Genomic DNA, 45,197 nt, shown 5'->3' with positions numbered 1-45,197 from the left:
TCATACTATTATAGGTTCCACAAAAGTGACATTTTCATAAGTGAATCCTAAGGTGACATTATCACAAGTTAACAACAAAATCCATGTGAAATTACTTGACAGTTCCCTCGGAAAAAGTTACAATTACAATATAATAAAGTGAGTTTAAAAAGTGAATTAAATATATTGGCCGGGAGATGAAAAAAATGGAGAACAGAGGGTTGGGGACAGGAAGTCAGAAGCATATTAAGGATAATAACAAAAAGGTTATCCTACGCCTTATGCTGAATCAGGGACCTCTGACCAAGAAAGAGATATCGAAACTGACAAAGCTGAGTGTAGTCAGTGTTACCAGCAATATGGATGAACTGCTGAAACTGGGGGCCATTGTGGAGGAGACACATAATGAGGAGACTTCTTACGGCAGAAAGCCTATGGTGTATAATGTGAATCCCAGATTCCGCTGCCTTCTCAGCGTAGATCTGGGTAAGGAGCTTGTGGATATCAGTCTGGGGGATATGTGTTACCATCTGATAGCCTCTGACACGTATCAGATTACGGAGGCGGTGGGAGCACATGAGATGATGGAAGATATTATGGGTAAGATTGAGTCACTTTTGAACAAAAATCAGGTATCCCCAGAACAGATAGGAAGTCTGGCCCTTGCCAACCCCGGAGTGGTATACGACGACAGCGGAAGGATACTGAAGCCGGCCAAAATGGCAAAAAAATGGGCGGATCTTCCACTGCGGGAGATGTTTCAGGAACGGTTCGGCTGTGCCACAGCAGTCATGAATGATATTGACATGGCGGCCCTTGGATACCAGGCTCTCTGCAAGAGGGAGGAGTTACCGGAAAATTATCTGTACCTCCGTGTGGATGCAGGGCTGGGTATGGGGGTAATTGTAGATGGCCAGTTGTTGAAATGCTCTTACGGAAGTGCAGGGGAAATCGGATATGCCACGCTTTTGAGGGAGGACGGCAGCTGGGAGATGGTAGATTATGAAACGATTGCCTCCCTGTCTGCACTGCTGGGCAGTGTAAAGGAAAAGCTGGATGCTCACAGAGACAGCAGCCTTTACCAGGCAACAAAGGGGGATCCGGAACGGGTTACCCTGGAGCTTATCGCAGAGACAGCGGGAAAAGATGCATGGCTTCAGGCAGAAATCAGCAGTGTGACAACCCACATAGCAACCATTGCCGTGAACGGTATGCTCCTTTTGGGGATTAATTCTGTGGTGATTGATGGGGGGATTCTACTGCTTAAGGAGTGGTTTACAGAGCCCTTTTACCGTATGCTGCGGGAGAAAAATGTGCTGAAAAGAGAGCCCCATCTGAATGTGGCAGCGCCTTATTCTGCCATTTACGGGGGCTTGCAGTTAGGGAGGAATCTGGTAATCGAGCATGATTTGTAGGCAATAAAACAAAATTATATAAAAATGGAGGTAATCGTATGGGAAAGCTAAGAACAGGTGTTATTGGAATGGGTTACATGGGGGATGCCCATGCCAGATTTTATCTGGCTCAGCCGGATGTGGAATTCGTAGGGTGTGCAGAGAGCTTTGACAAAAGAAGGGAGGAGGTAAAGGAACAGCTTAAAGTGGAGGTTTACAAAACCCCGGAAGAGCTGTTTGCACAGGGGCTGGACGCAGTCAGTATCTGCACTCCGGATGATCTGCACAAGGATTTGATATTAAAGGCCTTTGAGAACAAAGTAAAGGTTCTGGTAGAAAAGCCTTTGGCCATCTCCAGCGCAGACTGTGAAGAGATTCTGGCAAGGCGCCCGGATCCTACCTATCTGATGGTGGGACATGATCTGCGTTTTGACCCCAGAGCAATTCAGGCAAAACGTGCCATTGATCAGGGAAAGCTGGGCGAGATACTGCACATTAATATCTGGAGAAATAATACGGTAGCCAATGCCGCCCGCCTGGGGAAAAGAACCAGCATTGCCTGGTTTCTGGGAATCCACGACATTGATCTGGTTCTTTGGATGACAGGCTTAAAGGTGAAAAAGGTTGCGGCGGCCAATGGCTTTAAATACAACAGTCCTAATTGGGATTACACCTCCTCTCATCTGATTATGGATAATGATGCTCTGGTTGTGATGGAGAACCACTGGCTGCTTCCCTTTCAGCACAGTTCACAGGTGGATACCGGTATGAAGATTGTGGGGAGCAAAGGCATGCTGGAGCTGGAACTGGGATTTTCGGAGGTATCATTTGCCCCTATGGAGGGAGAAGGATGCAGATTTTTTGATACCTCATACCAGCCGGATGACCTAAACGATGTGCCGTCTGGTGATCTGGGGCGTGAGATACGGGCATTTCTGAGGGCAGCTGCAGAGAATACAATTCCTCCGATCACCGGAGAAGAAAGCTATGAAGCAGTGAAGGTAATACACATGGTTCATGAAGTACTGGAGAAAACTGGGTACACCATAGAAAAATAATATAAAAAGAGAGGGCTATAGACTATGGAATTAACGAAGATAAGAGAATACCGGAAAATGATGCAGAGGGAATTGTTTGACCGTATGCTGCCCTTCTGGGGGAACAAGCTGGATCGGGAGTACGGGGGCATGCCCACATTCCTGGATCGGGAAGGAAAACCGTTTTCCAGTGACAAAGGGGTATGGTTTCAGGGAAGAGTCCTGTGGACATATTCCTATCTGTGTAATGTGTATGGAGCGCGCCCGGAATGGCTGGAGATTGCAAAAAGCTGCAAGGACTTTATGAACCAGCACTGCTTTGACACAGACGGAAGAATGTATTTTTTGGTGACAAGAGACGGCAGACCGGTACGCAAGAGACGGTACTTTTTCAGCGAGACCTTCTATATACTGGGAAATGCAGAATATTCAGTGGCCACCGGTGACAAAGAAGCGCTGCAGGATGCCAGGCGTGTCTACGACAAGGTAGTGGAGCTTTATGAGAATCCAGACAGCGATCCCTTCAAAATGCCGCCCAAGTATAACCCGGAGGTACGCCCTATGCGGGGCCTGGCCAATGTGATGATCCTGCTGAATGTGACCTCTATTATGCGCAAGTGCGATCCCGAAAACAGGGAGAAGTACGATGCCCGGAGCAAAAAATACATATCTGATTTGTTACAGTACCATTATAACGAGGAGTACCAGGCTCTGTTTGAGAATGTAGGTCCAAATGGCGAATTCATTGATGAGCCTGCGGGCAGAACCATTAATCCCGGACACAGTATTGAAGCCTGCTGGTTTTTGATCCAGGAGGCGGAAGCTATGGGACTGGGAGATGATGTCATTGAGAAATGTCTGAATATATTTGATTGGTCTATGATGCATGGCTGGGATAAAGAGTACGGCGGAATTATGTACTTTGTAGACATAGAGGGAAGGCCCGTAGAACAGTATGAGCATGAACTGAAGCTCTGGTGGCCGGTGAGTGAGGCATTGATTGCTTCTCTGAAAGCATATACCCTGACGAAGGAAGATAAATATGAGACATGGTTCCACACCCTTGCAGAGTATTCCTTTGATCATTTTTCAGACCCGGAATATGGAGAGTGGGTGGGATATCTCACCAGGGAAGGAAAGTGGCAGGAGCCAGTAATAAAGAGCAATCTATACAAGGGGCTGTTCCATGTGACAAGGATGCTGGTAATGTGTGACCACATGCTTGCAGATCTGGAAGCAGAGCAGGAAGAGGAGGAATAAAGATATGCGGGTTTTAGCAATAGCTGCCCACCCGGACGATATAGAAATATCCTGTGCCGGGACTCTGGCGAGATATAAGAAGATGGGCTGGGATGTATTTATGTGCCATGTGTCTAACGGAAACCAGGGGCATGCGGTGATTATGCCTGACGAGCTGCGAGCCATACGTAGGAAGGAATTTTTAAATTCCGCTGCTCTTCTTGGGGCCGAGGGACTTACCTGTGATATTGATGACCTCTGTATCTACGGAGATATGCGGGAACACAGGGAAAAAGTGATGGACATTATCCGGTATGCAAGACCGGATGTGATTATCACCCACAGCCCTAATGACTATATGCCGGACCACGTGGCGGTGAGCAAACTGGTATTTGACGCTTCATTTGTCTCTACGCTGCCTCACTACACCACCAGGGAAGCTTATTATGAGACGCTGACTCCTATTTACTATATGGATACCCTGGCAGGGCTTAATTTTGTTCCAACGGAATATGTGGACATTACTGATACGTATGAGCAGAAGATGGAAATGCTGAAGCAGCATGAAAGTCAGCTGACGTGGATGAAAGACCATGACGGCATTGATTTTGCGGAGTTTGTCAGTACCTGTGCCCGTTACCGGGGGCTTCAGTGCGGAGCCGGCTATGCGGAGGCTTTTACCCCCTGCTATGCCTGGCCAAAAGTAAAAGCAGAAAGATATCTGCCGTAGGAAGAGAAAAGAGAAACACAGGCAGCCTGGTTAAGGAGAAAAATTATGATGGATTTGAATAAGTTATATGAATGGTGCAGCATTCCTATGGAAGAGCTTCTGGACCATAAGGACCGTAAGGTTCCTCTGCGCATTGTAGAGGATGCGGCTCAGCTTGGGGAGGTGATGGCGCGTGACCTGGCGGAGGAGATAAAAGCAGCCAATCTGGAGCAGAGACCCTTTCGTTTAATTGTTCCCTGCGGACCAAAAGAGTGGTACGCACCATTTGCAAGAATGGTAAATGAAGAGAGGATTTCTTTGAAAAATATGATCTGTTTTCATATGGATGAGAATCTGGATTGGGAGGGAAAACTGCTTCCCAAAAAGGATCCCAGCAATTTCAGGACATTTATGCATACCTATTTTTATGAGGCGGTTGACCCTGAACTCAGGGTTAAGGAAGAAAACCGGCACTATCTGACGCCGGACAATGTGAAGGAAATGTCGGAACAGATAGAGAACACGGAGATCGATTATACTATGGGAGGCTGGGGACAGGACGGCCATATTGCCTTTAATCAGGCGAAGAGAAGTCCGTATTCTGTGGTTACTATCGACGATATCCGCAATTCCACGGCCAGAGTTCAGGAAAATAATCTTGATACTATGATCGCCCTGGCCCAGAGGAGCTTTGGGGCTGGCTGGCAGTTTATGCCTCCTATGTCTGTGACCCTGGGTGCAAAGGAATGTCTGAAAGCAAAAAAAATCAGAGTATATTCAGCAACAGGCTCATGGAAGCAGACCGCTTTGCGGGTAGCACTTTTTTCGCCTCTTACAGAAGAATACCCTATGACTCTCCTGCAGGAACATCCGGATGCCCTGATCACTGCTACAAGAGAGACGGCCTGCCATCCTATCAGCGAGCATCCGGAGTGGGAATTCCGGGGGATTGCCGCCAGCAGAAAGGACGGTAAGGGATGAAATTCGACAAGGTAGTGGGAACCGGCGGTGTGGGGACCGGAATGCTGCTTCTGAGTCCCATACAGGATACCCTGGGACGCAGTGAGTCCCGCCTGGTACATATGAGTCCTGCCAGAGACTACTGTAAGCTGCATATTGTGTTTCATTATATAGCAGCCCTGATAGGAAAGCAGACGGAGGTCTATCCCCTCAGTTATGTGGGACAGGATACCATGGGCGAGGAACTGCTGGGGGAAATGAGGCTTGCCGGAATGCACACAGAATATATGGGCAGGTCGGAGGAACTCAGGACCATGCTCAGTGTATGCCTGCAGTACCCGGACAAAGAAGGCTGCAATATGACAGTCATCAACAGTGCTGCTTCCAGGGTAACCCCAGAGTATATCAGGTCCAGTATGGAAGCACTGTCCGTGGACGCCAACACTCTTGTAGCGGCTATTCCGGAGGTCTCTGCGGAGAGCAGGATTGCTCTGCTGCGGGAGGGAAAGGAAAGAGGGGCATTCTGCGTACTTTCAGTTCCTGCGGCAGAGGCGGAAACATTTCTGGAGGCAGATGCATTTACCCTCTGCGATCTCCTGGCAGTGAATGAGGAGGAGGCCAGGGCAGTGCTCAGTGCTATGGACAAAGAGAGGGAAGGAGACACACAGGAGAGTTTCGGGGATGAGCTGGTTCTGCGATTGTATGAGCAGGTGGAGAGATTAAATCCTGAGATACAGCTTCTGGTTACCTTTGGAAAACATGGCGCGTATACCATGGCAGGTCGCCGCCTGGAATATCTGCCGGCTGCTCAGGTTTCCGTTAAAAACACCACAGGCGCAGGAGATGCTTTTCTGGGGGGAACGATTACAGGGCTTTGTCTGGGGCTGCCTCTTCAAAAAAGCAGCAGAGAGTCTGCCTTGGAGGAGACAGAGCTTTTAAGTGCGGCAGAATTGGGAACTCTCTGTGCAGGACTGGCAGTACAGTGTGAAGACAGCATTGCCTGGGAAACAGAACCGGGTATTCTGGATGGGATAGGAATCAGTTGTACAGACATAAAAACTGGAAGGAACAAAGATACGCTCCAATAAAGAAGGATGATACAGCAGAACGGCATAGTCATTTCGGCTATGCCCTTTTGCTGCGCAGAAGGGTTGTACAATATCGCTGGTTTGTGTAGAATAGAAGGAAATAAAGAAAGCGAGGTATACGAGCATGAAGACAACAAAGATAGGAATTCTGGGAGCGGGGGGGATTGCAGCCCTGATGGCAAAAACAATTACGGAGATGCCACAGGCTGAAGCATATGCCGTTGCAGCCAGAGATATAAAAAGGGCGGAAGACTTTGCGAAAACATGGGGATTTACCTGTGCCTACGGCTCGTATGAGGATATGCTGAAGGATCCGCAGGTGGAGCTTGTATACATAGCCACCCCGCATTCTCATCATTTTGCTCACGGTATGATGTGCCTTCAGCACGGCAAACACGTACTGTGTGAGAAGGCATTTACTGCCAATGCCGCTCAGGCAGAGGAAATGATTGCCTTTGCGGAAGAAAAAAAGCTGCTGCTCACAGAGGCAATCTGGACCAGATATATGCCGTCGGTATCCATGATCCAGGAAGTGCTGGACAGCGGAGTCATTGGAACACCCACCCTTTTAACGGCGAATCTGGGATATCTTGTGTCACAGAATGAGCGTATGATACGTCCGGAGCTGGCAGGTGGAGCACTGCTTGATCTTTCTGTCTATCCGATTAATTTTGCGTCTATGATTTTCGGGGAAAATATAACGAATATCAGTTCTTCTGCAGTGATGACAGATACCGGAGTGGATGCCATGGACAGTATTACCCTGTGCTTTAGGGAAGGAAAGATGGCAGTGCTGGCGGCAACCATGCTGGCACAGACCGACCGCAGGGGAATTGTATACGGGGAAAAAGGATATCTGGTGGTTGATAATATCAACAATCCGCAGAAGGTAAGTGTATTCTCCCTGGAATGGAAGGAAGTTGCTGTCTACCAGGTGCCGGAACAGATTACCGGCTATGAATATGAAGTGCTGTCGGCAATCAGAGCCATTGAAGAGGGAAGAATCGAGTGTCCGGAGATGCCTCACAGGGAAACCATCAGGATTATGAAAGTAATGGATGAGATCAGGGAATCCTGGGGAATGCGCTTCCCTTTTGAGGCTTAGAGGAGGCTGGCTGTAGAAAAGCCAGTGAAGTATTGACTTTTGCTAAAAGCACATGTATTGTAAATGTGATACAAGGATTCTGCTCATAAAATAGGGGGGATAGGATAAGAATGCAAGCTATGACGGCCAAATTAATAAGAGTGTTTACGAAGACCCTCCCGGAAGAAATGCGCCAGGAATTTGAGAATGAACGGGCAGTCCATACTCTTAGGAACTGCAAGTATTTGTCAGTGTTGGTAATGGTGTTTGAGCTGTTCAATATGTATATGATGGCCTGCGTCCGTGACGGTGGGCTGTCGGTGCACTCTCACAGGGTATATTTTGTACTGTACATCCTCCTTTTCACCATCAGCTTGGCTGGCTTTGTGCTCAGCCTGATATTTGAAAGGGATGTGGACAGATTTGCGGGACTCAGTTTAAAGCTGGCAGTGGCGGAAAGTGGCCTGTTCTGTCTGTGGGGTACTGCTGTGACTCTTTACGATCAGAGGGTGACGGAGAATGTAAGTGTATATCTGTGCATTGTACTTTCCGTTTCTATATTTGTCAGCTACCGTCCCTGGGAGGCTGTGATTGTTCTTGGCATCAACCAGATAATACTGATGCTCCTGTTTCCCACCTTCCAGCCGGTACCTACGAACAACATGGGGAACTATACCAATACGGCCTGTGCAACTATCATGGCAGTGCTGATTGCGGCTATGAGATACAATAATGGACTGGAAACCTTTCATTCCAGAAAAATTATTGTAAGTCAGAAGGAGAAAATTGAGGAAATGAACCGCAAGCTGCACATACAGGTTTTGACAGATGAACTGACCAGACTCTATAACAGGCGTTATCTGAAAGAAGTGATGCCTCAGGTCTGGAAGCAGTATCAGGAAGACAGCAGACAGGTTACTTTTGTAATGATGGATATTGATAACTTTAAGATATATAATGACACTTATGGACACCAGGCCGGAGATGACTGCATTGCCTTAATCGCAGGACTGCTGAAGTCCCATCTGAATCTGCCAGACTGTCATCTGCTTCGCTATGGGGGAGAAGAATTTCTTGCTATTATAGCAGGAAAGGGCGGGGAAGAGATCGCTGATAAAGTCAACAAAGCCCGGCTGGATCTGGAACAGAGAAAGCTGGAGAACCGGCAGGCTCCATTACCCTATGTAACCATCAGTGCAGGAATGGTTACACAGACATTGGATCAGACTATGAGGTTGGAGCACTGTATCCGCCAGGCAGACGTTTTGCTGTATCAGGCCAAACAAAAGGGAAAGAATCAGGTGATAATCGGACAGGATATGCCATAGTTCTTGTCTGCTGTCATCGTGTAGGATATAATATGGTTGGATGGCAGGTTGTCCTGTTTCTGACTGACAGTTCAGGAGAGCAGAAAATATAAAGAGTGATAGAGCAGACAAGGAGATGTTAATATGGAACCCGTGATACTGGCATCAGCATCGCCGAGACGGAGGGAACTCCTGCAGCAGGCAGGAATTTCCTTTGAGGTAAGACCGAGTGATGCAGAGGAAATAATTACAAAGACAGAACCCAGTGAGATAGTAGAGGAGTTATCCTTTCTAAAGTGCAGAGACATTGCCGAAAAAGTTCTGGGAGACAGAGTCATACTGGGGGCTGACACCATCGTATTTTTTCGGGGAAGGGTTTTGGGAAAGCCTTCGACAAAGCAGGAGGCGGAAGAAATGCTTGAGAGTCTTCAGGGAAAAACCCATGAGGTCTATACGGGTGTGACTTTTATCGTCCGGAAGGGGAAACACAGTGAGGTTCGTACATTTTCAGAAAAAACAGAAGTGACACTTTATCCCATGAATTCAGAGGAGATTCGGGCATACGCTGAGAGCGGTGAACCCATGGATAAGGCAGGCGCTTATGGGATCCAGGGGAAGTTTGCCGTATTTGTGAAGGAGATCCGGGGAGATTATAATAATGTAGTTGGGCTTCCGGTCAGCCGCCTGTATCAGGAATTGAAAAAGTACGGCCTCAAGGCCGCCCGTCGCGCGCCTCAGTTCTCCAAGAGATAACAGGCCCGGCAAACCAATTCAAAAATGCTCAAAAAGCCCGGAACCATGCGGTTTTCCGGGCTTTTTCCTTTCCCAAAAGTCTGTCTGTCTTTGTCCGATTTTGGCAGGATTTGACCTCGCCTGACCCGGTTTTTCTTGATTAATAATGGGGCAACAGGCCCTTTTTGACCCCGTTATGATTAAAAAATGGGGCAACTGCGAGCCGAAATCGGGGTGTTTTAGAGGGCATTTTCCCCTTCATTTTTTCGATTCCATGACGGCCTTTGTGAACGGTTTTTCTTTTGAAGGGGATGTCCTGATTTGTCAGGATTTGACCAAACCGAATCCAGTTTATCTTGTCCTTCTGAGTTGCCGCTGTTACGTTTCAAGTGGACGAACTCGCACATTTGCGGTGTAGCGTTCTTTCTACATATAATGAAAGCGTAAAGGAGGAACGCCCTATGAAAAAACGGAAATTCAAGATATACCTCACCCCCGCCGAGAACAGTATTGTGATTCAGAGCCTTAATCACCTGCGCAATACTATGCTCCGTGAAAATCGGGACACCGGCTGCCTGGATGAACTTCTGCTCAAAGCCATGTGCGCCCCGGTGAAGAAGATGTGAAATTACATATCGCAGCTTAATGAGCCGCTTATTCTTTTCAGCAAGAGTAAGCGGCTTTTTTCATGCCCATCTTTCGGAGTTCCCCCATACATAGCCGTCCGTCTTGCCAACGGGCGGCTAAATCTATGAAGAAGGAGGACATGAAAATGCCGGAACAGAGAAGCCGCCCCAGGGATGGCCGCGTGATCGCGCTGGCCAACCAGAAAGGCGGCACAGGCAAAACCACCACGACGGTGAACCTGGGCATTGGTTTAGCCCGTCTGGGGAAAAAGGTGCTGCTCATTGACGCAGACCCCCAGGGCGACCTCACCACCTGCCTGGGCTGGCAATACCAAGACAGCCTGCCCACCACCCTGGCCACCGTCATGGAAAAGGTGATCCGGGATGAGCCATTCACCACGGATGAGGGCATTTTGCACCACAGCGAGGGCGTAGACCTTATGCCCGCCAACATTGAGCTGTCCGCACTGGAAATGAGCCTGGTCAACGCCATGAGCCGGGAATTTACTCTGCGGACCTATGTCAATGAAGCCAAGAAGCACTATGACGTGGTTCTCATTGACTGTATGCCTTCCCTGGGCATGATTACGATTAACGCCCTGGCTGCGGCGGACAGCGTGATTATCCCGGTGCAGGCCCACTATCTCCCCGCCAAGGGCATGACCCAGCTTATGAAAACCATCAATAAAGTGAAGCGGCAGATCAACCCGGCTCTGAAGGTGGACGGGGTGCTGCTCACTCTGGTGGATGGGCGCACAAACCTTGCCAGACAGACAGCGGATACACTGCGGCAGAGTTACGGGAGCGTGTTGAAAATTTATCGTTCCGAGATTCCCGTAGCCATCAAAGCCGCAGAGATCAGCGCCGCAGGCAAGAGCATTTACACCTACGACAAGGGGAGCAAGGTGGCCCAGGCTTACGCGGAGTTTTCAAAGGAGGTGTTGGCGGATGGCGAAAAGCAACGGGCTAAACTTCAATCTTCCCTCAGTCGATGACCTGTTTTCCACGGAGGAAGAACGGGCCGAGGCGCGGCTTGAAAAGGTTGTCAACCTTTCGTTCTCGGAAATCAGCGACTTCCCGAATCACCCGTTCAAGGTTCGTATGGATGAAGCCATGCGGGAAATGACGGAAAGCGTGAAGCAGTACGGCGTATTGGTCCCTGCCCTGGTGCGCCCCAAACGGTCGGGCGGCTATGAAATGGTAGCTGGACACCGCAGGAAAAAGGCGGCGGATTTGGCGGGGCTTGCGGAAATCCCCTGTATTGTGCGGCAGCTCACCGATGATGAAGCCACGATTATCATGGTGGACTCCAACTTGCAGCGGGAGCAGATTCTGCCCTCGGAGAAGGCGTTTGCCTACAAAATGAAGCTGGACGCATTAAAACGACAGGGTCAGCGGACGGATTTAACTTCTTCTCCACTGGATAATAAGTTAAAAGGCGTTACAGCAGCCCAGCAGATCAGCAGGGATAGCGGAGATAGTCAACCTCAGATTTATAGGTATATCCGCCTTACCCACCTTATCCCGGAAATTCTGGAGCTGGTAGATAACTCAGTCCTTAAAGACCAGGAAATGCTCCAGATTGCTATGCGCCCTGCGGTGGAGCTGTCCTACCTGCGAAAAGAAGAACAGGCCGACTTGTTCGCTATCATGGACGAGATGGACTGCACCCCGTCCCATGCTCAGGCCATCAAAATGCGCCAGATGTCCGAAGCCAAGACCGGTGATGAAAGGCTGGCCAAAGACGCCCTTGTTTCCATTATGAAGGAGGAAAAGCCCAATCAAAAAGAACAGTTCAAAATTCCAAAAGAAAAAATCAGCCGGTTTTTTGCGCCGGGGACGCCCACGCAGAAGATCGAGGACACCATTGTTAAGGCGCTGGAACTCTACCGCAAGCGCCAGCGCAGTTTAGAGAGATAGTCCACTACCAAGGGAGCAGTGCGCCCATTTGCAGGGAACCGGCGTTTTCGCTGTTCCCCCTCTCCACACCTCACCCCCTCGTACAACCTAAACAGCCTAAAAAAGAAGATATTTGGGGAGGCTGATTCTTTCAAGAATCCACAGGTTTGGCAGACAGAACGGATGAGGTGGAGAACGCCTGGCGCGCCTCTCTTTTTTAGAACGTAAACAGAATCCAGCCGTAAGCAGCACATCCAGAGCGATGTGCTTTTTTTGCGGCCATTTCAAGGAGGTAACACGATGAAAGCATTGAGAAAGCCTCTGTCCCTGTTCATGGCCCTGCTCATGTGCCTGGGCGTGTTCGTAGGGACAGGAACCACGGCTTTTGCCGCAGGCGAAACCATGACGACGTATATGATCGACCTGCCCCGTGCCAGCGACCCCAACAAGGCCGGATGGGGCCATCCCGCCCTGAATTTCCTGGGCGGCTGGTCCACCGGAGAGAACGACAGCTTTTCCGTCCACACCCAGGACGCCTTCAATGGCAGGGCCATCTACTGTATTGAGCCGGGCGTCGGTGTGAATACCGGCGACCAGTACACGGGCCGGGGCGAAGATTTCTGGGATAACTACCCGTCCAACCTGAACCCCACCATCCCGCCGGATACCATCAAAGAATATATCGGGCGGATTATGACCTATGGCTGGCAGGGCAACGCCAGCACCTCATGGATGAGTGGGAACCCGGAGGACGCCAGCAAGATCGCGGGATATATCGCTACCCAGCTTCTTGTTTGGGAAACCGTCGTGGGTGAGCGCGACAGCCAGTTTAACCATGTGGACGCCAATGCCCAGGGCAAAAACAACGTGACGGAATATATCAGCGCCGATCATCCCCTATACAGCGAGATTTTCAGCCAGTATTCCGCCATTGAGAGCGCGGTCAAGCGCCACACTATGCTCCCCAGCTTTTTCAGCAGCACCGCAGACGCCGGTGCCTATGAGCTGAAATGGGACGGCCAGCAGTATTCCCTCACTCTCACGGATACCAACGGTGTGCTGGGCGACTACACCTTCTCCAGCAGCACCACCGGGCTGAATTTCTCCGTGGACGGCAACCAGCTCACCATCACTTCCGCCCAGGCCATCAAAGGCTCTGTGACCATTAAGGCGGAAAAAGTGACTGCCCAGCGCAGCGGTGTTGTGGTTTGGACAGACGGCGTTACTGGCGGCGGCAAGCAGGACTTTGCCACCTACGGGGAAACCGTTTCCGACCAGATGGTAGGCTATCTGAATCTGGAAGTGAAAACCGGCAATATGAAGCTGATTAAGACTTCCGAGGACGGACAGGTAGCCGGGATCAACTTCACTATCACTGGCGAGGGGTACAGCGCCACCAAGACCACCAATGAGGCGGGCGAGATTGACATCACCGACCTCAATCCCGGCGTTTATACCGTAACCGAGCAGTCGATTGATAAGTATGAACCCCAGGAAACCCAGCGCGTGACCATCGTCAGCGGCCAGACTGCTACCGTGAATTTCAACAACAAGCTGAAGCGTGGCAGCCTGGAAGTGACGAAAACCAGCGAAGACGGGCTGGTGGAGGGTATGACCTTCCACTTGTACGGCACATCCCTCTCCGGGCAGCCGGTGGATGAGTATGCTGTGACGGATTCCAGCGGTGTGGCGCGCTTTGAAAACGTGCTTATCGGCACAGGCTATGTATTGGAGGAGGTGGATACCCCCATCCGTTATGTGGTGCCGGATTCCCAGACAGCCACCATCGAGTGGAATGAAGTTACCCACAAGAGCGTGAACAACGTGCTGAAGAAATTCCGCGTCACCGTCACCAAGAGCGATGTGGAAACGGGTGCGCCCCAGGGCGATGGTTCCCTGGCCGGCGCTGTGTACGGGCTGTATAAGGGAGATACCCTCATTGACAGCTTTACCACGGACGAAAATGGCCAGTTCACCACTGGATATTACGTCTGCGATTCGGACTGGACAATCCGTGAAATCAGCCCCAGCGAGGGCTACCTGCTGGATTCCACCATCCACAAGGTGGGGGCGGAGCCGGAGCTGTATGAGATTGAGCTGAACGATACCGCCAACGACGTGACGGAGCAGATCATCAAAGGCGACATTGCCATCATCAAGCATACCGACGACGGGGAAACCCAGATCGAAACCCCGGAATCCGGCGCGGAGTTTCAGGTGTTCTTGAAAGCTGCGGGCAGCTATGAAAACGCCAGGGAATCCGAGCGCGATGTCCTTGTCTGCGATGAGAACGGCTTTGCTCAGTCGAAGAAGCTGCCCTATGGCACCTATATCGTCCGTCAGACCAAGGGCTGGGAAGGCCGCGAGCTGATGGACGATTTTGAGGTGTATGTTGCACAGGACGGGCAGACCTACCGTTACCTCATCAACAACGCCAATTTTGCCAGCTTCATCAAGGTGGTCAAGGTGGATGCGGAAACCGGCGTGACCATTCCCTATGCGGGGGCCGGGTTCCAGATTTACCGCCCGGATGGCAGCAAGGTGGAAATGACCTTCACCTATCCGACGCCTACCACGATTGATACGTTCTACACCAATTCCGAGGGCTATCTGGTAACGCCTGAAAAGCTGGAATACGGCACGGGATATTCCCTCGTTGAAGTCCAGGCCCCCTACGGCTATGTACTGGACAGCACCCCGGTTTACTTTGATGTGACTGAGGACAATTCCAGCGAGGAAGGCGGCGTGACGGTGATCGAAGTCACTAAGCCCAACATGGCCCAGAAAGGAATCATCAAAGTCAGCAAAACCGGCGAGGTGTTCTCCTCTGTGGCAGAAAGCGAGGGCGTTTACCAGCCGGTGTACGAGGTGCAGGGCCTGCCCGGCGCGGTGTTTGAAATTACTGCCCTGGAGGACATCTACACCCTGGACGGCACCTTGCGCTATTCTGCGGGCGAGGTAGTGGACACCATCACCACCGGCGAGGACGGAACGGCCCAGAGCCAGCCCCTCTACCTGGGCAAATTCCAGGTGAAAGAAATTCAATTCCCCCACGGCATGGTGGATACCGGCGAGAACATCACCAACGTGGAGCTGGTGTACGCAGGCCAGGAGGTGGAAGTCACCGAAACCTCTGCCAGCTTCTACAATCAGCGCCAGAAAGCACTTGTGACGTTGAACAAGGTGCTGGAGCAGGATGAAACCTTTGGCATTGGCATGAATGGCGAGATCTCCGCCGTGACCTTTGGCCTCTATGCCCAGGAGGATATCACCGCAGCGGATGGTTCCGTGATTCCTGCAGATGGGCTTCTGGAAATCGTTTCTGTGAATGAGAACGGCCAGGCCATTTGCAGCACCGACTTGCCTTTCGGCAGCTTCTACCTGAAAGAGCTGTCCACCGACAGTCATTATCTGCTGAACGGCGAAACCTTCCCATTCACCTTTGAGTACGGCGGGCCTTCCATTGCCGTGGTAGAGATTTCCGCCAATGATGGCGAGGCTGTCACCAACGAGCTGAGCCGCGGCGAAATCAAGGGCCTTAAAACCGATGAGAACGGCACGGGCCTGGGCGGGGCTGTCATCGGCCTGTTTCAGTCCGATGAAACCGAGTTTACCGCCGAAAACGCCCTTGCCACCGCCACTTCAGCGGAGGACGGCAGCTTCTCCTTCGCAGGCGTCCCCTACGGGAATTGGGTGCTGAAAGAGCTGGAAAGCCCGGAAGGGTTCATCCTCTCCGATGAAGTGATTCCCGTTACCGTGGAGGAAGATGGGCAGGTTGTGGAAATCTCCCTTGCCAATGAGCGCGTGTACGGCGACCTGCGGCTCACTAAGGTGGATAAGAATTATCCCGACAACAAGCTCACTGGGGCTGAGTTCGAGGTGTACCGTGATACCAATGGCAACAAAGAGCTGGACGAGGGCGACGAGCTGCTGGGCAAGCTGGAGGAAACCAGCACCGGCATTTATGAGATGTCCCACATCCTCTACGGCGGCGTGTTCGTAAAAGAAACCAAAGCGCCGGAGGGCTTTTTGCTGGATGAAAACGCCTACTATGTGGAGATCACCGAGAACGGCAAGATTTACGAGGTAGAGAACGAGGCCGGGATTGGATTTACCAACATGGCCCAGACCGGTTCCCTGCGGATTGAAAAGACGTCCAGCGACGGCAAGGTGGAAGGCTTCTCCTTCCGCGTGACCGGGGCCAACGGCTACGACCAGACTTTCAAAACCGATAAAAACGGCGAAATCTTCATCGAGGGGCTGCGCGTAGGCGATTACACCGTGTCCGAGGTGTCGGATGGGGCCAGCGCCAACTATGTGCTGCCTGCGGATAAGACGGTGACGATTTTTGCGGATAAGACCACCGTGGCGGAAATGCACAACGAGCTGCGCGATACCCCGAAAACCGGCGACGACAGCAAGCCCTGGCTGTGGGCGGCCCTGATGGGCGTGTCCGCTATGGGGGCTGCCGCCCTGGGCGTTGCGGCCTATGTGGGCAAGCGCAAGAAAGGCAAAAATACCGCAAAATAACGGCGGTTTGAATCTGTGTAAGGAGGAATGATTTTATGGAACTGAAAGCGATTATTGCCATCGGGCTGGTGGTATTCATCATCGGCTGCCTGATTTTCCTGAAAGTCAGAAGCCGGAAGAAGTAACCAGCCAGGGGCGGCCATGCGGGGCCGCCCCTTTTACATACCAAAAAAGAAAGGAGCTTTGCAGATGAGAGAACGATTTGAGCAACGACTGTTCCGCATCTTTGCCCAGGCTGGTTACTCCCCGGTGCAGCTTCTCACCATCACCCCGGAGGAGATGGTGGAGATCCCCGGCATTACCGTTCCCAACATCCGGGCGGTGCTGTGCGTCCAGAACAAGGTGCTGGCAGACCGGAATAAAGTCCGCAGCGGCAGGCTGGTGGAGGAATTGCTGAAAGAAGCCGAAGAAAGCAGGTGTTGCCATGAATGAACTGCACCTGCTGGACATACTGGCGGCCCGGCATGGCTGTTTCATCTCCGACTTAAATCTTTCGCCTATCCTGCGACGGGCGGCCCTTTTGGACCTGTGCAGGATGGATGAGAACAGCTACCCGCTGTCCCAATGGAGAGATACGGTGCGCTACCTTACCGGGGATGAACGGGATTTTGCCAGTGTAAAGGAAATCCAAGCATTTATCAAACAGGATATGGAGGCAGAGGGATGAACGATGATTCCACAGAAAAACGCATGGCCGGTGATTATGAGATTATCCAGGCGGTGCATATAGGCGACCGCGAGGTTGTCCTGGGGGAAAATCCGCAGGATGAAACCGGCATGAAGTATATGTGCGCCTTTTGCCGGCAGAACGCTTTGTTTGCAGAATACAGCGAAGTGATGGCCAGTGATGATTTCCCGGAGATTGTGGAGCTGTTCGGCCAGAGGATTGCCGAGCAAGCGCAGAAAACCCACATAGAACTCAACAAGCCCCGCATACAGGGCATAGACGATCACTCCATCACGGCGGAGGGCTGCATCCCCATTTCCCATGAGGATGATCTGCACGGGAAAATTGTGGTGATAAAGCCGGAGGTGCTGCGCCGGGAATACCGCAGGGCTACCCGCCAGCTCAAGCTCTGTCTGGGCGGCTTTGGGGCTTCTCCACACAGCCGGGGGTCCGCCTGTTACTGCGTTGACCTTTATACCGGAAAAGAAAGCCGCTATGAGCGCATGGACGTGCTGGGAACGATACAGCCGGAGGACCTTCCCGGCTGGGCCAAGCATGGCCTTACTGCGATTCAGCAGGAACAGGCCAAAAAGAAAACCGCAAAGGAGCGTGAGCGATGATGGATTACAGAGAAAACGCCGGATATATCATTACGGATTCCTGTCATGTGGGCGACAGCGAATTTGTGTTGGGCGTTCATTTGACAGCGCCCCAGCAGTTTGTCACCTGGAAATGCAGTAACCGGACGGACTACGATTGGGGCCACTATTTCAGCGACCTGTTTTCCGCGCAGAAGGATTTGGTGGCGCGGGCGCAGGAGGAGGTGCAGTGCCTGGAGGATCAGCGGCAGAACGCCATTGTGCCGGAGGCCCCTTCCTATTCCCCATGGGGCAAAGTCCAGGAATGTGAAACGCTCTGCCCTGGCGTTTATTCCGTTTCCACCCCAGGGCATGGCGGAATTATGGTGCGCCGGGAATTGGCGGAAAAGATATTCCGAAAAGAAGCGATGGGCTGCGGCTTTATAGAGGGCGGCTACCTCTGCTTCGAGGAGGACTGCGACGCGCAGGTGGCTCTCCGGGAGCTGATGGATAAAAAGATGATCCAGGCTCCAGTGAACGAGCGCTTTGGCCCCGGCGCGTATGAGGCTGTCATCAATAGCAGCGTGCAAATTCACCACCCCGAATATTGGCAGGCACGGGAAAAGGCCATATCGGAACAAAACCGACAAGCGAAAAAGAAAGGACGTGAGCGATGATGGAACTGACAATTACCAGCATGACCCCGGTGGATCGCCTGTATGCGTACAACCAGGGCAGCCAGCTTGAAGGGCAAACCGGCTGTATCGGCCATCTGCGCGGGGATTTTGGCGCTGGAAAAGAGTTTTACACTTCCTGGTTCGACCATCGGAGGGAATACAAGACGGACGAGTTTAAGGCGGAGCTTGATGAGGTGGTCAACACTCTGCGGGAGAAGAATGGGCTGCTCTGTACCCGTGACAGCATGACCAGGTTTTGCTATCAGAACCCGGAGGCTGAGTTTGAGGGAAACTACTGCGCCGAGTATGGTTTTAAGGTGCAGACGCCCCAGCACACCTATATGCTCCGGTGCAATCCCAATTATGGAGACTACAACTTTTACCTCTACGCCTACGTTGCCCGATTCCTGGAACACCACATGGAAAAGGCCAAACAGGGTATCCGGTTTATCACGCCCGGCTACAAGGAGCTGTTCCGCATTCCCGACGGCGACCACATCCGCATTTTCACTGGCGGCGGAGAAACCCGCGACCGCACCTGCCGGTTCATCGACGAAACCCATTTTGAAACCAGCGGCGGGTATTCCAGCGCCCTGTATCATATTTGCGAATTTGCGGAGCGATTGGAGCAAACTCACGGGAGCGTAATCCCACTGCGTTCTTCTCTGCCGGTGCAGTGCTTCAGTGTACTTCCCTCATCCGGGGAGCTGATTCTTCTGACCAGGGGCGAAAAAGGCTACAGCCCTTGCTATGATTTTTCAACTCCTGACGTTCAACAGAACCGAGAGTTTGCAGACGACCGCAATGTGAAGAATGGCGTTACCAAAGCGCAGGAGGCCGCTATGCTGGCCGGCTCCATGTTTGGCTGGCAGACCCCAGCCGCCGACCCTAAAAACTATGATGAGCAGGGACAGCCCATCAGGCCCAGGCAGAAAGATCGAGGTGAAGCCCGATGAAGGAGGAAAGACACGTCATCTGGAGCAATTATGGCCTGGACTATGAGGATTGGCGGGACGATCTGGAGGCAGAATACCCGGATTTATCCGAAAATGAGCGCATTTCTCTGATGTATGAAATCAATGGGGATTACCTGGATGATGAACGCGCTAACCTCAATGTGCAGCTCTCCCAGCCGATTTTAGTCGTAGGCGACCTGGGCCTGTGGAATGGACGGCGCATGGGATATAAGGAAATCCCCAGCGGCAACATCCGGGACTGCCTGTATTCCGATACGGATTATTCCACCTGGTATGTGGACCGGCTGGGCGATCTGCGGTGCGACGCCATCCACCATGATGGCACGAACTTTTACCTCTACCGCGTTTACAAGGACAGCGCCAGCCCTTCTCAAATTGAACTGCTGAAAGAAAAATTATATCGCGGCATTGCAACCCGCGCCGATATTACGAGAGTGACCCGCAGGCTGGGCGATGACATCGCTAAAGTCTACGGGTTTTCCATTCCCCGGCAGCGGCAGGCCGCCGCCATGGAAAGATGAGGTGATAAAAATGGCGTCTTTACCGCCCGTAAAACTGGATACGCATGAGGACTGGTTCAACTTGCTGATGACGGTTCTCCATCAGCAGGCGGAACAGAACCCCTATGAAGAATACCGGGAGATGGCTCAAAAGCTGATCGACCAGTTTATGCGCTATGGGAGGCCCTTTGTTGACAGTGACCATGCGCCCTGCGTGGCGCTTCGGATGTACCCGAAGGAGGCCGGAAATACCATCTGGCTGTTACTGCTCTCCCTGTGCAATCAATATGACCCGGATAAGGATTACAGCGCAGAACTGAAAGCTGCGAAAAAAGAATAAGAAAAGGAGGGGCAACCGATGGCGATACGATATAAAGCCTTGACGGAGCTGTACCAGGAAACGCAGCGCAGCGTAACAGCTCCCGACCAGTGGCGGGCGTTTCTGGCTTCTGCCTGCCGCAACTACCGGCTTCCATTTGATGAACAACTGCTTGTCTACGCCCAGCGCCCAGACGCCACCGCCGTCCTGGAGATTGAGCGATGGAACCGGCAATTTGGGCGCTGGGTAAACCGGGGCGCAAACGGCATTGCCGTTTTTGACGGGGAACACAATGGCAAGCCCCGGCTGAAATACTACTTTGATATTTCCGATACCCATGAGGCCCGGTTCCCCCGGCCCGTCCCCCTTTGGACGGTGCGGGAAGAATACGCGCCGGACATCATTGAAACGCTGGAAAACAGCTTTGGGGAGCTGGAGCATAAGGAGGATTTGGGCGAAGCCCTGCTCTCTGCGGCAAAGAACGCCGTAGAGGACAATATGCCCGACTATCTTTCTGAATTGAAAACCCTTACAGAAGGCAGCTTTCTGGAAGAACTGGACGAGCTGAACCTGGAGGTGGAATACCGCAGGGCGGTGCAAAACAGCATTGGATATATGCTGCTGGTGCACTGCGGCCTCGACCCGTCTGATTACTTTGAGGATGAGGATTTTCGGGATGTGCTGAATTTCAACACACCGCAGACGCTGAACGCTTTGGGCGTGGCTGCCGGGGACATCTCCCAGATGTGCCTTTCCGCCATTTCCCGCACGGTCCTTGCCCTGCAAAGACAGCCTCAAAAAGAAAATCGCACATTTGAACCCCAGCAGAAAAACCAGTATGCTGTAACTGAACAGGAAAACACACAGCCGGAAAGGAGTTTTGAATATGACCGAGATCACTTACACCAGGCAGGGCGACTACAATCTGCCGAACCTTCTGCCGCCCCAGGAGGAGCCGGTTCCCCATGGGAAATACGCATTGCTTCGGAAGAAATTTCTCAAGGAGCACCGCAGGGTGACGTACACGAACCTGCTGACCAGCGGGAAATTGAACACACATCTGGCGGAGATCCAGCAGAACGCCCAGCGCCGGATGGAGGAAATCGTGGCGCAGATGGCGAAAGCCGAGGGCGTGACGGAGGAACTGAAAGCCAGAGATCAGATGAAGTGGGTGCAGATGATGAACAACCTGCAGAACGCGGCGGAGGAAACGGTGCTGGCGGAGCTGATCTACAGCTAACGACCCAAGAGCCGGAACCGGGAGAAAGCGCAGGTGGCAAACAGCTCCCTGCGCTTTTGGATGAAAAGCAGATCATGGCCATCATCGCCAACAAGGACGACGACCTGAAATATAAGAAAAATCAGATCGAGCTTTTCTTCTCTGTTCACAGCGACGCCCAGGAACGGGCGGACTACCTGAAATCCGCCTATCACGACCGGTACACTGAAATCATCGCGGACGGGCAGCGCCTGGGATATAAGCCCCAGGAGAATGGCCTGCTCATGTGGGAAGGCTCTTACCCATCCCGCACCAAGGAATCCGTTTTTTCCTGGGATATTGTGGCCCAGTGGACTGCCCAGCTCATTGACAAAAAAGAATATTTCATTCAGACGGACATCCCGCAGCTCCCTACCCAGGAGAGCCAGCAGATGTCCCTTTTTGATTTTGCGGCGTTTCAGCAGCCAGCCCAGGCCGAGGGTACGGCCCAACCATCCATTTTCCCTCACCCGGCTCTGCCCCAGCAGGTAATCGACGAGGCGCTGTGCATTGGTGCCAACGACCAGAACAGCCGCCTCATCATCTGCGCCTATTTCAAAAAGGATAAGCCGGACAATGCCCGGTTCCTTTCCGAACACTACGGCGAAAACGGCGCTGGTTTTTATCTGGATGGCCGACAGTATGCCATCTGGTACAACGCCGAGGGAATCCGCATTGCCCAGGGCGAAAGCGCCCAGCGTTCCAGCGCCACCCTCATCCCCTGGGAACAGGCGGCGGCCCGTATCCGGGAACTGCTGGACTTGGGCCGGTATATGCCCCAGAGCGAGCTGGATCGGGTGGATGAGTATGAGCGCCAGCAACGGGCCGCGCAGCTATGGTATCTCCGGCAGGATTTTGCAGAAGGCACTGCCGACGCGGGCTATCTTCCCACGGTGAATGCCATTTACGGTAAAAATCATGGGTTTCCAGAGGAAAGCGCCGCCATAAGCGATTTGTTAGGCCATCCGGAGGAGCTGCAGAACCTGCGGGATGAGCTGGAGCAGTTTGTCCAGGCATACAGAGAGAACCGGGAACTGCTGCGATTCCATTTCCACCGTCCGCAAAAATTGCTGGAGCAGCTTTCCGACCTGCAGCGGGAACCGCTGCACTTTACCGCCGCCGAAGGGTACGCCCCCCAGCGGCGTTTTTTCATCTCCGGGGACGAGATCGACAACCTTCTCCGGGGTGGAAAACGCAGCACCGATTACCGGCTGGCCGTGTATTCTTTCTATCGCAACCACACAGAGCGCAAGGAACGGGAGAATTTCTTAAAGCACTACCACGGCGAGTACAGCGGCCATTCCGGTGGGAATGACGATGTGACCTACCAGCTCAGTAAAGGTGTTTCTTTCAGCCACGGCAGTATTACCGCCCCCTACGCCAAGGTGGAGCTGAAATGGAACGCCGTGGAAAAGCGCGTCAGCGCCATGATCGTCCAGGGGCGGTTCCTCACCGATGAGGACCGTGCCGCTATGCCGCAGTATGAGAAGCACCAGCTTGCTCGAAATATCCGCACTTTCTTTGAGAACGTACCCCAGGAGCAGCCCCACCCCTATCCCTTCGGCTTTGACTATTGGGACGCGGTGAAGCTCATCGAGCCGCAGCTTGATGACCCGGCCCGTGTGGAAGAAATCTATCAGATGATGGTCCCCATTTGGGAGGCCACCCCGCAGGATGACAGGATGTACACCCTGCGCCGGCAGGCGTTTGAAAACCTCGCCGCCTTCCGGCAGGGAACCTTCACGCTCTTTGCGGAGCACAAGGAGCCGGTAGCCCCCACCACGCCGCAGGCGAAAGCCTACGACCTGGGCTATGGCCATCTGGGAAATGGGCTTACTGTGTGGAACCGGCTGGAGGAAGAACACGGGGACTACAAAACAGTGGCCCACATCGCCCCAGACCGCACGGTGACGATTTACGACGAGGAAATGCCCCAGGCGGTGCGGGAGGAAATCCAGCGGATTGCGGATACCTCGGAAATGACGATTTCCGCCACCCAGGATGCGCCGGTGTTCACTGTGCCGCCCAGAGTGCAGGAACCACCCCAAAAAGAAGAACTGGCAGACCCCTACCCGGAGCTGGCCGCCCAAGTGCTGCGCTTTGTGGGAGAGTTTGACGGTTCCCGCATGGGCTATGGCGAAGATGACGCCCAGGCGGTGGAGAATATCGCCCAGCAGCTTCACGACCCTGTTCAGCGGGAGGAAATCCGCAGACTGCTTCAATCCTTCCTGGACCATGCGGACCCGGAAGAAGAAATCGCGGTGGACATCACTCTCTGTATGGAGCAGATCGCGGAGCTGCCCCCGGCCCTTACCCCGGAACAGGCGCAGATAGAAGAAATCGCCGGTTATCTGGAGGAGGCCGGATATGCGGCTTCCAGCGAACTAATCGAAGAAGGCTTGATGGATTACCGTGCTCATGGCGGCAAAGGTAACTGCCAGGATGTTGCCGACTTCATTGAGCGCGAGTTTTTGTCCGAGGAGCCGGAACCTGCTTCACTGGAGATCGCCAAAGAGTTTATCAACGATTTCTGCGTGGCCGAGTATGGCAGCCCAGCAGATTTCAGCGATTTGGAAAAGGTGGGCATTGCCTACACTACCGTCACCGATGAGGAAATCCCCATCCAGGTCAATGCCGATTTGGTCCATTACCGCATGGAGCGTTACCTGGGCGGGCAGTTTTTGGAGCGCAGGCAGTACGAGAGTCTGGATGAACTCATCCAAAACGAGCTGGCCGAACTTGATTTTGATGACCTCATTTCCGTTTCCGATGGAGAATTGGAATCCATCGGTGCCATGCCGGAGCAGGGGTCAGATGGCTATTTCTTACTCAGCCGCCTAAAAGCCGACTGTGAATATTTCCTTGGCGCTGGCGGACGGGCGGAAAAGCACCTGTGGGCTGGGAACGTACGAGAGCAAATCGCCAAAATGCGGGAACTCTACGCCGCCCTGCCGGAAAAACCGGAATGGCTCACACAGGAGGACATCGAACGCTATGCCCAGCGCATGGAGCCGCCTTTTGAGGTGGTGGTGTACCATCACTTTGAAAATGGATTTGATGAACGGCTGGATTACCAAACGCTGGCGGAGGCAGAACAGGCGGCGCAGAAGTATGTGGCCGGCACCATGGAGGGCGAGGATGGCTTTGCCTATGACGGCGCTGGTGTCTATGACCTTCAGGAGAACAGATGGCTGCGGGTTTACGGGAACTTCCCGGATGAACGGGCCATGGAGCAGGCGAAACAAGCCCCTGCCACAGAAGAACCGACAGCCAGCCCAGAGCAGGCCGATTTACAGCCCCAAAAAGAAGAAGCACTCCCACCCCCGCCGAAGCGCCCCCGCCGTGAGCGCATTACCTTCACGACTCTGCACCCAGAGGCTCCCAGGGACCAGCGCCATGATTTCCGTATTACCGATGACGCCCTGGGCCATGGCACCCCCAGCGAGAAATACGCGGCCAATGCTGCCGCCATCCGCACGTTGAAGCAGATCGAAGCTGAAGAACGGCTGGCCACGCCCGAAGAACAGAAAATCCTATCCCGCTATGTGGGATGGGGCGGCCTTGCGGACTGTTTTGAGGAAACCAGCCCCCACTATGAGGAGCTGAAATCCCTGCTGGATTCGGAGGAATACGCGGCGGCCAGGGCCAGCACCCTCACCGCCTTTTACACGCCGCCCGTGGTTATCCGGGGAATCTACAAGGCCCTCGCTCAGATGGGCTTTACCCAGGGCAATATCCTGGAGCCATCCTGCGGCACCGGCAATTTCTTGGGCCTTTTGCCTGCTGACATGGCGGGCAGCAAAGCCTATGGCGTAGAGCTGGATTCCATTTCCGGGCGGATTGCGGGCCAGCTTTACCAGAACGCCAGCATTTCCGTAAACGGCTTTGAAACCGTGCAAATGCCCGACAGCTTTTTTGATGTGGCCGTGGGCAACGTCCCCTTTGGGGATTTCAAGGTGCTGGATAAGCGGTATGACAAGCACCACTGGCTCATCCACGACTACTTTTTCGGAAAGACGCTGGACAAGGTGCGGCCCGGCGGTATCGTGGCGTTCATCACGTCGAAAGGCACGCTGGACAAGGAAAACTCCGCTGTCCGCAAATACCTGGCCCAGCGCGCCGACCTCATCGGGGCCATCCGCCTGCCGGATAACACCTTCAAGCGGAACGCCGGAACGGAAGTGACCAGCGACATCATTTTCCTGCAAAAGCGCGACCACATCACCGATTTGGAGCAGGATTGGGTTCATTTGGACACAGATGAAAACGGAATCCGCATGAACCGCTATTTCGTGCAGCACCCGGAGATGATTCTGGGCGACATGGTGATGGAATCCACCCGGTTCGGGCCGGACAGCGCCTGCAAAGCCCGCGAGGGTGAAGATTTGTCCGAGCAACTTGCCAATGCCATCCAGTTTTTGCAGGCGGAAATCAAGCCCTACGAGCTGGAGGAACTGGACGAGGAGGAAGATAAATCCATCCCCGCCGACCCCACTGTGAAGAATTTCAGCTATACGCTTGTAGACGGGCAGGTGTACTACCGGGAAAACAGCCTCATGCACCCGGTGGAAGTCTCCGTCACGGCGGAAAACCGTATCCGTGGCATGATCGAGCTGCGGGAATGTGTCCGCAGGCTCATTGAATACCAGACTGAAGGCTACCCGGATGAGGATATTGCAGCCGAGCAGCAAAAGCTCAATGTTCTTTACGACAGCTTTACCGCCAAGTACGGCCTGATTAACAGCCGGGGCAACAAGCTGGCCTTTTCGGAGGACTCCAGCTACTGTCTGCTCTGCTCTTTGGAGGTGTTGGATGAGCAGGGCAACCTAAAAAGAAAAGCCGATATGTTCTCCAAGCGCACCATCCGTCCCCATGTGGCTGTCACCAGCGTGGACACGGCCAGTGAAGCGTTGGCGGTGTCCATTTCGGAAAAAGCCCGTGTGGATATGGACTATATGGCGGAGCTGTCGGGGAAATCCCCGGAGGAACTGGAACAGGAACTTGCCGGGGTGATTTACCGGGATATTCGCTGCGCGGAGAACCCGGAGGACATCCTGCCTTCTTTGGCCGATCTGAGCCGCTATCCTCTTGTCACAGCGGATGAGTACCTTTCCGGGAAAGTGCGCCAAAAGCTGCGGATGGCAAAAGCCTTCCTGGAAGTGGCCCCCGATCATCAGAAAGAAGCCGCCCGCAGAAATGTGGAGGCTTTGGAGGCGGTTCAGCCCCAGGACCTGGGCGCTGGTGAAATCGGCGTGCGCATTGGTGCAAACTGGGTGCCCATCGAGGTGTACCAGCAGTTCATGGTGGAGCTGCTCACCCCCAATTACTATGTGCGGGACCGTATCAGAATCCTGCGTTCTGAAGCCACCGGCCAGTGGAGTATCCGGGAGAAAAACGCCGACCGCAGCAATGTAAAGGCCAACACCACCTACGGCACCAAGCGGATGAGCGCCTACCACATCCTGGAGCAGACCCTGAATCAGAAGGATGTGCGGGTATTTGACTATATTGAGGACGAGAACGGCAAGAAAAAGCCTGCCCTCAACAAGAAAGAAACCGCCATTGCCCAGGATCGGCAGGAACTCATCAAGCAGAAGTTTGCCGAGTGGATTTGGAAAGATATTGATCGCCGGGAACTGCTGTGCCGCATTTATAACGAAACCTTCAACGGCGTCCGCCCCCGTGAGTATGATGGGAGGCACATCCGGTTTGAGGGCATGAACCCGGAAATTTCCTTACGTCCCCATCAGATCAATGCCATTGCGCACATTTTGTACGGTGGAAACACCCTGCTGGCCCACGAGGTAGGGGCAGGCAAAACCTACGAGATGGTGGCAGCCGCCATGGAGATGAAGCGCCTGGGGCTTTGCACCAAGTCGCTGATTGTGGTGCCAAACCACATCACGGAGCAGTGGGCGGCGGAATGGCTCCAGCTCTATCCCAGCGCCAATATCTTGGTTGCTACGAAAAAAGATTTTGAAACCCAGAACCGGAAGAAATTTTGCAGCCGCATTGCCACCGGGGACTATGACGCCATCATTATCGGGCACTCGCAATTTGAGAAAATCCCCATGAGCGTGGAGCGCCAGCAGGCTATTTTGGAGCGCCAGATTGAGGAAATCCTGGAAGGGATCGAACAGGCCAAGGCGCAGAAGGCGGAACGCTACACGGTCAAGCAGATGGAGCGTACCCGGAAATCGCTGGAGACAAGGCTGGCCAAGCTCAACGACCAAAGCCGTAAAGATGACGTGGTCACTTTCGAGCAATTAGGTATCGACCGCCTTTTTATCGACGAGAGCCACTATTTTAAGAACTTGTTTTTGGCGACAAAAATGCGCAACGTGGGCGGCATTGCCCAGACCGAAGCCCAGAAATCCAGCGATCTGTTTATGAAAACGCAGTATCTGGACGAGCTGACGGGCGGGCGCGGCACAATTTTTGCTACTGGCACCCCCATTTCCAACTCCATGGTAGAGCTTTATACCATTCAACGGTATTTACAGTACCGGCTCCTGCAGGAGATGGGCCTGATCCATTTTGACGATTGGGCAAGTAACTTTGGGGAGACTGTCACCGCCATCGAGTTATCGCCGGAGGGCACCGGCTACCGTGCTAAAACCAGGTTTGCCAAGTTTTATAACCTGCCGGAGCTGATGGCTGCTTTCAAGGAGGTGGCTGACATCCAAACAGCGGATATGCTCAAACTCCCCGTGCCCAAGGCCAACTTCCACACGGAAGTAATCCAGCCCTCGGAGCTTCAGAAGGAGATGATAAGGGGGCTGGCGGAACGGGCAGAGAAAATCCGTGCCGGTGGGGTTGACCCCCATGTGGACAATATGCTCCGCATTACCAATGACGGGCGGAAATTGGCGCTGGATATGCGGCTGATTCAGCCTCTGGCCCCGGATGACCCCAATGGCAAGGTGGCTGTCTGCGCCCGGAATGTGTTCCGCATCTGGGAACAGACCAAAGAAAAACGCTCTGCCCAGCTTGTGTTCTGCGACCTGTCCACACCTACCACCGACGGCTCGTTCAGTGTTTATGACGACCTAAAAAAGAAACTGATGGACGCCGGAATCCCGGAGGAGGAAATCGCCTTTATCCACACGGCGGACAGCGAAGCCAAAAAGAAGGAACTGTTTTCCAAAGTGCGCGCCGGGCAGGTGCGGGTGCTGCTGGGTTCTACAGCTAAGATGGGCGCAGGCACCAATGTGCAGGACCGCTTGATTGCCCTACACGATTTAGACTGCCCCTGGCGGCCCTCTGATCTGCAGCAGCGGCTGGGGCGCATCGTCCGCCAGGGCAATGAAAACGAGGAGGTGGAAATCTATCGCTATGTCACCGAGGGCACCTTTGACGCTTACCTCTACCAGCTCGTGGAGAACAAGCAGAAGTTTATCGCCCAGATCATGACCAGCAAGGCCCCCGTCCGTGTGGCGGATGATGTGGATGAAACCGCCCTGAGCTATTCGGAGATCAAGGCGCTGGCCACCGGCAATCCGTTAATTATCGAGAAGTGCAACCTGGATATGGAGGTGGCGCGGCTGAATATGCTGAAAGCCAGCCACTTGAACCAGGTATATGCCCTGGAGGAGCTGGTGTACCGCAAGTACCCGGAGGAGATCACCCGGCTCACGGAACGGATCGCGGGTTATGAGCAGGATTTGGCGCTGGCGGCGGCCCACCCCAAGGCCCAGGAGGGCTTCTGCGGCATGGAGGTGGATGGCAGGCACTACACCGAAAAAGAGGACGCCGGCAAGGCTATCATTGATGTTTGCACCCGTATGACAGGTTCCGACGCTGTTCTTTTGGGGCAGTACCGGGGCTTTTCCATGGTGCTGGCTTATGATGGCAGGAGCAACGAATACCGGATCACACTCAAAGGCACTCTTTCCCATACGGTGACGCTGGGGGCGGATGTGTTCGGCAATATCACCCGCCTGGACAACGCTCTGGAAAACCTTGCAGGCAGCCTGCAGGCCGAGCAGAACAGCCTGGAGGAAACCAAGGCCCAGCTTGAAAACGCCCGCACGGAATTGGCTACACCTTTTGCCCGCGAGGAGGAGCTGGCGGAGAAAACAGACCGTTTGAAAGAGCTGAATATTCTGCTCAACATGGATGAGAAAGACAAGACATTGATGGACGATACCCCAGACGAGGGCGAGGATGTGCCTGCCCGGAGGGTTGCGGAGCTGGCACGGTAAAGGAGGATACGATGACCAACGAAGAATTGAATACCAGGCTCTATGAGAAAATGTTTGCAGAACAGGAGCAGTTCCGGGACTGGCTGCTTTCCCAGCCGGCGGCTGAGATTTTGAACCACGCCTACGAGTACACAGTGCGGGAGGACATCCTGATGTCTCTTGAATACCACGATCTGGAGGATAGTCAGGCCAGGGCGCTGCTGAAATCCGGCAAGCCCTTGAAGCAGATTTTTGAGCGGTGGGAAGATAAAGAAACATCCCACATGGAAAATATTTGGGATACCGTCCAGGAACAGGCCAGAGCCGCTGAAGCCAAACAGAAAGCCAAAGCGCAGAAAGAACGGTAATCGCACATTTGCCATTGCACTGCGGGACAGGTATAGTATAATAAAAATCGTAACAAGGGGTGATGATAGATGGACGATAGCTACTGCCTGCTCCCGGAGCGCATTTCCGAGCAGTTTTCTGAAATCGACAGCGACATTGTGATGGATTTGGCGGCTGCCAGCCCGGAATATGCCAAGTTAAAGGCCCAGATGGAAGAACTGAAACGCCAAAATCCTGTGATTGGCGCTCTGCTGGAGGGCAAGGGAGAACTTTCTTTTACTGCTGAGGAGCATGAAGCCTTGAAAGAATTTATCCGGCTGTATATGCGGGCCGATAATATGGAACGGGAACACATCTACTTCCGGGGCCATGCAGACGGATTTGCCTATCTGAAGAAAATCGGCGCTTTCAAAACTGAATAGTTTTTTGGGCGGCATGGAAAAATCCATGCCGCTTTTACATATCCAAATTCATTCGCACCCCCAAAAAGGTCTTGAACAAAACAAGTTTTTACGGATTAGGAGTAAAAACTATTGAAATTCTTGGAGTTTTTGGCTATGGCTTAAAGCTGCCGCCCAAAACTGCACATTCCCCATTCATATCTGCATATAAATCGCAAAAGTATATGCAGAAAGTCGATTGGAGCAATCCAGTCGGCTTTTTCCATATCTGAAAAGAGTACAGCCCCTTTTACATAGTCAGCTACCCCACATGGGGCGGCTAATCTATGGCTATGTGAAGGGGGCTGTATTTTTTTATGCCTTTTTACGATTCAGAAGCCATCGAACGGGCAAGGCAGGTGGACCTGCTCACCTACCTGCAAACCTGCGAACCCCAGGAGCTGGTCCATGTGTCCGGCAACGTCTACTGTACCAAGACCCATGACAGCCTGCGGATTTCCAACGGCAAATGGTGCTGGTTTTCCCGCGGGATTGGCGGTTACAGTGCGCTGGACTATCTCATCAAGGTCAACGGCTATTCCTTTTTGGAGGCCATGGAAACTATCTCCGGAAGGGCTGCCATCCCGCCGCCTTCCTTTGTGCCAGCGCCGAAGGAGGAAAAGCCCAAGCACCTGCTTCTGCCCCAGGCCGCCCCGGATAATCGGGCGATGATGGCCTATCTCAAAGGCCGGGGCATTGACCAGGAGATTTTGGACTACTGCGTTCAGACCGGGCGGATTTATGAGAGCCGGAACAAGGGCCACAGCAACGTGGTTTTTGTGGGCTTCGACAAGGATGGCAAGGCGCGGTTCGGCTGCCTGCGGGGAATCAGTGAAGCCCGGTTCCACGGGGATTTAAGCGGCAGTGATAAGCACTTTTCCTTCGCCCTGCCCGCTTGCGTGGAAAATCCGGCAGTCCATCTGTGCGAGTGCGCCATTGATGTGATGTCCTACGCTACGCTCTGCAGGCTGGACGGGATCGACTGGCGGCGGCACAATCTGCTGTCCCTGGCCGGGGTGTACCAGCCGAAGAAAAAGATCGAGGAAAGCAAGCTGCCGGTGGCCCTCACCCGGTTTTTGGAGGATCACCCCCATGTGAAAACGGTCTATCTCCATTTGGACAACGACACCGCTGGCCGGCTGGCGGCCAAGGCGATCATGGCTGTCATGCCGGAGGGCTACCGGGTGGAGAACAAACCGCCGCCCCGTGGAAAGGATGTGAACGATTTTCTGTGCCACCGGCTGGGGATTCCCATTCGGGGCAGCCACGGCAAAGAGCCGGAGCGGTGAGTTGCCGGTTTCGCAGCTTCGACAGATTCTCCCTCTTGCAAATTGTTATCATATATGTTAACATTAAAGCAGTGAGGTGAGAGTATGGATGAACTGCGCAAACGGCAGAAAATCATATCCCAGCTTGTGGAGGCCCGTCTGGAGCAGGGCATTTCCCAGGCAGAACTGGCAAGGCGGCTGGGAATCCAGCGTTCCGGGATCAACCGCCTGGAAAGTGGGACACAGAACCCCACGCTTGATATGATCTTAAAAATCGCCTCGGCGCTGGGAAAGGATGTTTCACTGGAACTGAACGACAAGGAGGAGCCTATGAGCAATGTTTACAGTCTCCGCATTTATGATACGGAGCTAATGCGCTTTTCCATGGAAAAGCAGGGCTTGTCCGGCCTTGTGGCCGAAATCTTATACACCAACGAGGAGCAGGCCCATTTGCTGCCTTTGGATATGGAGCGCACCGGCGAGGGCGTCATCCATTGGCTGGAGCGGCGGGTTATCCCCAAAAACCGCGCCTTTGTGGACGAGATTCTGAAAACCCTTGGCCTCAGCCATAACGACACGAAGGGAATCATCGACGTGTGCAAGGGGCTGTCGCTGAACGACAGCTATTGGGTGGTGCCGGAAGGATTTGAGGGGAAATTCTCCCAATACAATCTTTACGAAAATCGTTTTTCCGAGATACTGGCGCTGGTGGCCTATACCGGCGCAGGCGGGAGCCGGCAGGCGTTTACCACATCCCCGGAGCTGACCACAGGCGGTATGCTGCCCAAGGCGTGGCGCTATGTGGACCACGATGGGATTTATCTCTATAAGGGCGGCACGACCGGCGCGTCCAATGCGGGCCGGGAACCGTACTGCGAGTATTATGCTTCGCAGATTGCGGAAACCATGCGTCTGAACGCCGTGCATTATGACCTGGAGAACTGGAAAGGCATTACCGCCTCTAAGTGCGCCCTGTTTACCAACATCGACACGGCCTATATCCCCATCGGGCGCATTGTCCGAACCGGGGGCATTGCCGCCTGCCTTGCCTACTACGACAAGCTGGAGCCGGAGTTTTCCGAGCAAATCCGCAGTATGCTGGTGTTTGACGCCCTGATCTACAATGAGGACCGCCACTTTGGAAACTTTGGCGTCCTGCGGGATAACCACAGCGGCAACATCATCGCGCCCGCCCCCATTTTTGACAACGGGCTGTCCCTGTTCTGCTATGCCGGCAAGGAAGATTATGCGAACCTGGACGAGTATGCAAAAACCCGTTCTAACCCCTACAACATCTCCTATGAGGAAGTGTGTGCGGAAGTCATGGGGCCAAAGCAGAAAGAGCAGCTCCGCCGTATGATCGGGTTCCGGTTCAAGCGCCACGAAAGCCTCAACCTGCCGGAAGAACATTTGCAGGCCATTGAGAAGCATTTGGAGGGCCGGGTGCGCAAGCTGTTGGCAATCCCCACCCGTCATCTGAAACAGGAGAAGGTGCGGTAAAAACGAATATCTTTTTTTGGAGAGCGTTCTGAAAATGGACGCTCTTTTTTGTTGCCCATTTATAGAGAGGAGCGTGAGCGATGAACCATTATGATGTCACCATCCGGGAAACGCTGGAGGTGAAAATGAAGGTGGCGGCAAATAGCCGGGAGGAGGCCGAGCAGTTTGCCAGGGATCAATGGAAACGCGGCGAAGTCGTTCTGGACGCCAACCATTTTACCGGCGTGGAGTTCCACGCAAAGCGGTATTCCCGTGACCGGGGCGAGTGATGAGTTCTTTTTTCGCCTGTCCCGGATTCCCCGCAGGGGAATGGAATGTAGCTGTACCAGCAAGCATCGCCTTTGTGATACCACAAAGGCCGCTTGTTAGGGGGAACGCCCCCTAATACCCCTTTTGAAAGGATGGAGGTTTTCATGGAAGGATTGTTTTTCGCCATTGGATTTCTGCTGGGCGGTGTGGTCGGCGTGCTGATTATGTGCCTGCTTCAAATCAACCGCATCGGCAGAAAGGAGGATTCAGAAGAATGAGAAAACGCAACGTACACGTCCAGTTCTGGCTGGACAAAAAAGAGGCGGAAGCCTTTAACAAGAAAGTAAAACGCAGCGGCCTTTCCCGCGAGGCGTACCTGCGCCATCTGGTGAACGGCCTGGTTCCCCAGGACGCGCCACCGCCCGCCTACTACGACTTTATGCGGGAGCTTCACCGGATCGGCGGCAACCTCAACCAGATCGCCCAGAAAGCCCATGTGCTGGGCGTCATTGATGAGCGCCGCTACGATGAGGAAATGCGGAAGTTTGACCAGCTTGTCCGGGACATCACCCAAGCGGTGATCCTTCCCCGCGCTATGGACACGAAGGGGTCCCCGCGAAGCCTGCTTCGTGGGGAGAAGGAGCACCCGCGAAGCGGTGAGCCTTTTGACGCTTGCGGCAAAAGCGGCAAGCGGAGCGCGGTGTGACGTGGCTACCACATCCATCTGGCGGGTGAACGGCTGGCTGGGCAAGGTCCTCATCTATATCGAGAATCCAGACAAGACCGAAAATCCTGATTTCTTTGAAAAACAGGATATGGATGGCAAGGAGGCCCAGGGCCTATCCGATGTGATCGAGTATGCCGTCCAGCAGCAAAAAACAGGCAAGGCGGTGGAAAGCGAAGGCGAAACGGTCATGCGGCAGTTTGTTTCCGGGGTGAATTGCAGCCCCTCTACTGCCCGCGATGAGATGATAGCGGTAAAAAAGCGTTTCGGAAAGGAGGACGGGACTGTGGCCTACCACGGCTATCAGAGCTTTGCCCCCGGCGAGGCCACGCCGGAGCTGGCCCATGAGATCGGCCTTGCCCTGGCAAAAAAGCTGTGGGGTGAAAAATACCAGGTGCTGGTGGCTACCCATCTGGACAGGGAAAATCATCTGCACAATCATTTTGTAGTGAACACGGTTTCCTTCGTGGACGGCATCAAGTACCACCGTACCGAGCAGGATTATTTCGATATGCAGCGGGAATCCGACCGGCTGTGCCGGGAGTATGGGCTTTCCGTCATTGAGAACCCCCAGCGGGGAAAATCCAAGCACTACGGGGAATGGCGGGCCGAGCAGGAAGGCCGCCCCACCTATCTCTCCCTCATCAAAGCCGATGTGGATACTGCCATCCGCCAGTCTATGACGGAACGGCAGTTTTTTTATCATCTGCGGCAGATGGGCTATGACGTCAAGGTGGGCAAGGATATTACGGTCCGCCCGCCGAATTACCCCCGTGGACGCAAGCTCATGCGTAACTTTGGCGAGGACTACTCGATGGAGAACATCCGCAGGCGGATTTTAGCCCAGCGCCGCCCCCAGCGGGAACACAGGCCGGAGCCGTTTCGGTGCAGGCTCCGCGGGGATTTGAAACAGGCTAAAAAGGTGACGGGGTTCCGCGCCCTCTACTTCCATTACTGCTATCTGCTGGGGGTATTCCCCCAAAAGCAGAACCGCCCGCCCAGGCGGGTGCCTCATACACTGCGGGAAGATTTGATCCGGGCGCAGGAGCTTACCGACGAAGCCCGCCTTCTCTCCCGCCACCGCATTGACACCCTGGAGCAGCTTAACGCCTATCGGTCCGATGTGGAATCTCAGCTTGCCGGCCTGACGGAACAGCGGAAAAGCCTGTACCGGAAACTTCGCACCAAGGCAGTGCTGGCCGACCCTGCCAGGCAGGAGTATATCCGGGCTGAGATCTCCAAACTATCTGCGCAGATCAAGGAGCTGCGCCGGGAGGTGAAGCTGTGCGGGGATATTGCCCTGCGCTCCACTTCCATCAAGGATAAGATACAGGCCGCCCGTGAGGAAGTCTCCGGCAGGGATGAGAAAGCCCGCCATGAGCCGGAGCAGGGCCGGGCGGCTCCCCCAGGAAGGAGATGATTTTTGATGTATAACTCAGGCGACGCGGCGGAGCAAGTGGTACGGATGAGCCTGGAGGGTGCTGAATTTGCCCTCAAGATCACCGGTTCTGCTGCTAAAAATCTGGCCGCCGCCCTTTACACGGTTTTGAAAGACCAGAAAAAGACCAAGGGCAAAGCCCGCATTGAAGCTATGCTGCGGGAAAAGCGCCCCTTAAAGGTTTACACCATCAAGAAGGAGGATTGCCCGGAGTTTGCCAAGCAAGCCAAGGGGTACGGGATTCTCTATGCTCCCATCCCGGTGAAAAAAGGTGACGACACCATCGACATTCTGGTGTTCGAGGATGACGCCGCCAGAGCCAACCGGATCGTGGAGAAGTTCAAGCTCACCGTTGTGGATACGGCTTCGATCAAGGAGGATATTGAGAAATCCCGCGAACAGCGCGGCAGCGAACCCGCCGCCCCGGAGCAGGCCATGCCGGAAAAAAGCGAGGACGACCAGCTTTTGGATGAGCTGATGGAGAAGCCCGTCCAGAAAGAGAAGGCCCAGCCAGAGCACCCGGCAGCGGAGAAAACCGATTCTTTTACACCAGCGGCGGAAAAATCCCATCCGTCCGCGCCTATCTCCGAGAACAGCAGCAAGTCCGCAAGGGGTACTTCTGATGGGGCCGAAAAGCCTTCCGTCCGGCAGGAGCTGCGGGACATCCAGGCCCAGCGGAAGAAGGAGGCGGAGGCTGCCAGGGCCGAGGAGCCGGCTGCGCCCCAGAAGAAGGCGGCTCAGAAAACCACACGGCACCAGCCGCCCAAACCCAAAAAGAAACCCAAATCGAAAGAGAGGTAATCTGTGATGAATAACTTTGATGATCTGTTTGAACAGCAGCCCCAGGCGGAGGCCGCGCCGCAGAAACAGGAAAGCCGGAAAGAGCGCCCTAAGCGCCAGTGGTGGCAGGTAAAAGAGGAAAAGCAGCGAAAAGAAGCCTATGCCACTCTGGATAAGATTTTTGGAGAGTTCTCTGAGGGTACGGGCAGTATGGAGGCATATCTGGATGTGCAGAGCCGGTTCCCCTTCCACTCTGCTCGCAATGCGCTGCTGATCGGGGAACAATGCCCCGACGCGGTGCGTGTGGGCGGCTACAAGGAGTGGCACGCCCAGGGGATCGAGATTTTGGAGGATGAGAAGCGTTTGCCCATCATCATTCTGGAGCCGGGCAAGGCATACCGGCGTGAGGATGGCAGCGTGGGCCAGAACTTTTACGCCAAGGAAGTCTATGATATTTCCCAGACTACGGCGCGGGATCAGACACAGCCCCAGGTGAGCTACGATGACCGCCTGCTCTTAAAGGGCCTGATCGCCAGTTCCCCGGTGCCCATCCGGGCCGTGGAGGAACTGCCACAGGGCCGTGGGGCCATGTTTTCTGCAGAGCAGAACGCCATCCTGGTGAAAAAGGGCATGGACGCGCCGGACATCTTCCGCTGTGTTTCTCTGGAGGTTGCCAACGTGCAGCTTGCCCAAAGCATGGACGGCTATTCCAGAGAGACAGATGGCTACAAAGCCTATGCTGTCAGCTATATGCTCTGTAAGCGGTATGGCGTGGACGCCAAAGAGTATGAGATTTCCAAACTGGACGGCGTGTTTCAGGGGCAGGTCCCCAGGGAGGATATTCCTGCTGCCCTCACCGATATGCGGGATACGTTCAAATCCCTCAATGGCCGTATGGCCAGGGCTATGGGCCTCACCCGCGACAGCAAGCAGAAGGAACAGGAACGGTAAAGGAGGAGTAGACCCATGGAAAAACAGGAAAAAGTCGTCCTCACCCTGGACAGCTATGAGCATGGGATCATGATTCGCGCCCTCAATGAGCTGCGCAACGATATGCTGGAGGAACAGCGCGACCCCGGCCCGGTGGAGGATGTTCTGCTGAAAACCATTGACGCCCCTCGTCGTCGCGGGCTGCACTCTCTCGTTTCGCCCGCAGGCGGGCAAAAGCTCGACCGTTCCGCCGCTCCTCCTCTCCCCACAAAGTCTGATGACTTTGCGGGGACCCCCAAGAAAGGAAGACGCCGGGATGAAGCCAGATAACAAGGCGGGCGGCCCCTGGCTCTATGCCCTGGGGCTGGTCCCGGTGATCTGGTTCGCCCTGCTGATTGCGCCTGCCATTTCCGGGGGACTTTCGGAGATCGTAAACGCCCTGCCTGCGGCAATGAACGATCCATTCAAAATCGTGTGGTGTGAGGACAGTGTAAAAACTGTCCTCATTTTTATTGCCGCCTATGGGCTGGGCATTGGCATTTATCTTTCTTCCCGGCGCAATTATAGACGAGGCGAAGAACACGGTTCCGCCAAATGGGGCGATCCGCGGGCCGTAAATAAGAAATACCGGGACAAGGACCCGTTCAAAAACCGCATTTTTACCCAACACGTCCGCATGGGGCTGGATGGCCGGAAGCACCGCCGCAACCTCAACACTTTGGTGGTGGGCGGCAGCGGCGCGGGCAAGAGCCGGTTCTATGGTAAAGTGAACATCTGCCAATGCAATACGTCACTTTTTGTTTTGGACTGTAAGGGGGAGCTGCTTCGTGACTGTGGCGGCCTGCTGGAACGGATGGGCTATGAGATTAAGGTAGTGGACCTTCTGAACATGGAGAAAAGCCACTGCTACAATCCCTTTGCCTATCTGAAATCCGACAACGATGTGCAGAAGATGGTGACGAACCTTTTCAAAGCCACCACCCCGAAAGGGAGCCAGTCCAACGACCCTTTCTGGGATACGGCGGCCTCAATGCTCTTGATGGCCTTGGTGTTTTACCTGTGGTACGAAGCGCCGGAGGACGAGAAGAATTTCCCCATGATTATGGAGATGCTCCGAGCCGGGGAGGTGCGGGAGGATGATGATTCCTACCAATCCCCCCTGGACGAGCTGTTTGACCGGCTGGAAATGCGTTCCCCGGACCACATCGCCGTGAAGTATTACAAGGATTACCGTTCCGGCTCTGCAAAAACGCTGAAATCCATTCAAATCACTTTGGCGTCCCGCCTGGAAAAATTCAATCTTTCCTCGGTGGCGGCCCTCACCGCCACGGATGAGCTGGACCTTTCCAGCCTGGGCGAGAAAAAAGTAGCACTCTTTGCCCTCATCCCGGACAACGACGCCAGCTTCAACTTCCTGGTAAGCCTGCTGTATGCCAGCACCTTCCAGGAGCTTTTTTATTCTGCCGACCGGGTACACGGCGGCAGCCTGCCCACACCGGTGCATTTTTTGATGGACGAGTTTGCGAATGTTTCGCTGCCCGATGATTTCGACAAGCTGCTGGCCACCATGCGTTCCCGGAATATCAGCGTTTCCATCATCATCCAGAACATTGCCCAGCTCAAGGCGCTGTTTGAAAAGCAATGGGAATCCATCATCGGCAACTGCGATGAATTTCTGTATCTGGGCGGCAATGAAACGTCCACCCACAAGCTGATCTCCGAGAACTACCTGGGGAAAAGCACCCTCTGGCTGGACACCTACGGCAAGAGCACCGGGCATTCCGGCAGCTATTCCACCAACAACCAGATCACGGGCCGGGAGCTGATGACGCCCGATGAGGTCCGTATGCTGGACAACAACCTGGCTCTGCTCTTTATCCGTGGCGAAGCGCCGCTGATGGATGAAAAGTACGACCTTTTGAAACACCCCAACATCAAGTACACCACCGACGGCGGTGCAGCGGCCTTTACCCATGGCGGCACTGAAAACGCCGTGGCGGATATGGTTATTGGCCGCCTTACCCCCGGCGACCTTGCCAATATCCAGGAGCCGGAAACCCTTTACGAGCTTCTGTCCGATGAGGACATGGAGAATATCTTTCAATTCAAGGAGGACACCCAAAATGAAATGGATTAAGAAGGAAAACAAGAAGAAAGAAACCCGCAGCCTGCCCATGGGCAGAAAGGGCCGGAGCGCCTTTGCCGTTTATGCGGCTCTGGTGCTCATGCTGTGCTGCTGCACCACTACGGCCTTTGCCGCCAGCGACCCGTTGACGGTTATCAACAACCTTAGTGATTTCATCTTCGGCCTGATCCGCGCCGTAGGTATGATCCTGCTGGGCTTCGGCGTGGTACAGATCGGCTTGTCTCTCAAATCCCACGACCCCAGCCAGCGGGCCAACGGTTTTCTTACCCTGGCCGGCGGCGTTGTGATTACGTTTGCGAAGGAGATTTTGACCCTGATTACCGGCTGATTTGAATAACGGCAGTACGGGGGCAGGTCCATGGCGGCCTGCCCCTTACCGTTGCCGGAAAGGAGGTTGTTGAATGTCCGATAACTGGGTTGTACAAAATTTACAAAATGCCCTCGACACCTGGAACAAGTACCTGTCTGAGATCTGGCAGCTCATCACCCAAAGCCCGGAACAGTTTAAGGGCGGCTCCATCTGGGGCGTCATTGTCAACATCCATGACGCGGTAAGGGCGATTGGCCTTGCGCTTTTGGTGCTGTTCTTTGTAGTGGGCGTCATGCGTACCTGCGGCAGCTTTGCCGAGGTAAAGAAACCGGAGCACGCCTTAAAGCTGTTTATCCGGTTCGCCATTGCCAAGGGCGTCGTGACTTATGGGCTGGAGCTGATGATGGCCCTCTTTAATATCGTCCAGGGCCTTGTTTCCACCATTATGAACGCGGCGGGCTTTGGTTCGGCCCAACAGACTGTGTTGCCGCAGGAGATCATTGACGCGGTGGAAAGCTGCGGATTTTTCGAGAGTATCCCTCTCTGGGCGGTCACGCTCATCGGCGGGCTGTTCATTACAGTCCTCAGCTTCATTATGATAATGACCGTCTACGGGCGGTTTTTTAAGCTCTATTTATACACGGCCATCGCGCCGGTGCCCCTGTCCACCTTCGCCGGGGAACCGACCCAAAACGTGGGCAAGAGCTTTATCAAGAGCTATGCCGCCGTGTGTCTGGAAGGGGCCATCATTGTGCTGGCCTGCATTATCTTTTCCCTGTTCGCGGCGGCCCCGCCTGCCATTGACCCCAATGCGGCGGCAGTCACGCAGGTGTGGAGCTATATCGGGGAGCTGGTCTTTAATATGCTTGTCCTCGTGGGCGCGGTGAAAATGGCCGACCGCGTGGTGCGCGAGATGATGGGCCTGTAAAAAAGGAGGAAAACAAATGCGTTATCAAACCTATGTGCTGCACTTGATTGACGGAACCGCCATCCCGATGGCGGAGGATTACGACCTGCCCGCTGAAAAAGGGATTGTGGGCCACTTTTCCAAAGCTGCCCCTGACGAGATTTTTACCGTGGGCGACCGGCTTCTGGGCTTTGCCTATATCCCCAAGAGCAGCATTGTTTACCTGGAAACCGGCGATGTGATTGTGAGGTGATATTTTGGAAGTCAAGATCAACCGGGAAATCCGCAACTACACCGAATCCATGTTTTTCGGTTTGAGTATGCGGCAGTTCATCTTTTCTGTTCTCGCCTGCGGCGTGGCCGTGGGCCTTTATTTTATACTACGTCCCTACTTTGGGGTGGAAACACTGTCCTGGATGTGTATTTTGGGGGCGGCCCCCTTTGCCATGCTGGGCTTTATCACCTACCACGGCATGACGGCGGAACAATTTATCTGGGCGTGGCTGCGATCGGAAATGCTGGAGCCGAAGGAGTTTAAGTTCGAGGACAGCAACTACTACTATGCGGCTCTGAAAGATACCATCGAGGAGCTGCAAACCGGGCGTCCCGGCAAAAAGCGCCGGCAGGAGCCGAAACACTTTAGCAAGCGGAAGGAGGCAAAGCATGATTAAGACCATCAAAACCATGTCCAAGCAGGAAAAGGAACGCTACACTGTCCCCCGGAAGGTGCAGGATGTGATCCCCGTCCGCCGTATCTGGCCGGACGGTATTTTTCTGGTGGGAAACAAGTTCTCCAAAACCTATAAATTCAGCGACATCAACTATCTGGTGGCCAGCCGGGAGGACAAGGAATCCATGTTCCTCACCTACTCAGAACTGCTCAATTCCCTGGATTCCGGCGCGGTGACGAAAATTACCATCAACAACCGCCGTATGAACAAGGCCAACTTTGAAACGTCCATCCTCATGCCCATGCAGGGGGATTTTCGGGATGAGTACCGTAAGGAGTACAACCAAATGCTGCTGGACAAGGCCACCGGAGCCAACGGCATTACCCAGGAGAAGTATATCACCATCTCCGTGGTGAAGAAGGACATCGAGGAGGCCCGCGCCTACTTTGCCCGCGTGGGGGCCGACTTGATTTCCCACTTTGCAGCCCTTGGCTCCAAGTGCGTGGAGCTGGACGCCACCGAGCGCCTGCGTATCCTGCACGACTTCTACCGCCAGGGCGAGGAATCCGAATTTGTTTTCAATGCCCGCGAGATGATGAAGCGAGGCCACAGCTTTAAGGACTATATCTGCCCGGATGGGATCGAGAAAAACAGCGACTATCTGAAGCTGGGCAGCAAGTTCTGCCGAGTGCTGTTCCTCAAAGACTACGCCTCTTATATTAAGGATAACATGGTGACGGAGCTGACCGATTTCAACCGCAATCTGATGTTCTCCATCGACATTGTGCCGGTTCCCACGGATGAGGCCGTGCGGGAGGTGGAAAACCGCCTGCTGGGTGTGGAGACCAACATCACCAACTGGCAGCGCCGCCAGAACGCCAACAACAACTTCTCTGCTGTGGTCCCCTACGATATGGAATTGCAGCGCAAGGAAAGCAAGGAGTTTTTGGACGACCTCACCACCCGCGACCAGAGGATGATGTTCGCGGTGATGACCCTGGCCATCACCGCCGACACCAAGGAGCAGCTTGACAGCGACACCGAAGCGGTGCTCTCTGTGGCGCGAAAGCACATGTGCCAGCTTGCGGTGCTCAAGTTCCAGCAGCTTGATGGCCTGAACACCGCCCTGCCCATCGGGGTGCGGAAAATCAACGCCTTCCGCACCCTCACCACCGAGAGTTTGGCGGTATTCATCCCCTTCAAGGTACAGGAGATCCAGGATAAGGGCGGCATTTACTTTGGAGAGAACGCCATTTCCCACAACCTCATCATGTGCAACAAGGCGAACCTTTTGAACCAGTCGGCCTTTCTGCTGGGCGTACCTGGCGCAGGCAAATCCTTCAGTGCAAAGGAATTGATTGCGTTCCTCATGCTCCACCCGGATTACGCCAATGACGACATCCTGATCTGCGACCCGGAGGGAGAATTTGGCGCATTGGTCAAAGCCCTGGGCCGGGAGAGAGCAACGGTGGCCCATCTGGTGGCGGGCGGCAAAGACCGCCTCAACGCCATGTATATGGTAGAGGGCTACGGTGAGCAAAACCCCATCGTGGAAAAGAGCCAGTTTGTCATGTCCCTCATCGAGCAGATCGACAAGCGCGGAGTGGGGCCGCAGCATAAATCCATTATCGACCGCTGCACCGCACTGGTGTACCCGGAGGCGGAGAAGATCGGGCGGGTGGCCACCCTCTGCGACCTGCGGAATAAGCTGCTGGAGCAGCCAGAGGACAAGGCCAAAGAGATCGCCCTTTCCCTGGAGCTTTACACCACCGGCTCCCTGGACATCTTTGGCCGGGAAAGCACAGTGGATTTGAACAAGCCCTATGTGGTGTTCGACATCCACGGCCTGGGCGAGCAGCTAAAGCCTGCCGGTTCCCTGGTCATCACCGATACAATCCTGAACCGCGTCACCCTCAACTGGAAACGGGGCAAGCGTACCCATGTGTTCATCGATGAGTTTCATGTGATGTTTGAAAATGAGCAAAGCGGCATTTTCTTTAATTCCGCATGGAGGCAGTTTAGAAAGCGCGGCGCTTATCCCACAGCCATCACGCAGAATGTGGAGTACCTTTTGGATTCCGTCCAGGCCAGCACCATGCTTTCCAACTCGGAGTTTATTGTCATGTTGAACCAGGCGGCATCCGACCGGGCAAAGCTGGCGAAGCTCTTGAACATTTCCAATGAGCAGATGAGCTACGTCACCAACGCAGACGCGGGCTGCGGCCTCATCCGGTATGGCAGTGCCCTGGTGCCTTTCATCAACCGGTTCCCCCGTGACACCAGGCTCTATGCTTTGATGACCACCAAACCCGGTGAAGGTGTATTCGGCGGCGAGGAGGTGCCGGCATGAACAATATCCGCTTTGCGTCCCCGGAACACCGAGATTTCTTTTTAGATATGATGAGCGAGGCGCGGCGGAACGACTGTTACCACCGGGCCTTTTTCTATGTGATGGGGATTGCCCCAGAAACGCGGGCAAACATCCGCCAGATGTTTGATTTCAAGCAGGATTGCATCGAGCCGGATGGCATGCACGGCGGCTGGCAGACCAGCGGCACTGTCCGGGTGTGCCGCCTTGCTTTCAATCTCTGGAACGGCTACACCGACCCGGAGCACAGCAACGCCTATTCCCCGGAGGATTTGTTCTGCTGCGAGTTTGCACCTTACTTTATGGAGGGCGTGAAAATCCGTTACCCGGAATACTGCCGGGAGCTGCCCCCTGCGAAAAAGCAGGTGGAACCGGCGCGATGATACTTTTGAGAATGGAGGAATGAACAATGGCTGAACCGGCACTTGCGCTGCGGGACCACCCGCAGATCATAGACCTGATTTCCGTTTTGGAGCAGAACGGGCTTCAAAAGCAAAAGGAAGAAGTGCAGGCCCTGGTGGGCTATATCGACGGTATGGAAGAAAAGCTGTCACAGATGATGGACGAAATGAAGGAAATGCGCCTGGAGGTGGGCAAGCTCCACGACAAGGGAATCCGCGCCCGGTGCTCTCAGCTTGTAGACACTGTGGAGGGTAAAGTCCGCCAGACCAAAGTGATGGTTTCCACGGCAAAAGAAAACCTCATTTCATCTGCAAAGCAGATGGTGCAGACTTTCCGGGAGAAAGGGCGCTCTGCCCTGTGCCATGCGGCACAGGCCCTGCGTATCCCCTCGGTTCTTTCCCGGATGGGACGGGGCTTTGCCCATGCGGAAAAAAGCATGGGGCAGCTCGCCGTGAGGCTGGACGCCATGCGGGAAGAATTGCACCAGGCGGGCGGCCACATCAAAAACGCCGGGCTTGCCCTTGCGGGAAAGGAACCCCAGGAAAGCAAGGAATTATCTGCGGATAAGGGTGTGCTTGCCAAGCTGCGGAGCTTTGTGCTGTACTGCGGCAAGGCATTTTCTGAGATGGATCGTGACACGGCTCTCACTGTGGAGCGAATCAATAGTGGGCGCTCATCCGTGAAAACTGAACTGCAGGGGCTAAAATCAGCCCAGGCCGGGCAGCGCCGCCAAGCGGCCAGTAAAGAACAGGCACGATAAGTACAGGAGGGTGAAAATATGAGTGACAAAGTAAAAAGCAGACTGATGATCGCGGGGGCGGCCCTTTGTGCCGCCCTTTTCCTTTTCTCCGGGGCTATGCTCTGCCGGGAATACCTGGATCAGAAGCAAAGCGCCGAAGCCTTTGACGAGGTGGCCGAGCTGGTCAAGGAAGATGTGGAGCTGCCCACGCTGGAGCTGGCCGATGACCCGGCC

Annotated in this window: 43 protein-coding genes (1 of these 43 only partly in view); 42 read left to right on the top strand and 1 reads right to left on the bottom strand. The window is 54.0% G+C overall.

Going from position 1 to position 45,197, the window contains the following annotated elements; translation table 11 throughout:
- Positions 1 to 185 precede the first annotated feature (185 nt).
- The 20 genes from GKG41_RS12555 to GKG41_RS12465 all read left to right on the top strand — a co-directional run bounded on the left by GKG41_RS12555 (position 186) and on the right by GKG41_RS12465 (position 20,323).
- A complete protein-coding gene (locus GKG41_RS12555) occupies positions 186 to 1,394 on the top strand; it encodes an ROK family protein (protein WP_173015603.1) in 1,209 nt (402 codons plus the stop codon).
- Positions 1,395 to 1,432: 38 nt separating this feature from the next.
- Positions 1,433 to 2,431: a Gfo/Idh/MocA family oxidoreductase gene (locus GKG41_RS12550; RefSeq protein WP_154259094.1), complete on the top strand. Its 999-nt coding sequence runs from the start codon at positions 1,433 to 1,435 to the stop codon at positions 2,429 to 2,431.
- A gap of 24 nt (positions 2,432 to 2,455) precedes the next feature.
- Positions 2,456 to 3,670 (top strand): AGE family epimerase/isomerase, encoded by a 1,215-nt coding sequence (locus tag GKG41_RS12545; RefSeq protein ID WP_154259092.1) that lies wholly within the window; start codon positions 2,456 to 2,458, stop codon positions 3,668 to 3,670.
- A gap of 4 nt (positions 3,671 to 3,674) precedes the next feature.
- On the top strand, positions 3,675 to 4,379 hold the full coding sequence (locus GKG41_RS12540; RefSeq protein ID WP_154259090.1) for a PIG-L deacetylase family protein: 705 nt from the start codon (positions 3,675 to 3,677) through the stop codon (positions 4,377 to 4,379).
- Between the two features lie 45 nt (positions 4,380 to 4,424).
- The gene (locus tag GKG41_RS12535; RefSeq protein ID WP_154259088.1) at positions 4,425 to 5,339 is read left to right on the top strand and encodes a 6-phosphogluconolactonase; all 915 of its coding nucleotides are present in this window, start codon (positions 4,425 to 4,427) and stop codon (positions 5,337 to 5,339) included.
- Entirely contained in the window at positions 5,336 to 6,406 is a 1,071-nt protein-coding gene (locus GKG41_RS12530) for a PfkB family carbohydrate kinase (protein WP_154259086.1), read from the top strand. The genes GKG41_RS12535 and GKG41_RS12530 overlap by 4 nt, the downstream gene beginning before the upstream one ends.
- Positions 6,407 to 6,506: 100 nt before the next feature.
- The gene (locus GKG41_RS12525; protein ID WP_226903949.1) at positions 6,507 to 7,511 is read left to right on the top strand and encodes a Gfo/Idh/MocA family oxidoreductase; all 1,005 of its coding nucleotides are present in this window, start codon (positions 6,507 to 6,509) and stop codon (positions 7,509 to 7,511) included.
- Between the two features lie 110 nt (positions 7,512 to 7,621).
- Positions 7,622 to 8,818 (top strand): GGDEF domain-containing protein, encoded by a 1,197-nt coding sequence (locus GKG41_RS12520; RefSeq protein WP_154259081.1) that lies wholly within the window; start codon positions 7,622 to 7,624, stop codon positions 8,816 to 8,818.
- Positions 8,819 to 8,941: 123 nt separating this feature from the next.
- Positions 8,942 to 9,550, top strand: coding sequence for a Maf family protein (locus GKG41_RS12515; RefSeq protein WP_154259079.1), 609 nt, complete (start codon positions 8,942 to 8,944; stop codon positions 9,548 to 9,550).
- 440 nt (positions 9,551 to 9,990) lie between these two features.
- Positions 9,991 to 10,155, top strand: a complete 165-nt coding sequence (locus GKG41_RS23165; protein WP_015535538.1) for a hypothetical protein — start codon at positions 9,991 to 9,993, stop codon at positions 10,153 to 10,155.
- A 146-nt stretch (positions 10,156 to 10,301) separates the two neighbouring features.
- Positions 10,302 to 11,150 carry an AAA family ATPase gene (locus GKG41_RS12510; protein WP_154259108.1) on the top strand — a complete coding sequence of 283 codons (849 nt, stop codon included), beginning with the start codon at positions 10,302 to 10,304 and terminating at the stop codon, positions 11,148 to 11,150.
- Positions 11,104 to 12,075: a ParB/RepB/Spo0J family partition protein gene (locus tag GKG41_RS12505; protein WP_154259078.1), complete on the top strand. Its 972-nt coding sequence runs from the start codon at positions 11,104 to 11,106 to the stop codon at positions 12,073 to 12,075. The genes GKG41_RS12510 and GKG41_RS12505 overlap by 47 nt, the downstream gene beginning before the upstream one ends.
- Before the next feature lie 279 nt (positions 12,076 to 12,354).
- Positions 12,355 to 16,584, top strand: coding sequence for a SpaA isopeptide-forming pilin-related protein (locus GKG41_RS12500; RefSeq protein WP_154259076.1), 4,230 nt, complete (start codon positions 12,355 to 12,357; stop codon positions 16,582 to 16,584).
- A gap of 189 nt (positions 16,585 to 16,773) precedes the next feature.
- The gene (locus tag GKG41_RS12495; protein WP_087242929.1) at positions 16,774 to 17,016 is read left to right on the top strand and encodes a hypothetical protein; all 243 of its coding nucleotides are present in this window, start codon (positions 16,774 to 16,776) and stop codon (positions 17,014 to 17,016) included.
- On the top strand, positions 17,009 to 17,251 hold the full coding sequence (locus GKG41_RS12490) for a hypothetical protein (RefSeq protein ID WP_117685575.1): 243 nt from the start codon (positions 17,009 to 17,011) through the stop codon (positions 17,249 to 17,251). Before GKG41_RS12495 ends, GKG41_RS12490 begins: the two co-directional genes overlap by 8 nt.
- Positions 17,248 to 17,871 carry a hypothetical protein gene (locus tag GKG41_RS12485; protein WP_154259074.1) on the top strand — a complete coding sequence of 208 codons (624 nt, stop codon included), beginning with the start codon at positions 17,248 to 17,250 and terminating at the stop codon, positions 17,869 to 17,871. The genes GKG41_RS12490 and GKG41_RS12485 overlap by 4 nt, the downstream gene beginning before the upstream one ends.
- Positions 17,868 to 18,506, top strand: coding sequence for a hypothetical protein (locus GKG41_RS12480; protein ID WP_154259072.1), 639 nt, complete (start codon positions 17,868 to 17,870; stop codon positions 18,504 to 18,506). Before GKG41_RS12485 ends, GKG41_RS12480 begins: the two co-directional genes overlap by 4 nt.
- Entirely contained in the window at positions 18,503 to 19,462 is a 960-nt protein-coding gene (locus GKG41_RS12475; protein ID WP_243133840.1) for a hypothetical protein, read from the top strand. The genes GKG41_RS12480 and GKG41_RS12475 overlap by 4 nt, the downstream gene beginning before the upstream one ends.
- Positions 19,459 to 20,004 carry a hypothetical protein gene (locus GKG41_RS12470; protein ID WP_087242938.1) on the top strand — a complete coding sequence of 182 codons (546 nt, stop codon included), beginning with the start codon at positions 19,459 to 19,461 and terminating at the stop codon, positions 20,002 to 20,004. The genes GKG41_RS12475 and GKG41_RS12470 overlap by 4 nt, the downstream gene beginning before the upstream one ends.
- A 10-nt stretch (positions 20,005 to 20,014) precedes the next feature.
- Positions 20,015 to 20,323, top strand: coding sequence for a hypothetical protein (locus tag GKG41_RS12465; protein ID WP_015535527.1), 309 nt, complete (start codon positions 20,015 to 20,017; stop codon positions 20,321 to 20,323).
- Here the strand turns inward: GKG41_RS12465 and GKG41_RS23325 are convergent.
- Positions 20,246 to 21,088 carry a hypothetical protein gene (locus GKG41_RS23325; RefSeq protein WP_199884595.1) on the bottom strand — a complete coding sequence of 281 codons (843 nt, stop codon included), beginning with the start codon at positions 21,086 to 21,088 and terminating at the stop codon, positions 20,246 to 20,248. The two genes, GKG41_RS12465 and GKG41_RS23325, sit on opposite strands and share 78 nt — an antisense overlap.
- Before the next feature lie 100 nt (positions 21,089 to 21,188).
- Here GKG41_RS23325 and GKG41_RS23320 point away from each other — a divergent pair, with 100 nt between their 5' ends.
- The 22 genes from GKG41_RS23320 to srtB all read left to right on the top strand — a co-directional run.
- A complete protein-coding gene (locus tag GKG41_RS23320; RefSeq protein WP_199884594.1) occupies positions 21,189 to 21,542 on the top strand; it encodes a TnpV protein in 354 nt (117 codons plus the stop codon).
- Between the two features lie 74 nt (positions 21,543 to 21,616).
- Complete coding sequence (locus GKG41_RS12460; RefSeq protein ID WP_243133847.1) at positions 21,617 to 29,764, top strand: LPD11 domain-containing protein; 8,148 nt, start codon at positions 21,617 to 21,619, stop codon at positions 29,762 to 29,764.
- Positions 29,765 to 29,775: 11 nt separating this feature from the next.
- The gene (locus GKG41_RS12455; protein ID WP_154259068.1) at positions 29,776 to 30,111 is read left to right on the top strand and encodes a DUF3848 domain-containing protein; all 336 of its coding nucleotides are present in this window, start codon (positions 29,776 to 29,778) and stop codon (positions 30,109 to 30,111) included.
- 69 nt (positions 30,112 to 30,180) lie between these two features.
- Positions 30,181 to 30,513: a DUF6664 family protein gene (locus tag GKG41_RS12450; RefSeq protein WP_154259066.1), complete on the top strand. Its 333-nt coding sequence runs from the start codon at positions 30,181 to 30,183 to the stop codon at positions 30,511 to 30,513.
- Between the two features lie 335 nt (positions 30,514 to 30,848).
- Positions 30,849 to 31,820: a DUF3991 and TOPRIM domain-containing protein gene (locus tag GKG41_RS12445; protein WP_154259064.1), complete on the top strand. Its 972-nt coding sequence runs from the start codon at positions 30,849 to 30,851 to the stop codon at positions 31,818 to 31,820.
- An 84-nt stretch (positions 31,821 to 31,904) separates the two neighbouring features.
- On the top strand, positions 31,905 to 33,299 hold the full coding sequence (locus GKG41_RS12440; protein WP_154259062.1) for a helix-turn-helix domain-containing protein: 1,395 nt from the start codon (positions 31,905 to 31,907) through the stop codon (positions 33,297 to 33,299).
- A gap of 80 nt (positions 33,300 to 33,379) precedes the next feature.
- A complete protein-coding gene (locus GKG41_RS12435) occupies positions 33,380 to 33,568 on the top strand; it encodes a DpnD/PcfM family protein (RefSeq protein WP_154259060.1) in 189 nt (62 codons plus the stop codon).
- Between the two features lie 144 nt (positions 33,569 to 33,712).
- On the top strand, positions 33,713 to 33,826 hold the full coding sequence (locus tag GKG41_RS12430) for a DUF3789 domain-containing protein (protein WP_015535520.1): 114 nt from the start codon (positions 33,713 to 33,715) through the stop codon (positions 33,824 to 33,826).
- Entirely contained in the window at positions 33,823 to 34,254 is a 432-nt protein-coding gene (gene mobC / locus GKG41_RS12425) for a plasmid mobilization relaxosome protein MobC (protein WP_154259058.1), read from the top strand. Before GKG41_RS12430 ends, mobC begins: the two co-directional genes overlap by 4 nt.
- Entirely contained in the window at positions 34,205 to 35,692 is a 1,488-nt protein-coding gene (locus GKG41_RS12420; protein WP_347563348.1) for a relaxase/mobilization nuclease domain-containing protein, read from the top strand. Before mobC ends, GKG41_RS12420 begins: the two co-directional genes overlap by 50 nt.
- A 6-nt stretch (positions 35,693 to 35,698) precedes the next feature.
- The gene (locus GKG41_RS12415; RefSeq protein WP_055271093.1) at positions 35,699 to 36,511 is read left to right on the top strand and encodes a PcfB family protein; all 813 of its coding nucleotides are present in this window, start codon (positions 35,699 to 35,701) and stop codon (positions 36,509 to 36,511) included.
- A gap of 6 nt (positions 36,512 to 36,517) precedes the next feature.
- On the top strand, positions 36,518 to 37,441 hold the full coding sequence (locus GKG41_RS12410; RefSeq protein ID WP_154259056.1) for a hypothetical protein: 924 nt from the start codon (positions 36,518 to 36,520) through the stop codon (positions 37,439 to 37,441).
- Between the two features lie 15 nt (positions 37,442 to 37,456).
- Positions 37,457 to 37,750 (top strand): hypothetical protein, encoded by a 294-nt coding sequence (locus tag GKG41_RS12405; RefSeq protein ID WP_243133839.1) that lies wholly within the window; start codon positions 37,457 to 37,459, stop codon positions 37,748 to 37,750.
- On the top strand, positions 37,737 to 39,557 hold the full coding sequence (locus GKG41_RS12400; RefSeq protein ID WP_154259054.1) for a VirD4-like conjugal transfer protein, CD1115 family: 1,821 nt from the start codon (positions 37,737 to 37,739) through the stop codon (positions 39,555 to 39,557). The genes GKG41_RS12405 and GKG41_RS12400 overlap by 14 nt, the downstream gene beginning before the upstream one ends.
- Positions 39,544 to 39,894, top strand: coding sequence for a hypothetical protein (locus tag GKG41_RS12395; RefSeq protein WP_058967059.1), 351 nt, complete (start codon positions 39,544 to 39,546; stop codon positions 39,892 to 39,894). The genes GKG41_RS12400 and GKG41_RS12395 overlap by 14 nt, the downstream gene beginning before the upstream one ends.
- A gap of 73 nt (positions 39,895 to 39,967) precedes the next feature.
- Entirely contained in the window at positions 39,968 to 40,804 is an 837-nt protein-coding gene (locus GKG41_RS12390; RefSeq protein ID WP_154259052.1) for a hypothetical protein, read from the top strand.
- Between the two features lie 16 nt (positions 40,805 to 40,820).
- On the top strand, positions 40,821 to 41,036 hold the full coding sequence (locus tag GKG41_RS12385; protein ID WP_154259050.1) for a hypothetical protein: 216 nt from the start codon (positions 40,821 to 40,823) through the stop codon (positions 41,034 to 41,036).
- A gap of 4 nt (positions 41,037 to 41,040) precedes the next feature.
- The gene (locus tag GKG41_RS12380; protein ID WP_154259047.1) at positions 41,041 to 41,454 is read left to right on the top strand and encodes a PrgI family protein; all 414 of its coding nucleotides are present in this window, start codon (positions 41,041 to 41,043) and stop codon (positions 41,452 to 41,454) included.
- Entirely contained in the window at positions 41,447 to 43,804 is a 2,358-nt protein-coding gene (locus GKG41_RS12375) for a VirB4-like conjugal transfer ATPase, CD1110 family (RefSeq protein ID WP_154259045.1), read from the top strand. The genes GKG41_RS12380 and GKG41_RS12375 overlap by 8 nt, the downstream gene beginning before the upstream one ends.
- Positions 43,801 to 44,205 carry a DUF6075 family protein gene (locus GKG41_RS12370; RefSeq protein ID WP_087271213.1) on the top strand — a complete coding sequence of 135 codons (405 nt, stop codon included), beginning with the start codon at positions 43,801 to 43,803 and terminating at the stop codon, positions 44,203 to 44,205. The genes GKG41_RS12375 and GKG41_RS12370 overlap by 4 nt, the downstream gene beginning before the upstream one ends.
- Before the next feature lie 26 nt (positions 44,206 to 44,231).
- Positions 44,232 to 44,984, top strand: a complete 753-nt coding sequence (locus tag GKG41_RS12365; RefSeq protein ID WP_154259043.1) for a DUF6674 family protein — start codon at positions 44,232 to 44,234, stop codon at positions 44,982 to 44,984.
- An 18-nt stretch (positions 44,985 to 45,002) separates the two neighbouring features.
- Positions 45,003 to 45,197, top strand: partial view of a class B sortase gene (gene srtB / locus GKG41_RS12360; RefSeq protein ID WP_154259041.1) — the 5' end (the start) only. Its footprint extends 594 nt past the window's final position; the window shows 195 of its 789 coding nt (coding positions 1-195); its start codon is at positions 45,003 to 45,005; the stop codon falls past the right edge of the window.

Origin of the sequence: Lactonifactor sp. BIOML-A5 (assembly GCF_009677585.1) — a bacterium.
GTDB lineage: Bacteria > Bacillota > Clostridia > Lachnospirales > Lachnospiraceae > Lactonifactor.
Note: the sequence above shows the minus strand (reverse complement) of the source record. Positions and strands in the feature narration are given on the sequence as shown.

Coding starts and splice junctions, on each gene's coding strand:
- GKG41_RS12555 (WP_173015603.1), top strand. CDS start 186: ATGGAGAACAGAGGGTTGGGGACAGGAAGTCAGAAGCATATTAAGGAT.
- GKG41_RS12550 (WP_154259094.1), top strand. CDS start 1,433: ATGGGAAAGCTAAGAACAGGTGTTATTGGAATGGGTTACATGGGGGAT.
- GKG41_RS12545 (WP_154259092.1), top strand. CDS start 2,456: ATGGAATTAACGAAGATAAGAGAATACCGGAAAATGATGCAGAGGGAA.
- GKG41_RS12540 (WP_154259090.1), top strand. CDS start 3,675: ATGCGGGTTTTAGCAATAGCTGCCCACCCGGACGATATAGAAATATCC.
- GKG41_RS12535 (WP_154259088.1), top strand. CDS start 4,425: ATGATGGATTTGAATAAGTTATATGAATGGTGCAGCATTCCTATGGAA.
- GKG41_RS12530 (WP_154259086.1), top strand. CDS start 5,336: ATGAAATTCGACAAGGTAGTGGGAACCGGCGGTGTGGGGACCGGAATG.
- GKG41_RS12520 (WP_154259081.1), top strand. CDS start 7,622: ATGCAAGCTATGACGGCCAAATTAATAAGAGTGTTTACGAAGACCCTC.
- GKG41_RS12515 (WP_154259079.1), top strand. CDS start 8,942: ATGGAACCCGTGATACTGGCATCAGCATCGCCGAGACGGAGGGAACTC.
- GKG41_RS23165 (WP_015535538.1), top strand. CDS start 9,991: ATGAAAAAACGGAAATTCAAGATATACCTCACCCCCGCCGAGAACAGT.
- GKG41_RS12510 (WP_154259108.1), top strand. CDS start 10,302: ATGCCGGAACAGAGAAGCCGCCCCAGGGATGGCCGCGTGATCGCGCTG.
- GKG41_RS12505 (WP_154259078.1), top strand. CDS start 11,104: ATGGCGAAAAGCAACGGGCTAAACTTCAATCTTCCCTCAGTCGATGAC.
- GKG41_RS12500 (WP_154259076.1), top strand. CDS start 12,355: ATGAAAGCATTGAGAAAGCCTCTGTCCCTGTTCATGGCCCTGCTCATG.
- GKG41_RS12495 (WP_087242929.1), top strand. CDS start 16,774: ATGAGAGAACGATTTGAGCAACGACTGTTCCGCATCTTTGCCCAGGCT.
- GKG41_RS12490 (WP_117685575.1), top strand. CDS start 17,009: ATGAATGAACTGCACCTGCTGGACATACTGGCGGCCCGGCATGGCTGT.
- GKG41_RS12485 (WP_154259074.1), top strand. CDS start 17,248: ATGAACGATGATTCCACAGAAAAACGCATGGCCGGTGATTATGAGATT.
- GKG41_RS12480 (WP_154259072.1), top strand. CDS start 17,868: ATGATGGATTACAGAGAAAACGCCGGATATATCATTACGGATTCCTGT.
- GKG41_RS12475 (WP_243133840.1), top strand. CDS start 18,503: ATGATGGAACTGACAATTACCAGCATGACCCCGGTGGATCGCCTGTAT.
- GKG41_RS12470 (WP_087242938.1), top strand. CDS start 19,459: ATGAAGGAGGAAAGACACGTCATCTGGAGCAATTATGGCCTGGACTAT.
- GKG41_RS12465 (WP_015535527.1), top strand. CDS start 20,015: ATGGCGTCTTTACCGCCCGTAAAACTGGATACGCATGAGGACTGGTTC.
- GKG41_RS23320 (WP_199884594.1), top strand. CDS start 21,189: ATGACCGAGATCACTTACACCAGGCAGGGCGACTACAATCTGCCGAAC.
- GKG41_RS12460 (WP_243133847.1), top strand. CDS start 21,617: ATGGCCATCATCGCCAACAAGGACGACGACCTGAAATATAAGAAAAAT.
- GKG41_RS12455 (WP_154259068.1), top strand. CDS start 29,776: ATGACCAACGAAGAATTGAATACCAGGCTCTATGAGAAAATGTTTGCA.
- GKG41_RS12450 (WP_154259066.1), top strand. CDS start 30,181: ATGGACGATAGCTACTGCCTGCTCCCGGAGCGCATTTCCGAGCAGTTT.
- GKG41_RS12445 (WP_154259064.1), top strand. CDS start 30,849: ATGCCTTTTTACGATTCAGAAGCCATCGAACGGGCAAGGCAGGTGGAC.
- GKG41_RS12440 (WP_154259062.1), top strand. CDS start 31,905: ATGGATGAACTGCGCAAACGGCAGAAAATCATATCCCAGCTTGTGGAG.
- GKG41_RS12435 (WP_154259060.1), top strand. CDS start 33,380: ATGAACCATTATGATGTCACCATCCGGGAAACGCTGGAGGTGAAAATG.
- GKG41_RS12430 (WP_015535520.1), top strand. CDS start 33,713: ATGGAAGGATTGTTTTTCGCCATTGGATTTCTGCTGGGCGGTGTGGTC.
- mobC (WP_154259058.1), top strand. CDS start 33,823: ATGAGAAAACGCAACGTACACGTCCAGTTCTGGCTGGACAAAAAAGAG.
- GKG41_RS12415 (WP_055271093.1), top strand. CDS start 35,699: ATGTATAACTCAGGCGACGCGGCGGAGCAAGTGGTACGGATGAGCCTG.
- GKG41_RS12410 (WP_154259056.1), top strand. CDS start 36,518: ATGAATAACTTTGATGATCTGTTTGAACAGCAGCCCCAGGCGGAGGCC.
- GKG41_RS12405 (WP_243133839.1), top strand. CDS start 37,457: ATGGAAAAACAGGAAAAAGTCGTCCTCACCCTGGACAGCTATGAGCAT.
- GKG41_RS12400 (WP_154259054.1), top strand. CDS start 37,737: ATGAAGCCAGATAACAAGGCGGGCGGCCCCTGGCTCTATGCCCTGGGG.
- GKG41_RS12395 (WP_058967059.1), top strand. CDS start 39,544: ATGAAATGGATTAAGAAGGAAAACAAGAAGAAAGAAACCCGCAGCCTG.
- GKG41_RS12390 (WP_154259052.1), top strand. CDS start 39,968: ATGTCCGATAACTGGGTTGTACAAAATTTACAAAATGCCCTCGACACC.
- GKG41_RS12385 (WP_154259050.1), top strand. CDS start 40,821: ATGCGTTATCAAACCTATGTGCTGCACTTGATTGACGGAACCGCCATC.
- GKG41_RS12375 (WP_154259045.1), top strand. CDS start 41,447: ATGATTAAGACCATCAAAACCATGTCCAAGCAGGAAAAGGAACGCTAC.
- GKG41_RS12370 (WP_087271213.1), top strand. CDS start 43,801: ATGAACAATATCCGCTTTGCGTCCCCGGAACACCGAGATTTCTTTTTA.
- GKG41_RS12365 (WP_154259043.1), top strand. CDS start 44,232: ATGGCTGAACCGGCACTTGCGCTGCGGGACCACCCGCAGATCATAGAC.